The 53,922-nt window shown below is 59.1% G+C and carries 52 protein-coding genes, 1 tRNA gene and 1 pseudogene (1 of these 54 running past the window's edge); 30 read left to right on the forward strand and 24 right to left on the reverse strand.

Annotated features, from left to right (window positions below; translation table 11 throughout):
- The 3 genes in view from AACY49_RS05630 to AACY49_RS05640 are tightly spaced (each overlapping or abutting the next) and all read right to left on the reverse strand, a layout consistent with a single transcriptional unit that may run on beyond the window.
- Positions 1-558: the beginning of a DUF4129 domain-containing protein gene (locus AACY49_RS05630; RefSeq protein ID WP_339522233.1), read on the reverse strand. The gene continues 987 nt to the left of window position 1, outside the view; the window shows 558 of its 1,545 coding nt (coding positions 1-558); it begins with the start codon at positions 556-558; the stop codon falls past the left edge of the window.
- The gene (locus AACY49_RS05635) at positions 545-1,522 is read right to left on the reverse strand and encodes a stage II sporulation protein M (RefSeq protein ID WP_320393515.1); all 978 of its coding nucleotides are present in this window, start codon (positions 1,520-1,522) and stop codon (positions 545-547) included. Before AACY49_RS05635 ends, AACY49_RS05630 begins: the two co-directional genes overlap by 14 nt.
- Complete coding sequence (locus tag AACY49_RS05640; protein ID WP_258699385.1) at positions 1,519-2,244, reverse strand: RDD family protein; 726 nt, start codon at positions 2,242-2,244, stop codon at positions 1,519-1,521. The genes AACY49_RS05635 and AACY49_RS05640 overlap by 4 nt, the downstream gene beginning before the upstream one ends.
- Before the next feature lie 183 nt (positions 2,245-2,427).
- Here AACY49_RS05640 and sbcB point away from each other — a divergent pair, with 183 nt between their 5' ends.
- A complete protein-coding gene (sbcB, locus tag AACY49_RS05645) occupies positions 2,428-3,858 on the forward strand; it encodes an exodeoxyribonuclease I (RefSeq protein ID WP_258699386.1) in 1,431 nt (476 codons plus the stop codon).
- A 98-nt stretch (positions 3,859-3,956) separates the two neighbouring features.
- On the opposite strand, the gene mvaT is transcribed toward sbcB, so the two are convergent.
- Entirely contained in the window at positions 3,957-4,334 is a 378-nt protein-coding gene (mvaT, locus tag AACY49_RS05650; protein ID WP_007933316.1) for a histone-like nucleoid-structuring protein MvaT, read from the reverse strand.
- 328 nt (positions 4,335-4,662) lie between these two features.
- Between mvaT and purU the strand changes: the two genes are divergently transcribed.
- Both purU and AACY49_RS05660 read left to right on the forward strand, forming a co-directional pair.
- The gene (purU, locus tag AACY49_RS05655; protein WP_007903852.1) at positions 4,663-5,511 is read left to right on the forward strand and encodes a formyltetrahydrofolate deformylase; all 849 of its coding nucleotides are present in this window, start codon (positions 4,663-4,665) and stop codon (positions 5,509-5,511) included.
- Positions 5,512-5,592: 81 nt separating this feature from the next.
- Entirely contained in the window at positions 5,593-5,769 is a 177-nt protein-coding gene (locus AACY49_RS05660) for a hypothetical protein (protein WP_258699387.1), read from the forward strand.
- Positions 5,770-5,844: 75 nt separating this feature from the next.
- Here AACY49_RS05660 and AACY49_RS05665 read toward each other — a convergent pair whose 3' ends face one another.
- The 5 genes and pseudogenes from AACY49_RS05665 to AACY49_RS31760 all read right to left on the reverse strand — a co-directional run.
- On the reverse strand, positions 5,845-6,840 hold the full coding sequence (locus tag AACY49_RS05665; RefSeq protein ID WP_339522239.1) for a lysylphosphatidylglycerol synthase transmembrane domain-containing protein: 996 nt from the start codon (positions 6,838-6,840) through the stop codon (positions 5,845-5,847).
- Complete coding sequence (locus AACY49_RS05670) at positions 6,837-7,613, reverse strand: polysaccharide deacetylase family protein (protein WP_339522241.1); 777 nt, start codon at positions 7,611-7,613, stop codon at positions 6,837-6,839. The genes AACY49_RS05665 and AACY49_RS05670 overlap by 4 nt, the downstream gene beginning before the upstream one ends.
- Positions 7,606-8,727, reverse strand: coding sequence for a glycosyltransferase family 4 protein (locus AACY49_RS05675; RefSeq protein WP_258699390.1), 1,122 nt, complete (start codon positions 8,725-8,727; stop codon positions 7,606-7,608). Before AACY49_RS05675 ends, AACY49_RS05670 begins: the two co-directional genes overlap by 8 nt.
- A gap of 221 nt (positions 8,728-8,948) precedes the next feature.
- Entirely contained in the window at positions 8,949-9,713 is a 765-nt protein-coding gene (locus tag AACY49_RS31755; protein WP_425439644.1) for a methyl-accepting chemotaxis protein, read from the reverse strand.
- Positions 9,714-9,806: 93 nt separating this feature from the next.
- Positions 9,807-10,838, reverse strand: a pseudogene (locus tag AACY49_RS31760) (HAMP domain-containing protein); the annotation flags it as partial.
- Between the two features lie 184 nt (positions 10,839-11,022).
- Between AACY49_RS31760 and AACY49_RS05685 the strand changes: the two are divergent.
- The gene (locus AACY49_RS05685) at positions 11,023-12,510 is read left to right on the forward strand and encodes a helicase HerA-like domain-containing protein (protein ID WP_339522247.1); all 1,488 of its coding nucleotides are present in this window, start codon (positions 11,023-11,025) and stop codon (positions 12,508-12,510) included.
- A gap of 118 nt (positions 12,511-12,628) precedes the next feature.
- On the opposite strand, the gene AACY49_RS05690 is transcribed toward AACY49_RS05685, so the two are convergent.
- Positions 12,629-13,084 carry a DUF721 domain-containing protein gene (locus AACY49_RS05690; protein WP_237884853.1) on the reverse strand — a complete coding sequence of 152 codons (456 nt, stop codon included), beginning with the start codon at positions 13,082-13,084 and terminating at the stop codon, positions 12,629-12,631.
- A 307-nt stretch (positions 13,085-13,391) separates the two neighbouring features.
- Between AACY49_RS05690 and secA the strand changes: the two genes are divergently transcribed.
- The 4 genes from secA (at position 13,392) to AACY49_RS05710 (ending at position 19,203) form a co-directional block, all read left to right on the forward strand.
- Positions 13,392-16,127, forward strand: coding sequence for a preprotein translocase subunit SecA (gene secA, locus AACY49_RS05695; protein WP_258699393.1), 2,736 nt, complete (start codon positions 13,392-13,394; stop codon positions 16,125-16,127).
- Positions 16,128-16,249: 122 nt separating this feature from the next.
- Complete coding sequence (argJ, locus tag AACY49_RS05700) at positions 16,250-17,467, forward strand: bifunctional glutamate N-acetyltransferase/amino-acid acetyltransferase ArgJ (RefSeq protein WP_258699394.1); 1,218 nt, start codon at positions 16,250-16,252, stop codon at positions 17,465-17,467.
- Between the two features lie 162 nt (positions 17,468-17,629).
- Positions 17,630-18,262: a glutathione S-transferase family protein gene (locus AACY49_RS05705; protein ID WP_339522255.1), complete on the forward strand. Its 633-nt coding sequence runs from the start codon at positions 17,630-17,632 to the stop codon at positions 18,260-18,262.
- Positions 18,259-19,203, forward strand: a complete 945-nt coding sequence (locus AACY49_RS05710) for a Nudix family hydrolase (protein ID WP_339522257.1) — start codon at positions 18,259-18,261, stop codon at positions 19,201-19,203. The genes AACY49_RS05705 and AACY49_RS05710 overlap by 4 nt, the downstream gene beginning before the upstream one ends.
- 120 nt (positions 19,204-19,323) lie before the next feature.
- Here the strand turns inward: AACY49_RS05710 and AACY49_RS05715 are convergent, their stop codons facing one another.
- The 3 genes from AACY49_RS05715 to AACY49_RS05725 are packed head-to-tail and all read right to left on the reverse strand — an operon-like array spanning position 19,324 to position 22,907.
- Positions 19,324-19,905 (reverse strand): cob(I)yrinic acid a,c-diamide adenosyltransferase, encoded by a 582-nt coding sequence (locus tag AACY49_RS05715; protein WP_339522259.1) that lies wholly within the window; start codon positions 19,903-19,905, stop codon positions 19,324-19,326.
- 2 nt (positions 19,906-19,907) lie between these two features.
- On the reverse strand, positions 19,908-21,944 hold the full coding sequence (locus tag AACY49_RS05720) for a sensor histidine kinase (protein WP_258699398.1): 2,037 nt from the start codon (positions 21,942-21,944) through the stop codon (positions 19,908-19,910).
- A gap of 45 nt (positions 21,945-21,989) precedes the next feature.
- The gene (locus AACY49_RS05725; RefSeq protein WP_320393528.1) at positions 21,990-22,907 is read right to left on the reverse strand and encodes a putative 2-dehydropantoate 2-reductase; all 918 of its coding nucleotides are present in this window, start codon (positions 22,905-22,907) and stop codon (positions 21,990-21,992) included.
- Positions 22,908-23,047: 140 nt separating this feature from the next.
- On the opposite strand from AACY49_RS05725, the gene AACY49_RS05730 reads away from it, so the two are divergent.
- Both AACY49_RS05730 and AACY49_RS05735 read left to right on the forward strand, forming a co-directional pair.
- Positions 23,048-23,533 (forward strand): YajQ family cyclic di-GMP-binding protein, encoded by a 486-nt coding sequence (locus tag AACY49_RS05730; RefSeq protein ID WP_053155306.1) that lies wholly within the window; start codon positions 23,048-23,050, stop codon positions 23,531-23,533.
- Positions 23,534-23,719: 186 nt separating this feature from the next.
- The gene (locus AACY49_RS05735; protein WP_339522263.1) at positions 23,720-24,562 is read left to right on the forward strand and encodes a mechanosensitive ion channel family protein; all 843 of its coding nucleotides are present in this window, start codon (positions 23,720-23,722) and stop codon (positions 24,560-24,562) included.
- A gap of 166 nt (positions 24,563-24,728) precedes the next feature.
- Here the strand turns inward: AACY49_RS05735 and AACY49_RS05740 are convergent, their stop codons facing one another.
- Positions 24,729-26,051 carry an OprD family porin gene (locus AACY49_RS05740; RefSeq protein WP_339522265.1) on the reverse strand — a complete coding sequence of 441 codons (1,323 nt, stop codon included), beginning with the start codon at positions 26,049-26,051 and terminating at the stop codon, positions 24,729-24,731.
- 897 nt (positions 26,052-26,948) lie between these two features.
- Between AACY49_RS05740 and AACY49_RS05745 the strand changes: the two genes are divergently transcribed.
- Positions 26,949-27,374 (forward strand): HIT family protein, encoded by a 426-nt coding sequence (locus AACY49_RS05745; RefSeq protein ID WP_258700676.1) that lies wholly within the window; start codon positions 26,949-26,951, stop codon positions 27,372-27,374.
- A 3-nt stretch (positions 27,375-27,377) separates the two neighbouring features.
- Positions 27,378-27,584, forward strand: coding sequence for a SlyX family protein (locus AACY49_RS05750; RefSeq protein ID WP_007977339.1), 207 nt, complete (start codon positions 27,378-27,380; stop codon positions 27,582-27,584).
- Positions 27,585-27,673: 89 nt separating this feature from the next.
- On the opposite strand, the gene AACY49_RS05755 is transcribed toward AACY49_RS05750, so the two are convergent.
- Positions 27,674-28,276 (reverse strand): cold-shock protein, encoded by a 603-nt coding sequence (locus tag AACY49_RS05755; protein WP_309475867.1) that lies wholly within the window; start codon positions 28,274-28,276, stop codon positions 27,674-27,676.
- 464 nt (positions 28,277-28,740) lie between these two features.
- Between AACY49_RS05755 and AACY49_RS05760 the strand changes: the two genes are divergently transcribed.
- The 18 genes from AACY49_RS05760 (at position 28,741) to nadA (ending at position 43,178) form a co-directional block, all read left to right on the forward strand.
- Complete coding sequence (locus AACY49_RS05760) at positions 28,741-29,079, forward strand: ribbon-helix-helix domain-containing protein (protein ID WP_339522271.1); 339 nt, start codon at positions 28,741-28,743, stop codon at positions 29,077-29,079.
- A gap of 136 nt (positions 29,080-29,215) precedes the next feature.
- On the forward strand, positions 29,216-29,437 hold the full coding sequence (locus AACY49_RS05765) for an FmdB family zinc ribbon protein (RefSeq protein ID WP_010457489.1): 222 nt from the start codon (positions 29,216-29,218) through the stop codon (positions 29,435-29,437).
- A 121-nt stretch (positions 29,438-29,558) separates the two neighbouring features.
- On the forward strand, positions 29,559-31,334 hold the full coding sequence (gene aspS, locus AACY49_RS05770; RefSeq protein WP_258699403.1) for an aspartate--tRNA ligase: 1,776 nt from the start codon (positions 29,559-29,561) through the stop codon (positions 31,332-31,334).
- A 123-nt stretch (positions 31,335-31,457) separates the two neighbouring features.
- Positions 31,458-32,204, forward strand: coding sequence for a YebC/PmpR family DNA-binding transcriptional regulator (locus AACY49_RS05775; RefSeq protein ID WP_258699404.1), 747 nt, complete (start codon positions 31,458-31,460; stop codon positions 32,202-32,204).
- Between the two features lie 158 nt (positions 32,205-32,362).
- Positions 32,363-32,887: a crossover junction endodeoxyribonuclease RuvC gene (ruvC, locus tag AACY49_RS05780; RefSeq protein WP_258699405.1), complete on the forward strand. Its 525-nt coding sequence runs from the start codon at positions 32,363-32,365 to the stop codon at positions 32,885-32,887.
- 115 nt (positions 32,888-33,002) lie between these two features.
- Positions 33,003-33,617 (forward strand): Holliday junction branch migration protein RuvA, encoded by a 615-nt coding sequence (gene ruvA / locus AACY49_RS05785; RefSeq protein ID WP_038981959.1) that lies wholly within the window; start codon positions 33,003-33,005, stop codon positions 33,615-33,617.
- Positions 33,618-34,679: a Holliday junction branch migration DNA helicase RuvB gene (ruvB, locus tag AACY49_RS05790; protein WP_018926499.1), complete on the forward strand. Its 1,062-nt coding sequence runs from the start codon at positions 33,618-33,620 to the stop codon at positions 34,677-34,679.
- Between the two features lie 127 nt (positions 34,680-34,806).
- A complete protein-coding gene (ybgC, locus tag AACY49_RS05795) occupies positions 34,807-35,274 on the forward strand; it encodes a tol-pal system-associated acyl-CoA thioesterase (protein ID WP_007933231.1) in 468 nt (155 codons plus the stop codon).
- Positions 35,264-35,959 (forward strand): protein TolQ, encoded by a 696-nt coding sequence (gene tolQ / locus AACY49_RS05800; protein ID WP_007897030.1) that lies wholly within the window; start codon positions 35,264-35,266, stop codon positions 35,957-35,959. Before ybgC ends, tolQ begins: the two co-directional genes overlap by 11 nt.
- Positions 35,960-35,982: 23 nt before the next feature.
- Positions 35,983-36,435: a protein TolR gene (gene tolR / locus AACY49_RS05805; protein WP_258700677.1), complete on the forward strand. Its 453-nt coding sequence runs from the start codon at positions 35,983-35,985 to the stop codon at positions 36,433-36,435.
- Entirely contained in the window at positions 36,435-37,514 is a 1,080-nt protein-coding gene (gene tolA / locus AACY49_RS05810) for a cell envelope integrity protein TolA (protein WP_258699407.1), read from the forward strand. Before tolR ends, tolA begins: the two co-directional genes overlap by 1 nt.
- Entirely contained in the window at positions 37,511-38,812 is a 1,302-nt protein-coding gene (gene tolB / locus AACY49_RS05815) for a Tol-Pal system beta propeller repeat protein TolB (RefSeq protein ID WP_408980570.1), read from the forward strand. The genes tolA and tolB overlap by 4 nt, the downstream gene beginning before the upstream one ends.
- Positions 38,813-38,864: 52 nt before the next feature.
- A complete protein-coding gene (gene pal / locus AACY49_RS05820) occupies positions 38,865-39,362 on the forward strand; it encodes a peptidoglycan-associated lipoprotein Pal (RefSeq protein WP_003178634.1) in 498 nt (165 codons plus the stop codon).
- Positions 39,363-39,368: 6 nt separating this feature from the next.
- Entirely contained in the window at positions 39,369-40,214 is an 846-nt protein-coding gene (gene ybgF / locus AACY49_RS05825) for a tol-pal system protein YbgF (RefSeq protein WP_258699408.1), read from the forward strand.
- A gap of 165 nt (positions 40,215-40,379) precedes the next feature.
- Positions 40,380-41,027, forward strand: coding sequence for a 7-carboxy-7-deazaguanine synthase QueE (queE, locus tag AACY49_RS05830; protein ID WP_258699409.1), 648 nt, complete (start codon positions 40,380-40,382; stop codon positions 41,025-41,027).
- A gap of 1 nt (position 41,028) precedes the next feature.
- Positions 41,029-41,721 carry a 7-cyano-7-deazaguanine synthase QueC gene (gene queC / locus AACY49_RS05835; protein WP_258699410.1) on the forward strand — a complete coding sequence of 231 codons (693 nt, stop codon included), beginning with the start codon at positions 41,029-41,031 and terminating at the stop codon, positions 41,719-41,721.
- A 63-nt stretch (positions 41,722-41,784) separates the two neighbouring features.
- Positions 41,785-41,860, forward strand: a tRNA-Lys gene (locus tag AACY49_RS05840).
- A gap of 259 nt (positions 41,861-42,119) precedes the next feature.
- Entirely contained in the window at positions 42,120-43,178 is a 1,059-nt protein-coding gene (nadA, locus tag AACY49_RS05845) for a quinolinate synthase NadA (RefSeq protein WP_007934679.1), read from the forward strand.
- Between the two features lie 113 nt (positions 43,179-43,291).
- Here nadA and AACY49_RS05850 read toward each other — a convergent pair whose 3' ends face one another.
- The 9 genes from AACY49_RS05850 to arcC form a co-directional block, all read right to left on the reverse strand.
- On the reverse strand, positions 43,292-43,780 hold the full coding sequence (locus AACY49_RS05850) for an RDD family protein (RefSeq protein WP_258699411.1): 489 nt from the start codon (positions 43,778-43,780) through the stop codon (positions 43,292-43,294).
- A gap of 97 nt (positions 43,781-43,877) precedes the next feature.
- The gene (locus AACY49_RS05855; protein WP_003175786.1) at positions 43,878-44,090 is read right to left on the reverse strand and encodes a cold-shock protein; all 213 of its coding nucleotides are present in this window, start codon (positions 44,088-44,090) and stop codon (positions 43,878-43,880) included.
- 392 nt (positions 44,091-44,482) lie between these two features.
- Positions 44,483-45,607 carry a glycine cleavage system aminomethyltransferase GcvT gene (gcvT, locus tag AACY49_RS05860; RefSeq protein WP_339522287.1) on the reverse strand — a complete coding sequence of 375 codons (1,125 nt, stop codon included), beginning with the start codon at positions 45,605-45,607 and terminating at the stop codon, positions 44,483-44,485.
- Between the two features lie 38 nt (positions 45,608-45,645).
- Complete coding sequence (locus AACY49_RS05865) at positions 45,646-47,022, reverse strand: L-serine ammonia-lyase (RefSeq protein WP_339522289.1); 1,377 nt, start codon at positions 47,020-47,022, stop codon at positions 45,646-45,648.
- A gap of 201 nt (positions 47,023-47,223) precedes the next feature.
- Positions 47,224-50,076, reverse strand: coding sequence for an aminomethyl-transferring glycine dehydrogenase (gene gcvP, locus AACY49_RS05870; protein WP_339522291.1), 2,853 nt, complete (start codon positions 50,074-50,076; stop codon positions 47,224-47,226).
- Between the two features lie 12 nt (positions 50,077-50,088).
- On the reverse strand, positions 50,089-50,472 hold the full coding sequence (gcvH, locus tag AACY49_RS05875) for a glycine cleavage system protein GcvH (RefSeq protein ID WP_258699415.1): 384 nt from the start codon (positions 50,470-50,472) through the stop codon (positions 50,089-50,091).
- 365 nt (positions 50,473-50,837) lie between these two features.
- Positions 50,838-52,346 carry a sigma-54-dependent transcriptional regulator gene (locus AACY49_RS05880; protein ID WP_339522293.1) on the reverse strand — a complete coding sequence of 503 codons (1,509 nt, stop codon included), beginning with the start codon at positions 52,344-52,346 and terminating at the stop codon, positions 50,838-50,840.
- A gap of 237 nt (positions 52,347-52,583) precedes the next feature.
- A complete protein-coding gene (locus tag AACY49_RS05885) occupies positions 52,584-52,946 on the reverse strand; it encodes a DUF5064 family protein (protein ID WP_258699417.1) in 363 nt (120 codons plus the stop codon).
- Positions 52,947-52,958: 12 nt separating this feature from the next.
- Complete coding sequence (gene arcC, locus AACY49_RS05890) at positions 52,959-53,888, reverse strand: carbamate kinase (RefSeq protein ID WP_339522296.1); 930 nt, start codon at positions 53,886-53,888, stop codon at positions 52,959-52,961.
- Positions 53,889-53,922: the final 34 nt, after the last annotated feature.

A 53,922-nucleotide genomic window follows, 5' to 3' on the forward strand; every position in this document is an offset into this window, starting at 1 on the left:
CTGCCAGCCCCAGTCGAGTTCGATTTGCTGCGGCAAGAGCATGTAGAACAACACCATCAGGCCGATCCACAGCGCGCCTTCCAGGTGCACGCCGATGATGGTCAACCACTGCGCGGCACCGGCGTTGCGCTGCAATAGCACGCGCAAACGTTGTTGTCGTGCTTCGCCCCCCAGGCCTTCGAGTTGCACCACCGGCATCAGAAAACTGCGGCTCAGGCTCAGGCGGCGCCAGGTCAGGCTGGCCAGCAGTTGCGGTTTGAGCAGGCGCGGCCATTGGCGCAGGGCCTGTTTGAGCGTGGGCGTTTCGCCGAACATGGCTTTGGACAGGATGTACAGCGGCAGCCGGTCGAACGCCGGTTTGAGCCACCAGAACAGGAACAGGGCAAGGGAGGGCGAGTCCCACAGCATCAGGGTGAGCAGGGCGAAGATTGGCAAGGTCACGATGGCCCAGCTGGTCATCAGCAGGCGTCGATAGCGCTGACTCAGCAGCACGCCCAGGTCCATGGCTTCCCAGCTTGTGCGCGGGCGGATCACTACGCTGGCGTCACTCAGGCGCATGGCGGGTCCGTCCGGCAAACAGCAGGTAAGTCGCCATCGACACCCAGAGCGCTACGCCAACCAGGTATTTGGTCAGCGGCGCAGTTGCGGTCCGCGACGACCAGTAGGCTTCTATGAACGCCGCAATCAGTAGAAACAGCATGACCCCGCAAATCAGCGACACGCTTTTGCGCGCTGCCAGTTGCAGGGCTTCGGCCCGTGACAAACGACCCGGCGCGATCAAGGCCCAGCCCAGTTGCAGGCCGGCAGCACCGGCCAGGGCAATGGCGCTTAGCTCGAAGGCGCCATGGCCGATCACGAACGACCAGAAGGTTTGCCCGTAGCCGATGTGCGTCAGGTGCCCGGCCACGGCGCCGATCATCAAACCGTTGAAGAACAGGAAAAACGCGCTGCCCAGGCCAAACAGCAAACCGCTGGCGAAGGTCTGAAAAGCGATGCCGATGTTGTGCATGATGTAGTAACCGAACATCATCCAGTCTTCACTGGCCGCCCGTTCGGCCGAACGTCCCAAATGACCGGCGACGGGGTCGTACATGCTTTGCATTTCACTGACCTGTTCGGCCGGGATCAGGTTGTAGACCAGGTCCGGGAACAGATACACCAGCAAGGCGAAGCCGATCAGGCTGGCAAAAAACATCAGGCCGGCGGCAAGCACAAAGCGCCACTGTTCGCGCACCAGTCGCGGGAAATCGGCCAGGATGAAACTCAACACGTTGGCACCCAGTCGATTGCGATGCCGATAAAGCTGTTGATGCCCACGCAGCACTTGCTGCTGCAATGAATCGATCAAAAAACTGCTGTAACCGCGCTCCTGAGCCAGGGCCAGGTGTTGGCAGAGCCGTCGATAGTCCTTGGGGAAGCTGGCGATTCGTGAGGATTCCTTGCCTCGTTCCAGCTGTTCGAGCATGAGTGCAAACTGCTCCCATTCGGCCTTGTGGCGGCTTTCGAAAAGGTTTTGCTTCATGTGGGGCCCAACAGTCCACGGGCGATGCCGTTGAGTTCGGCCACGGTCTGTGGCTTCGATACCTGCAACGGTTGCGCGAGTATCGAGGCGAGTTCTTTGACCCGCGCCTCGGAGAGTTCACCCTGGCGTTCGGCAAACCCGAGGATGGCGCGTTGCTCGGTCAGTGTCAGCGTGAAGGCTGCGCGCCGCGGCGGGACGTCGGGTAGTTGCGGCCGGGTGAGGGGCTGTTCGCGGTAGATCACCAGCGTGCCGGCAGCCAGGTCGCCGAGGCGCTTGAAGGTGGGATGTTGCAGGCAACTGATCGCCCCGAGGAAGTAGCCGAACGGCAGCATGTCGACAAATCGCAGCAGGTTGCGCAGCAACGAAGCGGACCAGCCGATCGGCGTGCCATTGTCGTGTACCACGCGCAATCCCATCCATTGCTTGCCCGGCGAGCAGCCCTGATTGAGCACCTCGAACAGCACCATGTACCACCAGCTCACCACGAACAGCAGAATCGAGCCAAGCCCTGCACCGAGTGTTCCGAGAAACGCCAACACCATAAACAGCAGGCCCAGGATCAACCCGCGCAGGCCCAGGTCGATGGCGAATGCCAGCGCACGGACCATCAACCCGGCCGGGCGCAGCGGCAAATCGATGCCTTCGGGCGTTTCGACCTGATACCGCGTGTCCAGTGGCGGGGCCAGCGTCGCTTTCCCTGGCAGTGCTGTGGTCTCGAGCATGGGCAACCTTGGTGTGGCTGGTTTGCGAATCGATGTCCGTCCGATGCTAGCAGTCTCTCGGGGGCAAACGACATAACTATGTAATGCACAGTGAGTGACAAGAGGTGATTGAATGACAAGATTTCTGGTCGGGGCAGCCTGTGTGCGCCTAGACTTCGCCGGTCTTCAGTTCAGGAACAGCCCGTGACTTCGATCTTCTGGTACGACTATGAAACCACTGGCATCAACCCCCGTTGCGACCGCCCGCTGCAAGTGGCGGGGATTCGCACCGACTTCGATCTCAATGAAATAGACGAGCCGGTCAACCTTTATTGCCAGCCCAGTGACGACATCCTGCCTCATCCGGCGGCCTGCACGATCACCGGTATTACGCCCGCGCGTCTGGCCGAGCAAGGGTTGAGCGAAGCCGATTTCATGACCCGGGTTCATGCTCAGCTCGCGGCGCCCGGCACCTGTGGGGCGGGGTATAACACGTTGCGTTTCGACGACGAGATGACCCGTTACAGCCTGTATCGAAACTTTTTCGACCCCTACGCACGGGAGTGGCAGGGCGGCAACAGCCGCTGGGACTTGATCGATGTGGTGCGTGCGGCGTATGCCTTGCGTCCCGATGGCCTTGTCTGGCCTACGGATGACGAAGGACGGGTGACGCTCAAACTCGAACGCTTGACCGCCGCCAATGGCATCGATCACGGGAATGCCCACGAGGCGCTGTCGGATGTTCGCGCCACGATCGCTCTGGCGCGTCTGATCCGCGAAAAGCAGCCGAAGTTGTATGACTGGCTGTTTCAGTTGCGCAGTAAACAAAAGGTGATGGATCAGATCCGGTTGTTGCAGCCGATGGTGCATATTTCCGGGCGCTTTTCGGCGGCCCGCCACTATGTGGGGGTGGTATTGCCGTTGGCCTGGCATCCACGTAATCGCAACGCGCTGATTGTCTGTGACCTGCACCTGGACCCTCAGGGGTTGCTCGACCTGGATGCCGAAACCTTGCGTCAGCGGCTTTACACCCGCCGGGACGAACTGGCCGAAGGCGAACTGCCGGTGCCGCTCAAGCTCATACACATCAACAAGTGCCCGGTCGTGGCGCCATTATCGGTACTTCGTCCTGACGATCAGCAACGTTTGGGGCTGGATATGGCGCTTTATCAGGGACGGGCGCTGCGGCTAAGCGACGCACAACAAGTTTGGCGAGATAAAGTGTCGGACATTTACAGTCGTGACGATTTCTCTCCGAGTCCGGACCCCGAGCAACAGTTATACGACGGTTTTATCGGTGATCGGGACCGGCGCCTATGTGAGCAAGTCAGAACCGCCGACCCTGCGCAATTAGCACAAGAGCAGTGGCCTTTCGATGATGAACGTTTGCCTGAGTTATTGTTTCGTTATCGGGCGCGCAACTTTCCCGATACGTTGAGCCTCGAGGAGCAAGAACGCTGGCGAATTTTCTGTCAGCAACGTTTGACTGCACCCGAGTGGGGCGCGCCAAATACGCTGGAAAGTTTTCTGACGGCTGCCGCCCAATTGACGATTAGTCCTACATCGTTTCAGCAAGAGGTCCTGGATGAATGGCAGATTCATGTCCAGGCATTACGCAAACGTTTGAATCTTTGAAAACGAAAATGACTTGCACTTGAATTCCGGGCATAAAAAAACGCCAGCATTTGCTGGCGTTCTTCAGGTCGCGGATCAGTCTGCGACGCGCTTGCGGCTTAGCCCAGCAGGGTAGCCCAGCCTTCAACCACGTCACCGCCCCACTTGGCTTTCCACTCTTTCAGAGTCTTGTGGTTGCCACCTTTGGTTTCGATGACTTCGCCGTTGTGCGGGTTTTTGTATTGTTTAACTTTGCGAGCACGCTTGGTGCCGGTAGTTTTTACTGCGCCGCCACGTGGCGCCTTGGTTTTGGACTCTGGATCCAACAGCGCGATGATGTCACGCAGGGATTTGGAGTATTCGCCCATCAGGGTGCGCAGTTTGCCTTCGAATTCCAGCTCGGTTTGCAGTTTGTCGTCTTGGGACAGATTCTTCAAACGGGCTTGCAGCTCTTTGATAGCTTCTTCGGTGGCGCGATATTCGTTGATCAAGGACATGAGGATTACCTTATGTTGGGCGCTGGATGACAGGGTGACAGTGCGACAATAATAGTCAGGGTGTTTCATCAAGTAAACATTTAACCGAAGTTTTACTTAAATTAATTGCGGTGAATAGGACACACATTGGAGAGACAGTTAAATAGCGTCACGAATATTCACAGTTGACCTCTTGAAGACTGGCTACAAGAGCACCATGCACTGGCGTATGGCAGCGCCGGAATCTGTGCTGCTGATCGCGATGCAAGGCCACACGTCATCAATACTGCAGTTTTGCTGCGCAATCGTTAGAATGGCGGCCTTTGCGAAGTTCTGGAGTTTCCCCCTCATGCGCACTTTTCGGCTGGTGATTGCTTGCCCGGACCGCGTCGGCATCGTTGCTAAAGTCAGTAACTTTCTGGCGTCACATAACGGCTGGATCACTGAAGCGAGCCATCACTCGGACAATCTCAGTGGCTGGTTTTTCATGCGTCACGAAATTCGTGCCGATTCGCTGCCTTTCGGTATCGAAGCCTTTCGCGAAGCGTTTGCACCGATTGCCGAAGAGTTCTCGATGGACTGGCGCATCACCGACACCGAGCAGAAGAAACGCGTGGTGTTGATGGCCAGCCGTGAGTCCCACTGCCTGGCCGATTTGTTGCACCGCTGGCACAGCGACGAACTGGACTGCGAAATCGCCTGCGTGATTTCCAACCATGACGATTTGCGCAGCATGGTCGAGTGGCACGGTATTCCTTACTACCATGTGCCGGTCAACCCGCAGAACAAGGAGCCGGCCTTCGCCGAAGTTTCGCGCCTGGTCAAACAGCACGAGGCCGAAGTGGTGGTACTTGCCCGCTACATGCAGATTCTGCCGCCCGAGTTGTGCAGCGAATATGCCCATAAAGTCATCAACATTCACCACAGCTTCCTGCCGTCGTTTGTCGGGGCCAAGCCCTATCATCAGGCTTCGATGCGCGGTGTGAAGTTGATCGGCGCCACTTGCCACTACGTGACCGAAGAGCTGGATGCCGGTCCGATCATCGAGCAGGACGTGGTGCGCGTCAGTCACAGCGACAGCATCGAAGACATGGTGCGCTTCGGTCGCGATGTCGAGAAGATGGTGCTGGCCCGCGGTCTGCGTTATCACCTGGAAGACCGAGTGCTGGTGCACGGCAACAAAACCGTCGTGTTCTGATAGCCATACGGTTGAAATTCAAAGGGCCTGGGCGCTCAATCGCTTCAGGCCCTTCGCCGTTTCTGCACTGAGGACATGACCATGGCCGATCCACTGGACAAAGCCACGTCCAAGGCACCCGCCACATTGGGGGAGGGGTGTTTGAGTCGTTATGACCCCGAGGACCTGACCCCCGAAGACGGCACGGAGTTTCCCGGTGCCGCCGAGTTGTGGGAGCAGTTGCAGGACGATTCCGACGATGAATCCGGGGGCGCCTGAAAAGATCGCAGCCTTCGGCAGCTCCTACAAGGGCTTGGCGTACACCCTGTAGGAGCTGCCGAAGGCTGCGATCTTTCAAGCTTGCTTGAACTTCATCAACTTCTTGAGCAACGGCCGCCCGAGCATCAGTAAAAATACCGGGCCACCCACCACCAGATAGAAGTAATAGGTCACTGTCCGCCAGATCAGAATGGCCGCCGCCGCGGTGGATTTGCCCACCATGGGCGCCAACAGCGCCGCCGATGTCAGTTCCGCCGCCCCGGCACCGCCCGGCAACAGACTGAATTGCCCCGCACTCAGCGACAGCATCTGGATCAGAAAGCACCAGGCCCACTGCAAATCCACGCCCAGCCCGCGCAGCGCCAGATACAGCACGCTATACCGCAAGACCCAATGCAGGCAGGTCAGGGCAAACACGGTAATCAGCGTCTGAAAGGGCAACTTCAGTGTGTCAGTGAACGCTGCCAGGAAGTGCAGAAGCTTGCGCGCCCAGCGGTGTCGAGTCGCGGTCTTGACATTGAGGCGGGCGAGCAACCGACCGCTCAGACGAATCAATGAGCGGTGGTAACGAGCCACTACCACGCAACTGACCAGCCCGCCGAACATCGAGATGGCGCTGACGGTCAGCAGCCACTCCATGCGCTGACTGAGGTGCTGGAACAGTGCATAAATCAGAATCCCGCTCAGCGCGCAGAGAAAAAACAGCAGATCGCTCAACTGGTCCATGGCGAACACGGCGCTGCCCCTGGCCGGCCGCACGCCGTGGCGCGCCAGCAGGGCCATGATGGTCAGCGGTCCGCCACTGCCGCCGGGCGTGGCGCAGTAGGCGAACTCGGCGGACATCACCACCCCGAGGCTTTTGAGGCGGCTCACCTTGGCGCGCTGATCGCCCAGCAACAGGCGCAAGCGCAGGGTATTGAGCCCCCAGCACAGCAGGATCATGCCGAACATGATCAGCAGCCATTCCAGTGGAAAGCGTTGCAGCCGCGACCATGTATCGCCGCCGCCCAGCAACGAGGGGATAAGCACCGCAGCGAGCAGGGCGACGACCAGCACAATCCCGCGGCTCATGCGGCGCGACCGACGGTGTCGTCTTGCAGTGCCAGCCAGTTGGCCTTGGTCATCGGCACACGGCCCTCGTCGAGCAAACGCTTGAGGAGTTGCAGCCAATAATGACGCGAGAACTCATGGCGCATGTCCACCGGGTGCAGGCCGAGACGAATCACCGGTGCCTGGCGCCAACGTTGTTCGCGCTGATCGCTGACCAGCTTCGACAGGCCTCGGCGCCAGGCACTGCGAGCGCTCCAGACCAGGCTCGGGGCATCGATCGCGGTGAAATCCGGCAGACGATACAGATGCTGCAAATCGCTGGTGTAGCGCAGCGGCAACTGGCGCAGCGCCTGGCGGGTGCCTTCGCTCATCAGCCAGGCCGGGGCGACGAAACCTTCCAGTGGCCAGTGATAACGATGGAACATTTCGATTCCGGCGCGCAGGCGAGCGAGGGCGGCGTCCAGGGGCAGGTTGTAGAACTCGCCTTCATGGGTGTAGATCCGGCGCATGAACCAGTCTCGGGGAGTGCCGGGGATCGGTCCTTCATCGCAATGGAAGTAACCGTGCAATGCCAGTTCGTCGCCGCGCGCGACACGGCTGCTCAGCACCTGTCGAAACCCCGGATGCGTATCCAGATCGTTGTGTTTATGGAAGTCCGGCACCACCAGCCAGGTCATCGGCACCTCGCCCAACGCGTCGACGGCTTCGACGAAAGCCTGGTAATCGGGCCAGGTGTGCGGCGCTGTGTCGTGCAACACCAGTAACAGGCTGCGTGCGTTCATAGGCTCAACCATTGGCGGTCAGCGGCCATTGAGTGCCGAGTACGGCGTGATAGTGGCCCAACAGGCTGTCGACCACGGTGTCCCAGGCGTAATGCCGCTCGACATGGCTGCGGGCTTGTTTGCCCCGTGCGGCGCTGCCCTGGCTGAATAGCTCGCGTACGGCGTTGGCCATCGCCACTGGATTGTCCGGCGCGCAGAGCAGGCCGCATTGATCGGTGACAATTTCCTGAAAGGCCCCGGCCGCCACGGCCACCACCGGAATGCCACTGGCCATGGCTTCAAGGACCACCAGGCCAAAGGTTTCCTGATCACCGGCATGCACCAGCGCATCGGCGCTGGCCATCAAGCGTGCGATTTGCGCCGCCGGGCAGAACTCATCGAGGACAGTGACGTTGCGCGGCACCAGGGTTGGCATCGACGAGCCCACCAGCAGCAGGTGATAGCGACGACCCAGGCGTTTCATGCAATTGAGTAGCACTGGCAGGTTTTTTTCCTTGGAACCACGGCCGGCGAAGATCAGCAGGTGAGTGTTTTCATCGATGCCCAATTCAGCCCGTAAACCTGTATCCCGTTTACTGGGGTTGAACGTTTGCAGGTCGACGCCCAGCGGTTGTACGAAAACGTTCTTCACCCCCAGCCCGATCAGTTTGTCGGCCATGACCTGGCTCGGCGCCAGAACCCGGTCGAAGTTGCCATAGAGTTTGCTGACATAAGCTTCGACATTGGGGGTAACCCAGTTGCCCATGCGATTGCTGACCAGCATCGGCAGGTCGGAGTGATAAAAGCCGATCACCGGCACATCGAGTTGCCGCTTGGCGTCCAAAGCAGCCCAGGCAGTCAGGTAAGGGTCGCCGGCTTCGATCAGGTCAGGCTGCAAATCCTGCAGAACATTGCGCCACGGCGCGAGACGGAGGGGGAAACGATAACCCTTGCCAAAAGGAAGGGCGGGGGCTGGAACGGTGTAGACACCATCCTGTTCACTCAAATGGGCCCCGGGGATCAGCAAGCTATGGCGAATACCGGGTTTGATGCCCAGGCGACGGTGTTTGGCATCCAGATAAGTGCGCACGCCACCGCTGGCAGGGGCGTAGAACATGGTGATGTCAGCGATATGCACGATGAACATTCCTCCGGGGCCGTTGATCTCCTTTGGTTGACCTATATGAAGGATAGATGTTCGATTGGGGTTTTGCGGAGGGGGTGTCAGCGGGGTTTTGCGGGGCTTTACAGATCGCTATCGCGAGCCGGCTCGCTCCCACACTGGATCTGTTGTGAACACATTATTTGTGAACAACGAAGATCAAATGTGGGAGCGAGCCTGCTCGCGATTGGGGCCTGTCAAACGTTCTAGATGCGGAAACTGCCCACCAACTGCTTCAATCGCGAAGCCTGTTGCTCAAGGTCCGAGCACGCCCGCAAGGTCGATTGCAGGTTTTCCACGCCTTCCTGGTTCAGCGTGTTGATCTCGGTGATATCCACGTTGATCGACTCGACCACTGCGGTTTGTTCCTCGGTCGCCGTCGCCACCGACTGGTTCATCCCGTCGATTTCGCCGATGCGCAACGTCACGCTGTTCAGGCGCTCGCCGGCCAGGTTGGCGATTTCCACGCTGTCCTGGCTGTGACGCTGGCTGTCGCTCATGGTGCTGACGGATTCGCGGGCGCCGACTTGCAGCTCCTCGATCATGGTCTGCACCTGTTGCGCCGACTCCTGCGTGCGGTGCGCCAGGTTGCGCACCTCGTCGGCCACCACGGCAAAACCGCGCCCGGCTTCACCGGCCCGCGCAGCTTCGATGGCGGCGTTGAGCGCCAGCAGGTTGGTTTGCTGGGAGATGCTGGTGATCACTTCGAGAATCTGCCCGATGTTCACGGTTTTGCTGTTCAGCGATTCGATGTTGGTGCTCGAGGCGCTGAGCATGCTCGACAGCTGATTCATCGCGGCAATGCTGCGATCCACCACTTGCTGGCCGTCTTCGGCCAGGCTGCGGGCATCGCTGGCCTGATTCGATGCTTGGGCTGCGTTACGGGCGATTTCCTGGGCGGCGGCGCCGAGCTGGTTGATCGCTGCGGCCACGCTGCTGGTACGCGAAGCTTGCTGGTCGGAATTGAACATCGACGAGTTCGAGGCCGCCACCACCCGCAAGGCCACTTCGTTGACCTGGCCGGTGGCCGAGGACACTTCGCGGATCGATGTATGAACCCGTTCCACGAAACGGTTGAACGCCGTGCCAAGGAGGCCGAATTCGTCCTGATTCTGGATGGTCAGGCGTTTGGTCAGGTCGCCTTCACCGTCGGCGATGTCTTCCATGGCGCGGGTCATCACGTGCAGCGGCTGGATCAGCAGGCGGATCAGCATGCCCAGCAAGCCAATGATGATGGCCACGGCAATCAGGGTCGCGATGATCGCCGAGGTGCGGAATTCGCTGAGCATGGAGAAGGCTTTGTCCTTGTCCACCGACAGGCCGATGTACCAATTGACCGACGGCAAGCCTTTGATCGGGGTGAAAGAGACGATGCGGGTTTTGCCGTCGACGTCCACTTCAGTGAAGCTGCTGCTAATGCGTGGGGTATTTTTCGGGTACGCCTCGCTCAGGGACTTCATCACCATGGCTTTGTCCGGATGAACCAGGATCTTGCCGTCGGCGCTGACCAGAAAGGCATAGCCCATGCCGCCGAAATCACGCGCGATCAGGGTGTCGATCAGGGTTTGCAGGCTCAAGTCACCGCCTACCACCCCCACGCTTTTCCCCGATTTTTTCGAAGCGGTGGCAATGGAGATGATGGTTTGACCGGTCGCCGCATCTACGTAAGGTTCGGTCAGCGTCGAGCCGTTGCTGTTTTCCGCGCCTTTGTACCAAGGGCGAACTCTGGGATCGTAGCCGTCCGGCATCTTGGAGTCAGGGCGGTTGATGAAGTTGCCGCTGGCATCACCCAGGTACCTGGCCATGAAGGTCGATGCCAAAGCATTTTGTTCAAGCAGACTGACGACGTTGGATTGTTCGGGGTTGATGGCAATGTTTTGAGCGAGGTTCTCTACCAGCAGGATACGACCGGCCAGCCAACTCTGGATGTTGTTGGCGGTGACGTCTCCCATCTCGGTGAGATAGTTATCCAGATCTTCACGAATCGCATTGCGCTGCAAATAGTCGTTGTACAGCGTGAACGAGGCGAATGCGGCGATAACGATCAGGGCGGCGGCAAGCAGTATCTTATGGCTGAAGCGCAGGTTTTTGTTCATGGCTTGGGGGTCCGCTAAAGTCTTAATGTCCAGGGCGTGCTTTTATAAAGGCGCGCAAAATGGGCAGTGTTGAAAGTAAGCTGATATTTCCGTCTCTCCTTAGGGAATTACCGACGCTCTTTTCAGTCTGGTCTCTCGGTTGTTATCGGCCATGAAGGATCAAAGATTAACCATGGGTGACAAAATGCCTGACTCATCGCAACTCGTTATCGGCGCTGACCTCGCGGGCCAGCCAATCGCCCAGGCCATGCGCCTGGCGAACCGTCACGGCCTGGTGGCGGGCGCTACCGGCACCGGTAAAACCGTCACGTTGCAGCGTCTGGCCGAAGCCTTCAGCGATGCTGGCGTGGCGGTGTTCGCGGCGGACATCAAAGGCGACTTGTGCGGGCTGGGCGCCGTCGGCAACCCTCAAGGCAAGGTCGCGGAGCGGATCGCCGGCATGCCCTGGCTGAACCATAAGCCTCAGGCGTATCCGGTGACTTTGTGGGACATTCAAGGTCAGTCCGGGCATCCATTGCGCACCACCTTGAGCGAAATGGGGCCATTGCTGCTCGGCAGCCTGCTGGAGCTGACCGACAGTCAGCAGTCGGCACTCTATGCCGCCTTCAAAGTGGCCGACCGCGAAGGGCTGTTGCTGCTGGATTTGAAGGATTTGAAGGCACTGCTCAATCATTTGCGTGATAACCCCGAATTGCTGGGGGATGACGCGGCGCTGATGACCACCGGTTCCAGCCAGGCCCTGTTGCGCCGTTTGGCGACGCTGGAACAGCAGGGCGCTGAAGCGTTATTCGGCGAACCGGCGCTGCAGCTGGAAGACATGTTGCAACCGGCCGTGGATGGTCGCGGGCGCATTCACTTGCTCGATGCCAGCCGTCTTGTGCACGAAGCGCCGAAGGTCTACGCGACGTTCCTGCTGTGGTTGCTGGCCGAACTGTTCGAGCAGCTGCCAGAGCGCGGCGATGCCGAGAAACCGCTGCTGGCGCTGTTTTTCGACGAAGCGCACTTGTTGTTCGCCGGTACGCCCAAGGCGTTGCAGGATCGTCTGGAACAAGTGGTGCGGCTGATCCGTTCGAAAGGCGTGGGGGTGTATTTCGTCACCCAATCGCCGGGGGATTTGCCGGATGATGTACTGGCTCAGTTGGGCTTGCGTATTCAGCATGGTTTGCGCGCGTTCACCGCCAAAGAGCAGAAGTCCCTGCGCGCGGTGGCCGAGGGCTTCCGGCCGAACCCTGCGTTTGACGCCTTGTCGGTGTTGACCGAACTGGGGATCGGCGAGGCGCTGGTCGGCACCTTGCAGGACAAGGGCACGCCGGCGATGGTCCAGCGGGTATTGGTTGCACCGCCGCAGTCGCGGATCGGGCCGCTGACCGAGACTGAGCGCACGGTGCTGATCGCCGGTTCGCCCTTCAAGGGGCGTTACGACAAACCGATCGATCGCGAATCGGCTTATGAAGTGCTGATGGGGCGTAAAGGGCTGGCGCCGGATCCCGAAGCCGCGCCGGGCAAACCTGCACCTGAGGAGCCGAGTCTTGCCGACAAGGCCGGGGAGTTCCTCGGCACGGCGGCGGGGCAGGCGCTGAAATCGGCGATGCGACAGGCGGCGAATCAATTGGGCCGACAATTGGTGCGGGGGTTGATGGGCTCATTGCTCGGCGGCAGCAAGCGTCGCTGACAAGTGGGCAATCAAAATGTGGGAGCGAGCCTGCTCGCGATTGCGGCCTGACATTCAACACATGTGTTGACTGATACACCGCTATCGCGAGCAGGCTCGCTCCCACATTCGTTTTATGTCAGGTTTTGGGTTTAGCGTGCGCCGCCAGACGTTCGAGGGCCGCCCGCAGATTTGGGTCGGTAATCCCGTCGGCCGTCGCCTGAATGGTCGCCGCTGCGTCCGTCGACAAATCCATGGTATGTCCCACCGCCCCTTGCTGAACCGTGGGCGGCTGCACCTTGAACAGAATCCGCGTCAGGCTGGCGAATTCGTCGAACAGCTGTAACTGCCGTTGCAGACGCTTTTGCTGATAACGCAGGCGAGTGGCCCAGTGCCCATCGGTGACAATCAGCAATAAACTGCCTTCACGCCACGATGCCACATGGCAATGCTCGCGGGCAGCCGGCTGCAGCTGGCTTTCCACCAGGCGTTGTAAATGACCCAGGCGTTGAGCGTGGCCGAAGATGGCTTTCAGCGGTTTGGCTTCGCGAAGCAGAACGGCGGGTGCTCTGGCCGTGAGAGGGCGAAATGCCATGATCGAACACCTGAAGTAACAGAGCGGCCATGGTAACAGAAAGCACCCCTTGCCCCCGACCCATTGCTTTGGGAGCGCTTTACCCATTAAATCAACGAGTAACTTGTACCCTCGATGGGTTGAAGTTCAGCCAAAAGCCCTTATTTTAAGTGAGCCCCGTCATAGCGCAGTGCATGCATCGTGGAATAACGCCACTTTCCTCACCATCGTTTCCGGGTAGAATGCTCGTTCGCATGCGGCCATGAGGGCTGCTCGGGCGACTCACGGGGCCGCCCTCCATCCCTTTAGTGTGGAAGATCCTGCCGATATGTTTGCGCCTTTGTTAAAGAAACTTTTTGGAAGCAAGAACGAGCGTGAAGTCAAACGCATGCTCAAGACGGTGCAACTCGTCAATGCCTTCGAAGAGCAAATGGTGGCCCTTTCGGACGATCAATTGCGTGCCAAGACAGACGAGTTCAAGGCCCGCATCGCCAAAGGGGAAACCCTCGACAAGCTGCTGCCAGAAGCCTTTGCGGTCGCCCGCGAAGCCGGTAAGCGCGTCATGGGTATGCGCCACTTCGATGTCCAGCTGATCGGCGGCATGACCTTGCATGAAGGCATGATCGCGGAAATGCGTACCGGTGAAGGCAAGACCCTGGTGGCAACACTGGGCGTTTACCTCAATGCGCTGTCCGGCAAGGGCGTGCATGTTGTGACGGTGAACGACTACCTGGCCCGCCGTGACGCCAACTGGATGCGTCCGCTCTACGAATTCCTCGGCATGACGGTCGGCGTGGTCACGCCGTTCCAGCCGCCGGAAGAGAAACGCGCCGCTTACGCCGCCGACATCACCTACGGCACCAACAACGAATTCGGTTTCGACTACCTGCGCGACAACATGGCGTTCAGCATGGAAGAAAAATTCCAGCGCGAACTCAATTTTGCCGTGATCGACGAAGTCGACTCCATCCTCATCGACGAAGCCCGTACCCCGCTGATCATCTCCGGTCAGGCCGAGGACAGCTCCAAGCTGTACATCGAGATCAACAAACTGATCCCGCAGCTGCAATTGCACGTCGAAGAAGTCGAAGGCGAAGTCACCAAGGCCGGCCACTACACCGTCGACGAGAAGACCCGTCAGGTCGAGCTCAACGAAGCCGGTCACCAGTTCATCGAAGACATGCTCACCCGCGTAGGCCTGCTGGCTGAAGGCGAGAGCCTGTACTCGGCGCATAACCTGGGCTTGCTGACTCACGTCTATGCCGGCTTGCGTGCGCACAAACTGTTCAATCGCAACGTCGAATACATCGTGCAGGACGGCCAGGTGGTGCTGGTCGACGAACACACCGGCCGTACCATGCCGGGTCGCCGTTTGTCCGAAGGCCTGCACCAGGCCATCGAAGCCAAGGAAAACCTGAACATCCAGGCCGAGAGCCAGACCCTGGCGTCGACCACGTTCCAGAACTACTTCCGTCTGTACAACAAGCTGTCCGGCATGACCGGTACCGCGGACACCGAAGCGTTCGAATTCCATCAGATCTATGGCCTGCAGGTCATGGTGATCCCGCCGAACAAGCCGTTGGCGCGTAAAGACTACAACGACCTGGTGTTCCTGACCGCCGATGAGAAATACGCGGCGATCATCAACGACATCAAGGAATGCATGACCCAGGGCCGTCCGGTGCTGGTGGGTACCGCCACCATCGAAACGTCCGAGCACATGTCCGGCCTGCTCCAGAAGGAAGGCATCGAACACAAGGTTCTGAACGCCAAGTTCCACGAAAAAGAAGCCGAAATCATCGCTCAGGCCGGTCGCCCGGGCGCACTGACCATCGCCACCAACATGGCTGGTCGTGGTACCGACATCCTGTTGGGCGGTAACTGGGAAGTGGAAGTCGCGACCCTGGAAAACCCGACCCCTGAGCAGATTGCCCAGATCAAGGCCGACTGGCAGAAACGTCACCAGCAAGTGCTGGAGTCGGGCGGTTTGCAGGTGATCGCTTCCGAGCGTCACGAATCGCGCCGTATCGACAACCAGTTGCGTGGTCGTGCCGGTCGTCAGGGCGACGCCGGCTCCAGCCGTTTCTACCTGTCGCTGGAAGACAGCCTGATGCGCATCTTCGCCTCTGACCGGGTGAAGAACTTCATGAAGGCGCTGGGCATGCAGTCCGGTGAAGCGATCGAGCATCGCATGGTGACCAACGCCATCGAGAAGGCTCAGCGCAAGGTTGAAGGCCGCAACTTCGACATCCGTAAACAACTGCTCGAGTTCGACGACGTCAACAACGAACAACGTAAAGTGATCTATCACATGCGTAACAGTTTGTTGGCCGCCGACAACATCGGTGAAACCATCGCCGATTTCCGTCAGGACGTGCTCAACGCAACCGTCAGTGCACACATTCCACCGCAATCGCTGCCTGAGCAGTGGGACGTGGCCGGTCTGGAAGCGGCGTTGCAGAGCGACTTCGGTGTGGCGCTGCCGATCCAGCAATGGCTCGACGAAGACGACCACCTGTACGAAGAGACCCTGCGCGAGAAGCTGCTCAACGAACTGATCGCGGCGTACAACGAGAAAGAAGACCAGGCCGGTGCCGAAGCACTGCGCTCCTTCGAGAAGCAAATCGTGCTGCGCGTGCTCGACGACCTGTGGAAAGACCACCTGTCGACCATGGATCACCTGCGCCACGGCATCCACTTGCGTGGTTATGCGCAGAAGAACCCGAAGCAGGAATACAAGCGCGAGTCCTTCACCTTGTTCTCCGAGCTGCTGGATTCGATCAAGCGCGACTCGATCCGTGTGCTGTCGCACGTTCAGGTTCGCCGCGAAGATCCGATCGAAGAAGAGGCACGTCTGCGTCAGGAAGCCGAGGCGCTGGCTGCGCGCATGCAGTTCCAGCACGACGAAGCGCCTGGCCTTGAGCAGCCGGAAGTGTTGGGTGAAGAGGTCGATGTCGCCCTCGCCACCGCACCGGTACGCAACGAGCAGAAACTGGGCCGCAACGAGCTGTGCTACTGCGGTTCGGGCAAGAAGTTCAAGCATTGCCACGGGCAGATCCAGTAAAACCCGTTTCAAACGCTGAAATACCCGCGCCGCGACCGGCTTATGCCGTCGCGGCGTTTTGCCATTTAAACCACCGTCTATCGCAATGACGATGCAGACAACATTTTTTAAGGAGCGCATTCATGGCTGTTGGTCTTGGTCCTTTGCCAACGTTGCACCCGGTTGCCGGTTTTGAACTCGGTATCGCCTCGGCCGGTATCAAGCGCCCGGGGCGCAAGGATGTCGTGGTCATGCGCTGTGCCGAAGGTTCCACGGTGGCGGGCGTGTTCACCCTGAACGCTTTTTGCGCAGCTCCGGTGATCCTGGCCAAGCAACGCGTGCAAGGCCCGGTGCGTTACCTGCTGACCAACACCGGCAATGCCAACGCCGGCACCGGCGAACCAGGCCTGGCGGCCGCCGAGCGCACCTGCGCCAAACTGGCTGAATTGACCGGCGTCGATGCCAGCCTGGTGCTGCCGTACTCCACCGGTGTGATCGGCGAGCCGCTGCCGGTCGAGAAAATCGAAGGTGCGTTGCAGGCCGCTCTCGATGACCTGTCGGAGAACAACTGGGAAGCGGCCGCTACCGGCATCATGACCACCGACACCCTGCCCAAGGGCGCCAGCCGTCAGTTCCAGCATGACGGCGTGACCATCACCGTCACCGGCATCAGCAAAGGCGCGGGGATGATCCGCCCGAACATGGCAACCATGCTCGGCTATATCGCCACCGACGCCAAAGTCTCCCGCGAGGTGCTGCAAAACCTGCTGCTGGATGGCGCCAACAAGTCGTTCAACCGCATCACCATCGACGGCGACACCTCGACCAACGACTGCTGCATGCTGATCGCCACCGGTCAGGCTGCACTGCCGGAAATCACTTCCGCGAGTGGTGAACTGTTCGCCAAACTGAAGCAGGCCGTGTTCGAAGTGTGCATGGACGTGGCCCAGGCCATCGTGCGCGACGGCGAAGGCGCGACCAAGTTCGTTACCGTGGAAGTCAACGGTGGCGGCAATCACCAGGAATGCCTGGACGTTGGTTACACCGTGGCCCACTCGCCGCTGATCAAGACCGCGTTGTTCGCCTCCGACCCGAACTGGGGTCGCATCCTGGCTGCCGTGGGCCGTGCGGGCGTGCCGAACCTGGACGTGAGCAAGATCGACGTGTTCCTTGGCGAGGTGTGCATCGCCAGCCGTGGCGCTCGCTCTGCCACCTACACCGAAGCCCAGGGCGCGGCGGTCATGCAGCAGGAAGAGATCACCATCCGTATCGAACTGGGTCGCGGGGATTGCAGCGAAACCATCTGGACCACCGACCTGTCCCACGAATACGTGAAGATCAACGCTGAGTACCGTACGTAAGACTGCGTCGACCCTATCGCGGGCAAGCCCGCTCCCACAGGGTTCAGTGTCAGCCGTCAATCGTGCGGCTGACTCGGTCAATGTGGGAGCGGGCTTGCCCGCGATGACGGACCACCAGACGCTAAAGATTCTGGCTTGTACTCTTATCAAAAGGTCCCGAACATGAGCCTCCACCTGATCATCGGCGACAAACTGCATTCGTCCTGGTCCCTGCGCGCTGCTCTGGCCCTCGACCTGACCGGCGCGTCCTACACCGAAGAACTGATCAAGCTGAATCAGCCAGACACTCGCGAGCGCGTGCTCAAGCATTCGCCGACCGGTAAAGTCCCGCTGCTGAAATCCGAACACGGCACCATCGCCGATTCGCTGGCGATTGCCGAGTACCTGGCCGAGCAGTTCCCCGACGCCGGCCTCTGGCCCGAAGACGCCGCCGCCCGTGCCCAAGCGCGTTCGGCGTGCGCGCAGATGCACAGCGGTTTCTTTGCCATGCGCGGCAACATGCCGTTCGACCTGAGCCACAATGCGCCGCTGTCGCCGACCCCGCCTGAGGTTCAGACCGACATCGAACGCATGCTGGCGTTGTGGGCTGAATGTCGGGCTGCCTCGACTGAAAGCGGCCCATTCCTGTTTGGCGGCGCGACCCTGGCCGATGCGTTTTTCGCACCGGTCGCCGTGCGCCTGCGTACCTATCAGGTGAAGCTGCCCGAGGTCGACGCAGCCTATGTCGAAACCCTCTACCAATGGCCAGCTTTCAAGGCCTGGCAGAAGGCGGGTCTGGAGGAGATACAGCGGTGAAACGAGTACATGTAGCAGCCGCGGTTATCCGCGATAGCAGAGGCAAGATCCTCATCGCCCGCCGTGCCGACACTCAGCATCAGGGCGGCTTGTGGGAGTTCCCCGGTGGAAAGGTCGAGGATCACGAATCCGTCGAAAGCGCCCTGGCCCGCGAGCTTCACGAAGAGTTGGGCATTGTGGTCCGTACGGCGCGCCCACTGATCAAAGTCCGCCACGATTACCCGGACAAGCAGGTGTTGCTGGATGTCTGGGAAGTTTCGGCGTTTACCGGTGAACCCCATGGCGCCGAAGGTCAGCCTTTGGCCTGGGTGACCGAGCGGGAGCTGGTGGATTACGAGTTCCCGGCCGCCAATCAGCCGATCGTCGCCGCTGCACGCTTGCCCGGCGAATACCTGATCACCCCGGATGGCCTGGAAACCCCGGCCTTGTTGCGCGGTATCCAGAAAGCCATCGCTGGTGGCATCAAGCTGATTCAGTTGCGTGCGCCCAACGGCTACGACCCGCAATACCGCGATCTGGCGGTGGACGCGGCGGGGCTGTGTGCCGGCAAGGCACAGTTGATGATCAAGGGGCCGTTTGAATGGCTGGGGGACTTCCCGTCCGCCGGTTGGCACATTACTGCGGCGCAGCTGCGCAAATACGCGGCGGCCGGGCGACCGCTACCGGCGTCGCGCTGGTTGGCGGCGTCTTGTCACAACGCTGAAGAACTGGCACTGGCCGAGCAGATGGGCGTGGACTTTGTGACCCTGTCGCCGGTGCAACCGACCCAGACTCACCCGGATGCGCTGCCATTGGGTTGGGAGCAGGCTTCGACTTTGATCGAGGGCTTCAGCAAACCGGTGTTTTTGCTTGGCGGGGTTGGCCCGGCGGAGCGGCAGCAAGCCTGGGAAGCGGGGGCGCAGGGTGTGGCGGGGATTCGGGCGTTTTGGCCTGAGGCTTGATTTTGCGCCCATCGCGGGCAAGCCCGCTCCCACAGTGGTTCGTAGTGGACACAGATTTGTGTACGACGCTGATCCCTGTGGGAGCGGGCTTGCCCGCGATGGCGTCTTCGGACGCGCCGACTAAACTTGGGGTTTCGCCGCCGCCTGCCAAAGAATCTCGGCAATCCCCTGACGCTTGGCAATCAACCGCGCCGCCACAAACAACAAATCCGACAACCGATTGATATACGCCAGGCCAACCCCGGCCAGCGGCTCGATCGCATTCAACTGCTGACAGCGCCGCTCGGCACTGCGCGCCAGACTGCGGCATACGTGGGCCTGGGCAATCAGTGCCGAACCGCCGGGCAGGATGAAATTCTCCAGGGGGCCCAACTCTTCATTCCACACATCGATCGCCGTTTCCAGTCGTTCGATTTCTGCCGTATTCAGTGCCTGATACACCGGCATCGCCAGTTCGCCACCGAGGTCGAACAACCGATGCTGGCAGGGCGCCAAAACCTCAATCACCTCGTTCAATCCAGGATACGTGCCGCTTTCCGCTGCCAACCCGGCCAACAGCACACCCACCTGGCTGTTCAGCGTATCGACTTCGCCAATGGCCTCGATTCGCGGATGGTCCTTGGGCACCCGGCGGCCATCGCCGAGCCCTGTTTCGCCTTTGTCGCCAGTGCGGGTGTAAATCTTCGACAAGCGAAAGCCCATGGTTACCTCGACAGCTGATTGAGTTCTTGAGAGACCACCGGAGCGCCCGACAACGGCAGGCGCAAGGTGAAGCAAGTGCCTTGGCCCAGTGTCGATTGCACTTCCATCTGGCCCTTGTGGTTGTTGGTGATGATGAAATACGAAACCGAGAGCCCAAGGCCGGTGCCCTGACCGATTTCCTTGGTGGTGAAGAACGGCTCGAACGTGCGTTTGCGCACGTTCTCGCTCATGCCGATGCCGTTGTCCTCGACCTGAATTTCCGCCCACGGCGGATTCAGCTTTGTACGCAGAATGATCCGCCCCGGTTCGCGGTCGTCTGCACGCTGGTGAATGGCTTGCGCGGCGTTTTTCAGCAGGTTGAGCAGCACCTGTTCCAGTTCGTTGGCGGTGCCGGGCACCGGGCCCAGCGCCGGATCGAACTGCCGAATGATCGCCTGGCCCTTGAAGTCGAAGCCGATGGCCAGGTCGAAGTCGTTACCGGCGATTTCCACCGCTTGATCGATCAGCGCCGGTAAATCGCACGGGGCCATTTGCCGGTTACTGCGGCGGCTGAAGCTGAGCATGTGCGTCACGATCTTCGCTGCCCGGGCGCCCGCCTGCTGAATGCCGTCAAGCAGCTGCGGCACTTCACGTGCTTGCAGGTACTTATTGACCGTTTCCAGTTCGATGCCGAGGTGCTCGGCCTGTTCGAGGTTTTTCGGCAGATCGGCTGACAGGCGCCGGCGAATGTTCTGCACGTTATGCAGGATTGCGCCCAGCGGATTGTTGATCTCGTGGGCCATGCCGGCGGCGAGGCCACCGACCGAGAGCATTTTTTCCGACTGCACCATCATTTCTTCCAGGGACAGACGCTGGGTGATGTCGTCGATCCGGATCACCACGCCGCGCCCGGCACCCCCCATCAATGGATAGAACGTCAGGGCGTAATGCTTGGGTTCATCATCCTTGAGCCAGGTGACGCGTTCGATCTTGGCCACTGTGTGCTGCTCGACGGTTTGCTTGAGCTGCGGCAGGAACGGTTTGAGCGGTTCGAAGGCGAGGAAGATCGGCTGGTTCAAGGCTTCGTCCAGGCGCGTGCCGGACAGGGCGCTGGCCTCCTGATTCCATTGGGTCACGTAGAGCTGCTCGTCCAGGGCGATCAGTGCCGAGGGCATGGAGTCGATGATGCTGTTGAGGTAGTTCTGGAAACCGGTGAGTTTTTTCTCGATCTTGCTGCGTACCTGAACTTCCAGTTCCAGCTTGCGGTTGGTGTGGCGGGTTTCTTCGGCCAAACCCTGGGCCTGGTCGTAGGCCGCCTGGGAATCGTCACGGGCGCGCTTGAGCTGCTGTTCCCGGGCCTCGATGCGCGAGAGCATGGTATTGAACGCTTCGGCGAGGCTGCCGATTTCGTCGTGGTTGCCGCGAGAGGCGCGCAGGGCGTAGTTCTCTTCCCGGGTCACTTGCCGGGACAACTCTTCGAGCTGATGGATGGGGCGGGTAATCAGGCGTTTGATCTGCCGGGCGATCACCAGCCACAACAGCACGCTGAAGATCAGAATCCCCAGGCTGGCGGTCAGGGTCCCGGTGTAGAACGCCATCGGCAATTCGCTGCTGGCCACCAGCAGCAGGTGGCCGGGCTCGGTGCCGGGGCGGGGCAGGGTGATTACTTGATTGCTGCGAAACTCCGTGGCTTGCCAGGCGTCGAGGTGCCGGAAGTGCTCCGGCAGGCTCAGCTTGTCTCCCTGCTGCAACTGCGCCAGACGCACACCTTTGCCGTCATAGAGTGCTGCCGCACGCAACGGTGTATAGCTGTTGAGTTCGTTGAGCAGGCGTTCGGCGTTTTGCGGCGACTTCAGGGCGTCAGACACCAGGCTCGGGTTGGACACCAGTCGGCCGATGGTCTGCAAGGCCTGGGGCGCCATGCTTTCCTGGGAGATGTAATAGGCGGCGCTGATAAAGGTCAGGTTGGCGACCAGCAAAACGGTGGTCAACAGCACCAGCAGGGCGGCCAGCAGCTTCTGGCCGACTGGAAGGTTTTCAAGGCGCTGGCGCAATGGCATCAGGTTCATCGCTAAAAAGGAACAAGTGGCCAGCGTAGCCGCTGCTCAGTCGCTGGGCAATCCAAGGCTGTGCAGATGGGCGATCAAGCGCTGTTGCAATTGCTTGAGGTGTGGCAGGTTCAACCGATGCCGCGACGCGACTTTGCAGGCATGGCCCAACAGGTAGCTGATTTCGGTGCGGCGCTGATTCGCGACGTCCTGGTACATCGAGGAAAAATTGGCCGCGGTGGCCTTGATCACCCGTTCGACTTCCTCCTGAAGGTTCTCCGCCGCTGCCGGCTGACCGCAGCGCTCCAGCAGTTCGGTGAGCTCGGCGCACAGGGTGGCGACTTCGCAATGATGTTGCTGCAAACCGCCGTTGCGGCACTCGTGTAGCACGGTCAGGGGGTTGATCGCACAATTGAGCGCCAGTTTTCGCCACAGCCTGGTGAGGATGTCGGTGCTCCACTCATGGGGAATGCCGGCGTCGCTCAAGTCCTCCAGCCAGAAGGGTGCCACCGGATGGCCAGCGTCTCCCAGCCAAGTGTAACCATGACCGGCAAACACCACGCGCCAGTCGCCATCGCGAAACGCGCCTTCGGTACTGGAGGCGAAGATGCAGCGGGCATGCGGGACTTGCGTGGCGACGGCATCCTGACTGCCGAGGCCGTTTTGCAACAGGATCAGTTCGGCGTCGGGTGTCAGACGGTGGGCGAGCCGGGCCACGGCTGTGACGGCGTCGTAGGCTTTGCAGGCCACCAGCAGACGGCTGATCGGCCCGTCGCTGTCGGCTGTTTCGCCGGGCACCGGGTACAGTTGCGCTTCGCCGTGTTCCACCAGCGTCAGCCCACCCGCCGCCTGATAGGCCTGCAAGCGTGCCGCGTCCCGCACGATCAGCCTGACTGGCACTGAGGCCCGTGCCAGACGGGTGGCCCACAACGTGCCGAGACTGCCGGCGCCCAGAATATGCCAGGGGGTGGACATCAGCTTTTTGCTCGGTTTGATGCTGGCATGTGAGGCTCGCAGTATCGGTTGGAAAAGACCCGTTATAATGAGCCCGATTTTAACCGCAAGCCAAGCGCGCTCCATCGTTATCGAGCGCGCCTTTTTATTGGAGAGATTACATGCCGTCGTTCGACGTGGTATCCGAACTGGACAAACACGAAGTCACCAACGCGGTCGAGAACGCCGTCAAGGAACTCGATCGTCGTTATGACCTGAAAGGCAAGGGCAGCTTCGAGTTCAAGGAAAAGGACCTGACCGTCAACCTGACCGCGGAAGCCGATTTCCAGCTCGAAGCGATGATCGAGATCCTCAAGCTGGCCCTGGTCAAGCGCAAGATCGACGTGCAGTGCCTTGAAGTCAAGGATGCCTTTGCGTCGGGCAAGCTGATGAAGCAGGAAGCGGTCCTCAAGGAAGGCATCGACAAAGAGCTGGCGAAGAAAATCGTCGCTCACGTCAAAGACGCCAAGCTCAAGGTCCAGGCCGCCATCCAGGGCGAGCAGGTTCGCATCACCGGCAAGAAGCGTGACGATTTGCAGGAAGCCATAGCCGCCCTGCGCGCCAAGGAATTCGGCATGCCGCTGCAGTTCAATAACTTCCGCGACTGACCTTTCAAGCGGGAACCTTGTGGGAGCGGGCTTGCTCGCGAAAGCGGTGTGTCATTCAACAGTGATGTCGACTGATACGTCCTTTTCGCGAGCAAGCTCGCTCCCACCTGATGGTGCTCACCCCGGCGGGCCTGTTCTGCCGCTTATTTTTCGCGTGCCGGATGGCCGTAAATCAGGAGAAAGTAGATGGATTTGAATACTGAAGTGGACAACCTGGTCAAGGCGTCTCAAGCCTGGGTTCCGATGATCATGGAATACGGCAGCCGCGTGTTGCTGGCCGTGATCACCCTGGCCATCGGCTGGTGGCTGATCAACAAGGTAACGCAAAAACTTGGCGGCCTGCTGGCATTGCGTAACGCCGACCTGGCGCTGCAAGGTTTCATCAGCAGCCTGGCGAATATCATCCTCAAGATTCTGCTGATCGTTAGCGTGGCGTCGATGATCGGTGTGGAAACCACGTCCTTCGTCGCGGCTATCGGTGCGGCCGGCCTGGCCATTGGTCTGGCCTTGCAGGGCAGCCTGGCGAACTTCGCCGGCGGCGTGCTGATTCTGTTGTTCCGTCCGTTCCGCATCGGTGACTGGATCGAAGCCCAAGGTGTTGCCGGTACTGTCGACAGCATTCAGATCTTCCACACCGTGCTGCGCACCGGCGATAACAAAACCATCATCGTGCCTAACGGTAATCTGTCGAACGGCATCATCACCAACACCAACCGTCAGCCGACCCGCAAAGTAGTATTTGATGTAGGTGTGGATTACGAGGCGGACTTGCAGAAGGCCCGTCAAGTGTTGCTGGACCTGGCCAAGGATCCGCGAGTATTGACTGAGCCGGCACCGGAAGCGGTGATTTCGACATTGGGCGACAGTTCGATCACTGTTTCCCTGCGCGTGTGGGTGAAAACCGCTGACTATTGGAATGTGATGTTCATGTTTAACGAACAATCGCGCGATCGCTTGAAGACGGCCGGCATTGATATTCCGTTTCCGCAGCGGGTTATTCGTATGGTTCAGGAGGCTGTGCCGCAATAACGTCTCGGATATAACCTGACGTTGAGGTCAGGTTAAAACTAGTTAGCTTGCTATTTAAGAAATTGTGTTAGTGCTGGTATGTAGTGGATACAAAAAAACCGCTCACCTGGAATCAGGTAAGCGGTTTTTTGTTTGTTGCTGGTGTAGCTATCGTACTACCGCTGAATTACAAGATGCTCAGTGGGTACTCGATGATTACACGGGTGTCGTAGTTGTCAGATGCATAGCCGCTGTAAGCGCCGTTCGAGCGATAGTTGGCGAAACGTACGCGGAACGACAGGTCTTTGGCTGGACCTTCCTGCATAACGTACTTGGACTCAACGTTCCACTCGTTTTCCTTGCCTTCGCCCAGACCGTTGGTGGTGATGTGGTCACCCATTACGTAACGGGTCATGAAGCTCAGGCCTGGTACACCGTAAGTCTTCATGTTCAGGTCGTAGCGAGCCTGCCAGGAGCGCTCGTCGCGACCTACGAAGTCGGAGATCTGAATGGAGTTGGCTACAAAAATAGTGCTGTTGCCGTCAACGCCATAGTAGTAAGCGTTGTCGCCGCTGGAGCGTTGGTGAGCAACGGTGAACTTGTGGGCGCCGATGCTATAGGCAGCGGCCAGGGACCACAGATTGTTGTCTACGCCGAGGGTGCCGTCGCCAATGGCGTCAACCAGATCACCGCGGTCATCGCCTTTGGTTTTATAACCGTTGAAGTCGAAGTTCAGGGACTGATCGTCGTTGATTGGCAGTGTGTAGTTCAGGTTGACGTAGTATTTTTTGAAGTAATCTTCAGCATCCGACGCAGCCACAGCACCGGTGAAGTTATCAGTGAAAGAGTAGCTGGCACCGAAGATGTTGATGCCGTTGCTCAGGCCTTTGCCGTGATTACCATCTTCATCTGGCAGGCCGCCGATGCTGTCGCGAGCCATGCCGGTTTGTTTGCTCAGGGCGGTGAAGCGACCGGCGGTCAGTTCCAGGCCTTTGATCTCTTTGGAAGTGATCAGGGTACCGGTAGCAACTTCTGGCAGCATACGGCTGTCGTCAGTAGCGAATACTGGGCTGGCAACAAACTGCTGGCCGTATTTCAGCACGGTGTCGGAAAGACGCAGTTTTACTGCACCGCCAATCTTGCCCTGGGATTTTTCAGGGTTGTTATCGCTATCGACTGCGAACAGACCGGTACCACGGTGGCCCGAACCGCCGTCAAGTTTGACCGCACCCATTGCCATGGCATCGAGACCGAAGCCTACGGTGCCTTGAGTGAAGCCCGACTCGTAAGTGAGCAACTGGCTGATACCGGACTCCTGACGATAGCCGGAGTCTGCGTTGTTACGTGCACCGTTCTTGAAATCACGGTTCATGTACTCAAAACGGGTTTTGAGTTTCAAGCTCTGGTCGCCGAAGAAACCCTTGGAGTCATCTTGAGAAGACGCCACTGCGAACTGAGAGGTACCAGCTGCAACAGCCAGTGCGATCATGCTCCACTTCATCACGCGCATCGTGATTTGCTCCTTTGGTTTTTAGAAGAGTACTGCCGTCCCGCCTGTTTTATTATCCGGGCGGCTCTTTCTTTTTGTGTCGGCGCAAACTTATATCACGCCGACCCTATTGGCGATACTTGCGCATCTAACCTTTCAGCTTCTTTACGACCCTGTCGCAAATGGCTTGGTCAATGTCGCAAATTCACAATCCCGATACAATCGGACTGACAACTTCAGCGCTGTTTTTCAGGGCTTGAGCATCGGTAAAAAAGAGTCCCTTGTCCTGCACTTGAATCTCCATTGGGCAATCCTGCCACTGTTTTTATTGGTCTTAAGGCTTCCACTTCCAGCGGACGTCTTATAGACGATATGGGGGTGAATGCAACAAGCGTGCACAAACCGGAATTCTGTTGCTGTTTTTTTCAGAAGGCCTGCCTGTTGCTGTAAAAACCTCATAAAACCGGGGGTTTCAAGCTCGTTTTCTGTGGGCTTGACGCCATGCTTTGCAACGTGTTTACCACATCGAACCCGTGACGCGACAATCAAAAACGTTACCGGTTCACCCCGTCAGTGAGTAGTTAGCGGATGCTGACGCACTGAGCGTAGACGCGTTGTGCGGTTTTGGTGCAAAAAAATCAATTGCTGTACCGAATTCACACAATGTCGCGTTGCGGTGGATCTGAACGGCGCGTTGTTTATCGGTCATTTCAGGGTTTTTTGTGTGTCTGTCGGTGCTGTGGTGGTGCGTACTGGATCAAAATGTCTCATGTCGGGGCGTCGCCCAGGAGGGGGATGGCCGCGGTTCGTCGTGAAGCGCGTGACATTCGCAGGTATGCTGCCGTCCTGTCGCTTGGTGCGCAGCCTGTCCGGATGAGCGCTAAGCTGAAAAATGATGACCAGGCGGGAGTACACACAGTGTTCGTTTTAGATTCACGACTTCAACAAGACACGTTACCGATCGGCGATTTCCCACTCTGCCGGTTGCTGTTGTCCAATGATTCGAACTATCCCTGGTTCATCCTCGTGCCACGCCGCGAGGATATCAGTGAGATATTTCAGCTGGATGTCGCAGATCAACAGCAGCTGTGGCAGGAAACGACCGCGCTGGCGGAAATGCTCAAGGACTCGTTCGACGCGGACAAGTTGAACGTTGCGGCCCTGGGTAACGTCGTCAGTCAGTTGCACATGCATGTGATTGTGCGCAAGCGAGAGGACGCCGCCTGGCCAGCTCCGGTCTGGGGTAAAAATCCGGCCAGGCCCTACAGTCCAGAGCAGATCGCGACGATTCGCGAACGGCTGCGTCTGGTATTGACCGATGATTTCACGTTTCTGGAGGGTTGAGTCATGAGCCTGGAAGAGCGCGTTACCGATCTGGAAAGCCGGCTGGCGTTTCAGGATGACACCATCCAGGCATTGAATGATGTGCTGGTGGCGCAGCAGCGGGTGGTCGAGCGCCTGCAACTGCAGATGGCTGCGCTGCTCAAGCGGCAGGAGGAAATGGTCGGCCAGTTCGAGTCCTTCGAAGAAGAGGCGCCACCGCCGCATTATTGAGCCACATGAGTGAGCTTCGTTAGAGAAAAGCAGGTCATAAAAAAAACCGCGAACAGCCTGGGCTGTTCGCGGTTTTTTTTAGCCTTGAGTCAGCGACGCGGCAGTGCGGCGATCACATCTTCGGCTTGCAGGCCTTTGTCACGATTCATGACAGAGAACTCCACGCGCTGGCCTTCGACCAGAACGCGGTGGCCTTCACCGCGAATCGCCCGGAAGTGCACGAAAATATCATCGCCGGAGTCACGGGAAATAAAGCCGAAGCCTTTGGAGGTGTTAAACCATTTGACGGTGCCAGTATCGCGGTTGCTCATGTCATAGCTTGGCGAGGCGACGGCCGGTGAAGATTTGTAGAAGCTGATGGCCAGGTGCAGAAGAACGGCGATCAGGGCAGCGACCAGGCTGAACAGAACGGCGGGTTGACCGGCGATGACAGGCATCGGTGCGATCAGCGTCAGGGTTTGCAGCACCACAGCCAGAACCAGCAAGGCGCTGACCAGGTTTTGCAGTTGATGACGCGGGCCTTTGTTCCAGTAAGGGATAACAGGCGCGAGGGTGAGGTTGAGCAGGCCGAAAAAGGCCAGGTACAGCGCATCGGGTTGTTGCAGGTAAGGTACCGCTTCGGATCGCAGGCTAGGGATGAAGGACAGCAGCAGGGCTGCTGCGCCCATTAGCAGGTGGACGATTTTCAACATTTTGATTAACTCACGTTAAGACGGATCACAAGGAAGAGCTGATTGAGCACGGTTCGCTTCAGAACAATAAGAGGCGTTGGACACGTGCCTGCTATCAGCCTATGCGCAGCCCCCGAAAAATAGGCGGTAGCGACACACTGCCTATTTAACAGCAAAGCCTGCGGCTACTCAAATCAGGCAGTCCAGTGGTGCTTTCACATGGCCGATGTGCGGATGGCGCCTGCTGAGTGTTGTTCGCGCGCTGTGCTTTTCGGATCTTTGCCTTTTCGTTGAGTGATGTTGCGCCAGTTTTCGTGGGAAATTGTCCGGCCTAGGACGTGCTCAATGATCGCTCCACTGTTGTTGGCTTATCCTACGTTGATGGTCATAAAGTCATCTGGATATGCCTGAGCGCCTGCGCTTTTATAAGGAAACGGAATAGGGCCCTTATCAAGCAGCAAGGATGGCAAAGGAGTGTCAACGGTATGGTTCATGAAGACAGGCGAAACGAGGGGAGGATCGGTCAACTCAAGGAGGTAAGGATTGATTCATTTGTCAGCGAGTTCGATATGGGGCTGGCCCAGCCATTATCCCGATCAGTGCGTTTGAATGGCTTTGCGACCTGTTTGCGGCTTGAACAGGTCTATTGGGATATTTTGGGCGACATGGCCAAGGTCAATTGCTGCTCGGTCAGTGCACTGCTATCCCATGTGGATCGCGAAGTGCATTTGCGCCATGGCGGGGTGAAGAACTTCACCGGGCTGGTGCGGGTTGTCTGTGTCGTGCACAGCCTGAAGGAGGGCGGTTGCCTCGTCATGGCTTAGCGATGGCGATGAAAGGTGTCGAGTGTCGGTCTGTGCAGTCTAACGGCTGCACAGGCTGCATTTAATGGATATAATCCCGCTCTTTGCCGCAAAGCCCTGCATGCGCGGTAGCAATCTGATCGCCGAGACAACCCCCATGCCGATGTACGACTATCAATGTGCTTCCTGTGGTCATCAGTTGGAAGCCATTCAAAAGATCAGCGCAGCACCGCTGGTCGACTGCCCTGCCTGCCAGGCGCCAGAGCTTAAAAAGATGCTGTCCATGCCGGGCTTCCGCCTCAGCGGCACCGGCTGGTACGAAACCGACTTCAAGACCGGTTCCAAGAAAAATCTGGCCGGTGGCGACAAAGCTGACTAGGGTCTAGCGCCCGGGCTGAACGACACGCGCGAGCTCTTGCACATCTGGCACCTTATTCAAGTGTGGGGGTGCGGCAAGACCTCCAACCGAATTTCGAATTACGAGAAGTGAAACCACTACCATGATGCGCAGCCATTATTGCGGCCAACTGAACGAAAGCCTGGAAGGCCAGGAAATTACCCTTTGCGGATGGGTTCACCGTCGCCGTGACCACGGTGGGGTGATTTTCCTCGATATCCGTGATCGTGACGGTCTGGCCCAGGTGGTGTTCGACCCGGACCGCGCTGAGTCCTTCGCCGCCGCCGACCGCGTGCGCAGCGAATACGTGGTCAAGATCACCGGCAAGGTTCGCCTGCGTCCGGCCGGTGCCACCAACGCCAACATGGCGTCGGGCATGATCGAAGTGCTGGGCTACGAGCTGGAAGTATTGAACGAAGCGGAAACCCCGCCGTTCCCGCTCAACGAGTTCTCCGACGTCGGCGAAGAAACCCGCCTGCGTTATCGCTTCCTCGACCTGCGTCGCCCGGAAATGCTCGAGAAGCTGCGTTTGCGTTCGCGCATGACCACCAGCATCCGTCGCTTCCTGGACGAGAACGGTTTCCTCGATGTCGAGACGCCGATTCTGACCCGCGCCACGCCAGAAGGCGCTCGCGACTACCTGGTGCCGAGCCGTACTCACGCAGGTAGCTTCTTCGCCTTGCCGCAATCGCCACAGCTGTTCAAGCAGCTGCTGATGGTCGCCGGCTTCGACCGTTACTACCAGATCGCCAAGTGCTTCCGCGACGAAGATCTGCGCGCCGACCGTCAGCCGGAATTCACCCAGATCGACATCGAGACCAGCTTCCTCGATGAAAAAGAGATCATGGGCATCACCGAACAAATGATCCGCAACCTGTTCAAGGAAGTACTGGACCTGGAGTTCGGCGACTTCCCGCACATGACCTTCGAAGAGGCCATGCGTCGTTACGGTTCCGACAAGCCGGACCTGCGTAACCCGCTGGAACTGGTTGACGTTGCCGATCAACTGAAAGAAGTCGACTTCAAGGTGTTCAGCGGCCCTGCCAACGACCCGAAATGCCGCGTTGCCGCTCTGCGCGTTCCAGGCGCGGCGAGCATGCCGCGCAAGCAGATCGACGACTACACCAAGTTCGTCGGCATCTACGGTGCCAAGGGCCTGGCGTACATCAAGGTCAACGAGCGCGCCAAAGGCGTCGAAGGTCTGCAGTCGCCAATCGTCAAGAACATCCCTGAAGCCAACCTCAATGTGATCCTCGATCGCGTCGGTGCAGTTGATGGCGACATCGTGTTCTTCGGTGCCGACAAGGCCAAGATCGTCAGCGAAGCCCTGGGCGCGCTGCGGATCAAGGTCGGTCACGATCTGAACCTGCTGACCTGCGAGTGGGCACCGATGTGGGTCGTCGACTTCCCGATGTTCGAAGAGAACGACGACGGCAGCTTCACCGCGTTGCACCACCCGTTCACCGCGCCGAAGTGCACCCCGCAAGAACTGGAAGCCAGCCCGGCGACCGCGCTGTCCCGTGCCTACGACATGGTATTGAACGGTACCGAGCTGGGTGGCGGTTCGATCCGTATCCACCGCAAGGAAATGCAACAGTCGGTGTTCCGTCTGCTGGGTATCAGCGAAGCGGAACAGGAAGAGAAATTCGGCTTCCTGCTCGACGCCCTGAAATACGGCGCGCCGCCGCACGGTGGTCTGGCCTTCGGTCTGGACCGTCTGGTGATGCTGATGACCGGCGCCCAGTCGATCCGTGAAGTGATCGCCTTCCCGAAAACCCAGAGCGCTGCCTGCGTCATGACTCAGGCACCGGGGCTGGTGGATGCCAAGGCATTGCGCGAACTGCACATTCGTCTGCGCGAAACGCCTAAAGCTGAGTAAGGCTGACCTTGCGGGCGCATCTTCGGATGCGCCCTTTCTTTATAGACAGGTCGAGATTTTTATTTGCCGGCTGGCGCATCATGGCGTGGCGGGCAATGTGTCAAAGATAATTCGGAGCGAGTTATGGCGGGTCATTCCAAGTGGGCGAACATCAAGCACCGCAAAGAACGTCAGGATGCCAAGAAGGGCAAGATTTTCACCAAGTGGATTCGTGAACTGACGGTTGCTGCCCGTCAGGGCGGCGGCGATCCAGGCTCCAATCCGCGTTTGCGTCTGGCGCTGGATAAAGCGCTGGGCGCGAACATGAGTCGCGACATCATCGACCGCGCGGTGGCCCGTGGTGCCGGCGCTGCCGATACCGATGACATGGTCGAGCTGACCTACGAAGGCTATGGCCCGGGCGGCGTGGCGGTGATGGTCGAATGCATGACCGACAACCGTAACCGCACCGCCGCCGCTGTTCGTCACGCGTTCAGTAAATGCGGCGGCAACCTTGGCACCGACGGTTCGGTGGCTTATCTGTTCGAACGCAAAGGGCAGATTTCCTTCGCGCCTGGGGTTGATGAGGACGCGCTGATGGAAGCGGCCATGGAAGCCGACGCCGATGACGTGGTGACCAACGAAGACGGCTCAATCGACGTGTTCACCTCGTTCGCCGGCTTCTATTCCGTGCGCAACGCCTTGGAGGCCGCAGGCTTCAAGGGCAGCGATGCGGAAATCGTCATGCTGCCGACCACCAGTGCCGAACTGGACCTGGAAGGCGCCGAGAAGGTCCTGAAGCTGATCGACATGCTTGAAGACCTGGATGACGTGCAAAACGTGTATTCCAACGCCGACATTCCAGAGTCGGTGGCCGCACAGCTCGGATAAGGGCGACTAAGATTCAGTGTGGGAGCTGGCTTGCCTGCGATGGCGGCGTGTCAGGCTACATCATTGTTTGATGTGCCTACGCCATCGCAGGCAAGCCAGCTCCCACATTTGTTATTCGCTGTATTGAATATCGTGCTCTTACCTAACCCGCAGGCGTTATGACTTTAATTCTTGGAATCGACCCCGGTTCGCGTATCACCGGTTATGGCGTGGTTCGTGATACCGGGCGTGGCTGCGTGTACGTGGCGTCGGGCTGTATTCGCACCGGCTCCGGCGAGTTGCACGAGCGCCTGCAAATCGTCTATCGCGGCGTGCGTGAAGTCATTCAGACCTACGGCCCGGTAACCATGGGCATCGAAAAAGTCTTCATGGCCCGCAACGCCGACTCGGCCCTCAAGCTGGGTCAGGCCCGTGGCGCAGCCATCGTGGCCGGTGCCGAGGAAAGCCTGGAAATTGCCGAATACACCGCCACCCAAGTCAAGCAAGCCGTGACCGGTACTGGCTCGGCAAACAAAGAACAGGTGCAGATGATGGTCATGCACATGCTGAAACTGACGAGCAAGCCGCAAATCGATGCCTCGGATGCCCTCGCCATCGCGATTTGCCACGCTCACACCCGCTCCAGTCTGTTGCCTCATGGTCTGGGCACGGCACGCAGTCGTGGCGGGCGCCTGCGTCTCTGATAGCATCAGCAATCATTTTTTCTGGAATGAGGGTTTTGCGCCTGTGTTGTCGGCGCAAAACCCTTGTTCTGTCAGTCGCCAGCACTGATCTGGCCAACGCTCAAGGATCTGAAACGTGATTGGACGCTTGCGCGGCACTTTGGCTGAGAAACAGCCGCCGCACCTGATTCTGGATGTAAACGGTCTGGGATATGAGCTGGAAGTGCCCATGACCACCCTTTATCGCTTGCCGTCGGTCGGTGAGCCGCTGACCTTGCACACCCATTTGGTCGTACGCGAAGACGCGCAGTTACTCTATGGCTTCTTCGGCAAGCGTGAGCGAGACTTTTTTCGCGAACTGATCCGTCTCAATGGTGTGGGGCCGAAACTGGCACTGGCCTTGATGTCGAGCCTGGAAGTCGACGAGCTGGTTCGTTGCGTGCAGTCCCAGGACACTTCAGCGTTGACCAAAGTACCTGGAGTGGGCAAGAAGACCGCCGAGCGTTTGCTGGTGGAACTCAAAGACCGCTTCAAGGCGTGGGAAACCGTGCCGGCGATGTTCGCATTGGTGCCAAACCAGCCGGGTGGGCCAGATGCGCCTCCAGTTGCCACCGCCGAAAATGACGCAGTCAGCGCGCTGATTTCGCTGGGCTACAAGCCGCAGGAGGCCAGCAAGGCGATTTCCGCGATCAAGGAGAAAGGTTTGAGCAGTGAAGACATGATTCGTCGTGCCCTTAAGGGAATGATCTAAGTGATTGAAGCTGATCGTCTGATCGCCGCTACGGGTGGCCCCCGTGAGCGCGAAGAAGTCCAGGACCGGGCGATTCGTCCCGTCAGCCTGGCCGAATACATTGGCCAGCCGACCGTTCGCGAGCAAATGGAGTTGTTCATCCAGGCCGCGCGTGGGCGCAATGAATCGCTGGATCACACCCTGATTTTCGGGCCGCCGGGTCTGGGTAAAACCACCCTGGCCAACATCATTGCCCAGGAAATGGGCGTGTCGATCAAAAGCACCTCGGGGCCGGTCCTCGAGCGTCCTGGTGATCTGGCTGCGTTGCTGACCAATCTTGAGCCCCATGACGTGCTGTTCATCGACGAAATCCATCGGTTGTCGCCGATCGTCGAAGAGGTGCTGTACCCGGCCATGGAAGATTTCCAGCTCGACATCATGATCGGCGAAGGGCCGGCCGCGCGCTCGATCAAGCTCGATCTGCCGCCATTTACGCTGGTCGGCGCTACCACCCGTGCCGGTATGCTGACCAACCCGTTGCGCGACCGTTTCGGGATTGTTCAGCGCCTGGAGTTCTACAGTACCGCCGACCTGGCGACGATTGTCAGCCGTTCGGCGAACATTCTCGGTTTGCCGCTGGACCCGGAAGGCGCCTTCGAAATCGCCCGCCGTGCCCGTGGCACGCCGCGGATTGCCAACCGCTTGCTGCGCCGGGTCCGGGATTTCGCCGAGGTCCGTGCCAAAGGCCACATCACCAAACCGATCGCCGACCTGGCCTTGAATTTGCTGGATGTCGACGAGCGTGGCTTCGATCATCAGGACCGACGCCTGCTGTTGACCATGATCGAGAAGTTCGACGGTGGGCCGGTGGGGGTGGACAGTCTGGCCGCTGCGATCAGCGAAGAACGCCATACCATTGAAGACGTGCTGGAGCCGTACCTGATCCAGCAGGGCTACATCATGCGCACACCGCGGGGGCGGGTGGTGACCCGGCATGCGTATCTGCATTTCGGTTTAAACATCCCGTCACGATTAGGCGAGATGCCCGTAGTAGACGAGTTCCTCGATGCCGTGGACGATTAATCACCTTTGCGTGCAGATTTTTTCAGGCAATGTGCGGTCACAGGACCATTCTTTCGCCAGAAAGCCGCGATTCAATGAAAAACAGTTGCCTGGCCGGATTGGCAACCTGAGGAGTAAGCACTAGAGTATGCGCGCGCAAAACGGGCTTGAGCCGTTCGCACATCGTTGTCGCGTTTATTACGAGGACACCGATGCCGGCGGCATCGTGTATTACGTCAATTACCTCAAGTTTATGGAACGGGCTCGAACCGAGCGGCTCCGGGAGCTGGGCTTTGCCCAGTCGGCGCTGGCAGGGGAGGACCTGTTGTTCGTCGTGCATTCCAGCGAAGCGCGTTACCACGCGCCGGCGCGACTGGACGACGAACTGCTGGTAAGCGCTGAGGTAATTGAGTTGAACCGGGTCAGCCTGCGCTTTAAACAGCAGGTCAGGCGGGCTACGGATAATGTGCTGCTCTGCGAAGGGCAGTTTCTGGTGGCCTGTGTGCGCACTAACAGTTTGAAACCCCGGGCCATTCCCGAAGCTCTACGTGCGGCCTTTGCCGACGTGAGCGGCGCGGGTACACACTCAAAGCAGGAGATAAAGCGTGGAAGCTAACGTCGTCGACCATTCCTCCATGTGGAGCCTGGTCAGCAATGCCAGTATCGTGGTGCAACTGGTAATGCTGATCCTGGTAGCCGCATCGGTGACCTCATGGATCATGATCTTTCAGCGCAGCAACTTGCTGCGCGCCGGTCGACGTGCCCTGGAGAGCTTTGAAGAGCGCTTCTGGTCGGGTATCGACCTGTCCAAACTCTACCGTCAGGCCGGCAGCAATCCTGATCCGGATTCCGGCGTCGAGCAGATCTTCCGTGCCGGCTTCAAGGAATTCTCCCGTCTGCGTCAGCAGTCAGGCGTTGACCCGGAAGCGGTCATGGAAGGCGTGGCGCGTGCCATGCGCGTGGCGATCTCCCGCGAGGAAGAAAAGCTCGAGCAGAGCCTGCCGTTCCTCGCCACCGTCGGTTCCGTCAGCCCGTACATCGGTCTGTTCGGTACGGTCTGGGGCATCATGAACTCTTTCCGCGGTCTGGCGACCGCCCAGCAAGCGACCCTGGCCACTGTGGCCCCTGGTATTGCCGAAGCACTGATTGCTACCGCGATCGGTCTGTTCGCCGCGATCCCGGCCGTTATCGCGTACAACCGTTTTGCTGCCCGCAGCGAAACCCTGCTGGGCCGTTACTACACCTTCGCCGATGAATTCCAGGCGATCCTGCACCGCAAAGTGCACACCAGCGAAGAATAAGCAGGTAATTTCCAATGGCTTTAATCGCTCGAGCTCGCAAAAAGCGCAAGCCGGTTGCCGAGATGAACGTGGTGCCTTACATCGACGTGATGTTGGTACTGCTGGTCATTTTCATGGTGACCGCGCCGATGCTCAATCAGGGCGTGAAAGTTGATCTGCCCAAGGTTTCCAGCGAAGCCTTGCCGCAGGACAACAACACTCAGGTCCTGACCATTTCGATCAAGGCTGACAAGACCTACTACTGGAACCTTGGCAGCGAAGTCGACACCGATAAGCAGCAGGACAAGGCCATGACCTTGCCGCAAATGACCGAAGCCGTGAAAAAGATCATCGACGCCGGCAATGGTAACGGTAAGCGCACGCAGGTGTTCATTCGCGGTGACAAGACCGTCGATTACGGCTCCGTCATGGGCGCCATGGGCGGGTTGCAGAAAGCCGGGGTCGGTAATGTTGGCTTGATTACCGAGGCACCCTGATGCAGCAAATGCGAGAGCCGTCCGCCTCGGAAAGCTACTTCTGGCCTAGTGTCTGGGCGATTGTCTTGCACGTGCTGGTTTTCGGCATGCTGTTCGTCAGTTTCGCCTTCACACCGGAATTGCCGCCGGCCAAGCCGATTGTCCAGGCAACCCTGTACCAGCTGAAATCGAAAAGTCGGGCGACCACCCAGACCAATCAGAAGATTGCGGGTGAGGCGCAGAAATCTGCTGCGCGCCAGACCGAAGTCGAACAGATGGAACAGAAGAAGGTCGAGCAGGAAGCGGTGAAGGCTGCGGAACAAAAGAAAGAAGAAGCGGCTCAAAAGGCCGAGGAAGCCAAGAAGGCCGACGAGTCGAAGAAAGCGGAAGAGGCGAAAAAGGCTGATGAAGCCAAGAAAGCCGACGAAGCGAAGAAGACCGCCGAAGCCAAAAAGGCCGAAGAGAAACAATTGGCTGATATAGCCAAGAAGAAAGCCGAAGAAGAAGCCAAGAAAGCCGCTGAAGAAGAGGCCAAGAAAGCGGCCGCTGAAGAAGCGAAGAAAAAGATCGTCGAAGACGCGAAGAAGAAAGCCGCGGAAGACGCCAAGAAGAAAGCTGAAGCTGAAGAGGCGAAGAAGAAAATCGCCGACGAAGCGAAGAAGAAAGCTGCTGCCGATGCCGCGAAGAAAAAATCGCAGGAAGCGGCACGTAAATCCGCCGAAGACAAAAAGGCCCAGGCCCTGGCAGATTTGCTTTCCGACACGCCGCAGCGCCAGCAGGCCTTGGCCGATGAGCAGGGTGACGAAGTCGCCGGCAGTTTCGATGATCTGATTCGTGTTCGTGCGGCGGAAGGCTGGGCTCGTCCACCTTCGGCACGCAAAGGCATGACGGTCGTGTTGCAAATCGGCATGTTGCCGGACGGTACGGTGACTTCGGTCAGCGTGGCCAAGTCCAGTGGCGATGGTCCGTTTGACGCTTCCGCTGTAGCGGCGGTCAAGAACATTGGACGTTTGACAGAAATGCAGGGAATGAAGCCGAGTGATTTCGCTCCGTATCGTTCATTCAAGATGACATTCACACCTGAGGATCTAGCCTTGTGAAAAACCTTCTTCGAGGAATGCTTGTCGTTATCTGCTGCCTGGCAGGGATAGCGGCAGCCGATGAAAAAAACATTCTGGTCACCAGCGGCAGTGATCGGGCCACTCCGATCGCAGTAGTGCCGTTCGGCTTCCAGGGCGGCAGCGTGCTGCCGGACGACATGGCTGAAATTATCGGTAACGACCTGCGCAACTCGGGTTACTACTCGCCGATTCCGAAACAGAACATGATCAGCCAGCCAAGCCAGGCCAGCGAAATCATCTTCCGTGACTTCAAGGCGGTGGGTGCCCAGTACGTCATGGTCGGCAGCATTGTTCCGGCGGGCGGTCGCCTGCAGGTGCAATACTCGCTGTTCAACGTCGCGACCGAACAGAAAGTAGCGGACGGCAGTGTCTCGGGCAGCGTCGAGCAACTGCGCGACATGGCGCACTACATCTCCGACCAGTCGTTCGAAAAGCTCACCGGTATCAAAGGTGCGTTCTCGACACGTCTGCTGTACGTGACGGCCGAGCGTTTCTCCGAGAAGAACACTCGCTACACACTGCAACGTTCGGACTATGACGGTGCCCGTGCCGTGACGCTGCTGCAATCGCGTGAGCCGATTCTGTCGCCGCGTTTTGCACCGGATGGCAAACGCATTGCCTACGTGTCGTTCGAGCAGAAGCGTCCGCGCATTTTCATGCAGAACATCGACACCGGTCGCCGCGAGCAGATCACCAACTTCGAAGGCCTGAACGGTGCGCCAGCCTGGTCGCCGGATGGCAATCGTCTGGCATTCGTGTTGTCGAAAGACGGTAACCCGGACATCTACGTGATGAACCTGGGTTCGCGTCAGATCACTCGCGTCACCAATGGTCCTGGCATCAACACCGAACCGTTCTGGGGCAAGGATGGTTCAACCATCTACTTCACCTCCGACCGAGGCGGTAAACCACAGATCTACAAAACCAGCGCAGGCGGTGGTGGTGCGGAGCGTGTGACCTTCATCGGTAACTACAACGCCAACCCTAAACTGTCGGCCGATGAAAAGACCCTGGTGATGATTCACCGCCAGGATGGTTTCACCAATTTCAAGGTGGCGGCCCAGGATTTGCAGCGAGGTAGTGTAAAGATCCTCACTGATAGCACTCTGGACGAGTCACCTACTGTTGCGCCCAACGGCACCATGGTAATCTACGCCACCCGCCAGCAGGGCCGGGGAGTCTTGATGCTCGTGTCCATTAATGGACGCGTGAGGCTCCCGCTTCCTACCGCACAAGGCGAAGTCAGAGAACCGTCCTGGTCCCCTTACCTGAACTGACGCGGCGCTACACGTTGTACTTAACACACTGGGGTTCATTAGGAGTTTCACGATGGAAATGCTGAAGTTTGGTAAATTTGCTGCGCTGGCTCTGGCCATGGCTGTAGCTGTAGGTTGCTCGTCCAAAGGCGGCGACAACGCCGGTGAAGGCGCTGTTGATCCAAACGCTGGTTACGGCGCTAACACTGGTGCTGTTGACGGCTCCCTGAGCGAAGAAGCTGCTCTGCGCGCAATCACCACCTTCTACTTCGAATACGACAGCTCGGACCTGAAGCCAGAAGCCATGCGCGCTCTGGACGTTCACGCCAAAGACCTGAAAGCAAACGGCGCTCGCGTTGTTCTGGAAGGCAACACCGACGAACGTGGTACTCGTGAGTACAACATGGCACTGGGCGAGCGTCGTGCGAAAGCCGTTCAGCGCTACCTGGTACTGCAAGGTGTATCCCCAGCTCAGCTGGAACTGGTTTCCTACGGCGAAGAGCGTCCAGTTGCTACCGGCAACGACGAGCAGTCCTGGGCTCAAAACCGTCGCGTCGAACTGCGTAAGTAATTCGTCATGCGAACGTGCCGTCGTGCTGTAACTGTTCTGGCTCTCAGCCTCGCACCGCTTGCGGTGTGGGCTGCGGTTCCTGTGGTCGAGGACAACTCCGGTTATAACAATAGCGGGAGCAGTTATCCGCCTGCAGGTTACGGTACGAACGGCGCCTATGCCGGGGGAGGGGTTTCGGCCCCTGTCTCGGCACAGGGCGAGCTGTTCAACCAACTGCAATCGATGCAGGAGCAGATCTCGCGCCAACAAGGCATCATCGAAGTTCTGCAAAATGATGTAGCGCGCATGAAGCAAGAGAACCTGGAGCGATATCAGGATCTTGATCGGCGCATAGGAACCGGCGTTGCACCAGCCGCGACTCCTGATAATTCTTCCGCCGGTGGCAATTTGAATGCCCCCGGTGCGGCAGCCGGCGCAGGTGCGGGAGCGGTAGCCGCTCAAGCCCCAGCTCCGGCCGCAGGTGGTGAGCCGGCTGACCCTGCGAAGGAAAAACTGTATTACGATGCAGCCTTCGACCTGATCAAAGCCAAGGATTTCGACAAGGCCAGCCAGGCTTTCTCCGCATTCCTGCGCAAATACCCCAACAGCCAATACGCGGGCAATGCCCAGTACTGGTTGGGTGAAGTGAACCTGGCCAAAGGCGATCTGCAAGGTGCGGGTCAGGCATTCGCCAAGGTTTCGCAGCTGTACCCCAAGCACCCCAAAGTGCCTGATTCGCTGTACAAGCTCGCTGATGTAGAGCGCCGTCTCGGTCATACCGACCGGGTCAAAGGTATTCTGCAACAGGTCGTGTCCCAATATCCGGGCACTTCCGCCGCTCAGCTGGCGCAACGCGACTTGCAGCGTATGTAAGCCTGTTTGACCGTTTTGAAGAAACCCGCGCTTGTCGCGGGTTTTTTCGTTAGAATTCATGCCCTTTTTATGAAACACGCTTTTTGGGATCTGCGCGTTGGCGGGGTTCCTTGAAGTGCCTGACGGAGGCGGACAGCCTGTTTAGCTGTTACGCCCGTGGCGACTATGCAAGACACATTGAGAATCACCGAAGTTTTCTACTCGTTGCAGGGTGAAACGCGGACTGCCGGGCTGCCCACTGTTTTTGTGCGCCTGACCGGTTGCCCATTGCGTTGCCAATACTGCGACAGCGCCTACGCGTTCACTGGCGGCACTATCCGCACTCTCGACGATATCCTCGAGCAAGTGGCTGGTTTTCGCCCACGTTACGTCTGTGTCACGGGTGGCGAACCTCTGGCGCAACCGAATGCCATCCCCTTGCTCAAGCAGTTGTGTGACGCCGGCTACGAAGTGTCGCTGGAAACCAGTGGCGCCCTGGATATCTCGGCGGTCGATCCACGGGTCAGTCGCGTCGTCGACCTGAAAACCCCTGGCTCGAAAGAAGCACACCGTAACCGTTACGAGAACATTGAACTGCTCACGCCCAACGATCAGGTGAAGTTTGTCATCTGCTCGCGGGAAGACTACGACTGGGCTGTGTCCAAGCTGATCCAGTACGGTCTTGACCGGCGTGCCGGCGAAGTCCTGTTCTCGCCAAGTCACCACGATCTGAATGCGCGTGATCTGGCGGAGTGGGTGGTGGCGGACAATCTGCCAGTGCGTCTGCAATTGCAGCTGCATAAATATCTTTGGAATGACGAGCCGGGGCGCTGAAATGATGGAGCAACTGAACACTGTGGAAAAACGTGCGGTCATCCTGCTGTCCGGTGGTCTCGACTCGGCGACGGTCGTGGCCATGGCCCGTGCCGACGGTTATAGCTGCTACACCATGAGCTTTGATTACGGTCAGCGCCATCGTGCCGAACTGCATGCCGCCGAGCGTATTGCTCGTGACCTGGGTGTGGTCGAGCACAAGGTGATCGGCCTGAACCTGAACGGCATCGGCGGCTCGGCCCTGACCGACAGTTCCATCGACGTACCGGAAACGCCGAGCGAAGGCATTCCGGTGACTTACGTGCCGGCGCGCAATACTGTGTTTCTGTCCCTGGCGCTGGGCTGGGCCGAAGTGCTGGGCGCGCGTGACATCTTTATCGGTGTAAACGCGGTGGATTACTCCGGGTACCCGGATTGCCGTCCCGAGTTCATCGAAGCCTTCGAACGCATGGCCAATTTGGCGACCAAGGCCGGAGTCGAAGGGCAGGGCTTCCGTATTCAGGCGCCACTGCAGAACCTGAGCAAGGCGCAGATCGTTCAGGCGGGCGTGAAACTTGGCGTCGATTACGGGCTGACCGTTTCCTGTTATCAGGCGGACGATAACGGCCGTGCCTGCGGTAAATGCGACAGCTGCCGTCTGCGTGCAGAAGGCTTCGCTGCGGCCGGCGTTACGGACCCAACCCCTTATTTCTGATTTATTTCAAATTAGGTGTTGAATAACCTTTAAAAATCAGTATTATACGCGCCACCACACAGCGGGTCGTTAGCTCAGTTGGTAGAGCAGTTGGCTTTTAACCAATTGGTCGTAGGTTCGAATCCCACACGACCCACCATTTTTTGCTGTTTTAAAAGTCTGGAAGGCCCACGCAAGTGAGGATTTCCGGATTTTTTTTGCCCGCGATTTGGGGTCGTCTCAGTCCGGGTGACGCAGGTCAGAATCATCTTTTGCATCAACGGGATATTCTGTAGCCTTGCGCAGCTTCAACGCTGTCCACGCCTGATGAATACTCACTTTCCCGGCGGTACCCCGAAGGGTCCGGAGCCGGGTGTATACTCGACTTTCGCGCGAAAGCGCCTGCAGGTCTTGCGAACATGACGCAGATTTCCGAACGCCTTCTGGTTCAAGCCCATCTCGATGCCAAGCAGCCCAAGCCGCTGACGGCCGAGGAGGAGGCTTATTACCGCACTGCCATTGCCGCCGAGCTCAAGGCTCAGGACGCGGTGCTGGTTGCCCACTTCTATTGCGATCCGGTCATTCAGGCCCTGGCCGAAGAAACCGGTGGCTGTGTCTCCGACTCGCTGGAGATGGCTCGCTTCGGCAATGCCCACCCGGCCAAGACCGTGGTGGTCGCCGGTGTGAAATTCATGGGCGAGACCGCGAAAATCCTCAACCCTGAAAAACGCGTGCTGATGCCGACCCTGGAAGCGACCTGCTCGCTGGACCTCGGTTGCCCGGTGGACGAGTTTTCGGCGTTCTGCGATCAGCACCCGGAACGCACGGTGGTGGTGTATGCCAACACCTCGGCGGCGGTCAAAGCCCGGGCGGATTGGGTGGTGACTTCCAGCTGCGCGCTGGAAATTGTCGAAAGCCTGATGGATAACGGCGAAACCATCATCTGGGGGCCGGACAAGCACCTGGGCACTTACATTCAGCGCAAGACCGGCGCCGACATGCTGCTGTGGGACGGTGCCTGCATCGTCCACGAAGAGTTCAAGGCCAAGCAACTCGAAGACATGAAGGCGCTGTACCCGGATGCGGCCATTCTGGTGCATCCGGAGTCGCCGACCGCAGTGATCGAATTGGCCGATGCGGTGGGTTCCACCAGTCAGCTGATCGCTGCTGCGCAAAGCCTGCCGAACAAGACCCTGATCGTCGCGACCGACCGTGGCATCTTCTACAAGATGCAGCAGCTGTGCCCGGACAAGGTCTTCATCGAGGCGCCAACGGCCGGTAACGGCGCAGCGTGCCGCAGTTGCGCACATTGCCCGTGGATGGCGATGAATACCCTTGAGCGCACGCTGAAGAGCTTGCGTGAAGGGACCAACGAGATCTTCGTTGACCCGGCGTTGATTCCGCAGGCGATTCGGCCGTTGAAGCGGATGCTTGATTTCACTCAGGCGGCGCGGATGAAGTTGGCCGGCAACGCCTAACACTTACTGTGGCGAGAGCTGTTGTGGCGAGGGAGCTTGCTCCCGTTCGGTTGCGCAGCAGCCGCATTTGGGGGCGCTTCGCACCCCAGCGGGAGCAAGCTCCCTCGCCACAGTTACTTGGTTTTCTTTGGAATGCGTACGAGCTGGGTGTTGGAATAGATGTCATGCCAGCTGCGCTTCTGCTTGTCGAACAGCGACCAGAAGAACCCCAGCCCGAGGCATAGCCAGGACGCGATCGACACCACAAAGCGCAACAGTGCCTGCCACAGACTGATGGATGAACCGTCGGCGTTTTGCACACGAATGCACCACACCTGCATGCCCAGGGTCTGGCCCGACCAGGTCCAGAACTTGGCGAAGAAGCCGAACAGCACGAACAGCAGCACCGTCGACAGCAGTGGATCACCGTCCAGCGCGCCGGCTTCGGTCAGGGTGCGCATCTGGTCTTCGCCGATAATCGCCATCTGGATCATCTTGTAGATGCCGCTGGTGACGATCAGCAGGGCGGTGCACAACAGGAAGTCGTAGAACATCGCTGCCAGGCGACGGCCCAGGCCGACGGCGGGAAAGTCGCCCTGTGGGTTGAGCAGGTGTTTCGACATGGCGGCCTCTGAGCGGAAAAAGAAGCCATTTTACGGATTTACGCGCACAAAAAAGCCCCTGATGTCAGCCATCAGGGGCTTTTTCGTTACAGAAGGATCAGGCTTCTGCTTGTACTTCGTCAGCCTGCATGCCTTTCTGGCCTTGCACAGCAACGAAAGTCACTTTCTGGCCTTCTTTCAGACTCTTGAAGCCGTTGCCCTGAATAGCGCGGAAATGTACGAACAGATCCGGACCGCTTTCTGGAGTGATAAAACCAAAACCTTTCTCGTCGTTAAACCACTTGACGGTACCGCTCTGACGTTGGGACATTTCTTATTTCCTTTGACGCAAAAATGAATGACAGTCTCCTTCTCGTGAAAGAGTACTGGGGCTGGTTGCAGGAAAGTAAGAAGACGTCGAACGGGATGTAGCTAACTTGTAGGCTACTGCCCAGGTCACGATTCCAAGCGACCCATGCAAACACAGTGAACAAACTCTACGCCAACTACGGGAGAAAAAACAAGCCCTGCGAAGGCCCGGATTTCCTCAGGTTGATTGCAGTTAGAGGGCGCACTAGTGCAGGCTTATTCGATAGCGTTGTCCAATTGTTTTCGATCGTTATAAGTAGTGTTCATAAACGAAGCGCACGCACTATTTTATGGCGGTTGCGTTACAGATTAGTGCACTGTTAACGCAACCGCGTTACTTATAGAAACAGTCAATCAACCGCGATAGTAGCGTTGTGGAACGAATGGCATTTTGCTTACAAGCAAAGGCACCTTTTTCCCACGCACAATGGCCCAAACCGGCGTATCCAAAACGATATAAGCACTGTCGAGATAACCCATGGCCAACGGACCGCCTAGGGTGGGGCCGAAGCCGCCGCTGCACACGCTGCCGATGATGTCGCCGGCGTCGTTGACGATCTCGGCGCCTTCGCGCACGGGCGTGCGTTCTTGCGGTAGCAGGCCCACGCGCTTGCGGCTGACACCGGCCTGCTGTTGCGCAAACACGGTTTCAGCGCCTGGGAAGCCGCCGGCCCGCGCGCCATCGGCACGTCGAGGCTTGGAGATGGCCCACAGCAGGCTTGCTTCGATCGGCGTGGTGTCGGTGTTCATGTCATGGCCGTAGAGGCACAGGCCGGCTTCAAGGCGCAGGGAGTCGCGAGCGCCGAGGCCGATGGCCGCCACTTCCGGTTCGGCCAGCAGGGCGCGAGCCAGCGCTTCGGCATTGGCCGCCGGCACGGAAATTTCGAAGCCGTCTTCACCGGTGTAGCCCGAACGGCTGACAAAGCAGTCCACGCCCAATAGTTTCACGCGGGTGAACTGCATGAAGGTCATCTTCGCAACGTCCGGCGCCAGGCGGGCGAGCACGGTGACGGCGGCCGGGCCTTGCAGAGCGAGCAGGGCACGCTCTTCGAACAGCGGTTCGATGCTGCACTGGCCGCCGATGTGCTGGCGCAAGTGAGCCAGGTCCTGATCCTTGCAGGCCGCATTGACCACCAGGAACAGCTCGTCGTTACCCAGGTTGGCGACCATCAAGTCGTCGAGGATGCCACCGGCCTCGTTGGTGAACATAGCGTAGCGCTGCATGCCCACCGGCAGGTCGATGATGTCCACCGGCACCAGGGTTTCCAGGGCTTTGGCGGCGTTGGCGCCGGTCAGGCGGATCTGGCCCATGTGCGACACATCGAACAGCCCGGCCTGGTCACGGGTGTGCTGGTGTTCTTTCATCACGCCCAACGGGTATTGCACTGGCATGTCATAGCCGGCGAACGGCACCATGCGAGCGCCGAGTTCGAGGTGCAGTGCGTGCAGCGGGGTTTTCAACAGTTGTTCGGTGGACATATACAGCTCCTGAAAAAGTGTGCAGATGCGCGTGAGCATCAGCACTCGATAATGTTGACCGCCAAACCGCCACGGGCGGTTTCCTTGTATTTGCTTTTCATGTCGGCGCCGGTCTGGCGCATGGTGCGGATGACCTTGTCGAGGGAGACGAAGTGCTGACCGTCGCCACGCAGGGCCATGCGCACCGCATTGATGGCCTTGACCGAACCCATGGCGTTGCGCTCGATGCAAGGCACTTGCACCAGCCCGCCAATCGGGTCGCAGGTCAGGCCGAGGTTGTGTTCCATGCCGATTTCGGCCGCGTTTTCCACTTGCTGCACCGTGCCACCCAGCACTTCGCACAAGGCGCCGGCGGCCATGGAGCAGGCAACGCCGACCTCGCCCTGACAGCCGACTTCGGCACCGGAAATCGAGGCGTTTTCCTTGTACAGAATGCCGATCGCGGCGGCCGTCAGCAGAAAACGCACCACGCCGTCTTCGTTGGCGCCGGGGATGAAGCGCATGTAGTAATGCAGCACCGCCGGGATGATTCCGGCTGCACCGTTGGTAGGTGCGGTGACCACGCGTCCGCCGTTGGCGTTTTCCTCGTTGACCGCCAGGGCGTACAGGTTGACCCAGTCCAGCACCGACAGCGGATCGCGCAGCGACGATTCCGGGTTGTTGCACAGTTGCCGATGCAGCGCCGCAGCCCGACGTTTGACCTTCAGTCCACCGGGAAGGATGCCTTCGTTGCGGCAACCGGCGGTGACGCAGTCTTGCATCACTTGCCAGATCTTCAGCAAACCGGCACGAGTCTCCGCTTCCGGGCGCCAGGCACTTTCGTTGGTCAGCATCACCTGACTGATCGACAGGCCGTAGGTGCTGCAGTGACCGAGCAGGTCCTTGGCGCTTTTGAACGGGAAGGTCAGCGGTGTGGCGTCTTCTACGATGCGGTCGGCGCCGGCGGCATCTTCATCGACCACGAACCCGCCACCGACCGAGTAATACTCACGGCTGCGCACCTGCAGACCCGCCGCGTCGAACGCGCGAAAGATCATGCCATTGGGGTGATAGGCCAACGGTTTGCGGATCATCGCCAGGTGTTCTTTCTCGTTGAACGCAATGCTGTGTTCGCCGAGCAGGTTCAGGCGACCGTTGCCGCGAATCTCTTGCAGGCGGGCGGCGATGGTTTCGGTGTCTACGGTGTCCGGGTGTTCACCTTCCAGGCCCAGCAATACGGCCTTGTCGCTGCCGTGGCCTTTGCCGGTGGCGCCGAGCGAGCCGTAAAGCTCGACTTTGACGCAGGTGGTTGCCGCCAGCAGCCCTTCACGGCGCAGACCTTCGGCGAAACGTGCAGCCGCACGCATCGGGCCGACGGTGTGGGAGCTGGAGGGGCCGATGCCAATCTTGAACAGGTCGAACACGCTTAACGACATGGTTGTTCTCCGGTTTCTTGTTATAGGAATTGGCGGAAATCTTTTGACTAAATACGATCCTGTGGGAGCTGGCTTGCCTGCGATGACGGTAGGACAGTCAGCATCTCAGTCGCCTGATACACCGCCATCGCAGGCAAGCCAGCTCCCACAAGTGTTGTGGTGTTCTTGAAAAGGGGGGCGAGCGAACCCGCCCCCTATAGATCAAGCGTAGCTTTCGATCGACGGGCAGGCGCAGACCAGGTTGCGATCGCCAAACACGTTGTCGACGCGACCGACCGGTGGCCAGTACTTGCCTTCGATCAGCGACGCTACCGGGTAAACCGCTTGCTCACGGCTGTACGGATGCGTCCACTCGCCGACGATTTCCGCGGCAGTGTGCGGAGCGTTTTTCAGCGGGTTGTCGTCCTTGTCGAGCGTGCCGTTTTCCACCGCGCGGATTTCTTCGCGGATGCGGATCATGGCGTCGCAGAAGCGGTCCAGTTCTTCCTTGGATTCGCTTTCGGTCGGTTCGATCATCAACGTGCCGGCCACCGGGAACGACATGGTCGGGGCATGGAAGCCGAAGTCGATCAGGCGCTTGGCCACGTCATCGACGCTGATGCCGCTGCTGTCTTTCAACGGACGCAGGTCGAGGATGCATTCGTGCGCCACCAGACCGTTGCTGCCGGTGTACAGCACCGGGTAGTGCTCTTCGAGGCGACGGGAAATGTAGTTGGCATTGAGGATCGCCAGTTGCGAAGCACGCTTGAGACCCGCGCCACCCATCATTCGAATGTACATCCAGGTGATCGGCAGAATGCTCGCGCTGCCGAACGGTGCGGCGCAGACCGCGCCTTCCTTGCGTTCCATCTGGGCGTGGCCCGGCAGGAACGGCGTCAGGTGCGACTTGACGCCAATCGGGCCGACGCCCGGGCCGCCACCGCCGTGGGGGATGCAGAAGGTTTTGTGCAGGTTCAGGTGGGACACGTCGCCGCCGAACTTGCCGGGTGCGCAGAGGCCGACCATGGCGTTCATGTTCGCGCCGTCGATGTACACCTGGCCGCCGTTGTCGTGAATGATGCCGCAGATTTCGCGGATGCCTTCTTCGAACACGCCGTGGGTCGACGGGTAGGTGATCATCAGCGCGGCGAGGTGTTCGCGGTGCTCGATGGCCTTGGCGCGCAGGTCTTCGATGTCGACGTTGCCGCGGGCATCGCAGGCGGTCACGACCACACGCATGCCAGCCATGTTGGCGGTGGCCGGGTTGGTGCCGTGGGCGGACGAGGGGATCAGGCAGATGTCGCGACGGTCTTCGCCACGGCTCTGGTGGTAGGCACGGATCGCCAACAGACCGGCGTACTCGCCTTGCGAGCCGGCGTTCGGTTGCAGGGATATCGAGTCGTAACCGGTGGCGGCGCAGAGCATTGCTTCCAGCTCATCGGTCAGCTGCTGATAGCCGGCGCTTTGCTCGGCCGGGGCGAATGGGTGCAGGGCGCCGAATTCAGCCCAGGTCACCGGGATCATTTCGCTGGCGGCGTTGAGTTTCATGGTGCAGGAACCCAGCGGGATCATGGTGCGATCCAGGGCCAGGTCCTTGTCGGCGAGTTTGCGCAGGTAGCGCATCAGCTCGGTTTCCGAGTGATAACGGTTGAACACCGGGTGGCTGAGGATCGGCGATTGGCGAACCAGCGCTGCCGGGATGCGGCTTTCGACCGAGGCGGCGAGAGCTGCGAAGTCCGGCAGTGCCTTGCCGTTGGCCAGCACGCTCCACAGGGTTTCGACGTCGGCCTGGCTGGTGGTTTCGTCCAGGGACAGACCCAGACGTTCGCCATCGACCACGCGCAGGTTGATCTTCTGAGCACGAGCCTTGTCGTGCAGAGCTGCAGTTTGCGCGCCGGTCTTAATCGTCAACGTGTCGAAGAAGTTTGCTTGCTCGACGCCGAGGCCCAATGCGCTCAAGCCTTTGGCGAGGATCGCGGTCAGGTGATGAATGCGCTTGGCAATCTGCGTCAGGCCTTTCGGACCGTGGTACACGGCGTACATGCTGGCGATGTTGGCCAACAGTACCTGTGCGGTGCAAATGTTGCTGGTGGCTTTCTCGCGGCGGATATGTTGTTCGCGGGTCTGCATGGCCAGGCGCAGGGCCGGCTTGCCGAAACGGTCCACGGAAACGCCGACCAGACGGCCCGGCATGTCGCGCTTGAACGCATCCTTGGTGGAGAAGTAAGCCGCGTGCGGACCACCGAAGCCCAGCGGCACGCCGAAACGTTGGGCGCTGCCGATGGCCACGTCGGCGCCGAATTCGCCCGGCGGGGTCAGCACGGTCAGGGCCAGCAGGTCAGCGGCAACCGCGACCAGCGCATTAGCTGCGTGGAGGCGCTCGGTCAGTTCGCGGTAGTCGAACACGTCCCCGTTGCTGGCCGGGTATTGCAGCAGGGCGCCGAAGAATGCGCTGACGTCGGTCAGTTCGCGCTCATCGCCCACCACCACGTCGATGCCCAACGGCTCGGCACGGGTGCGCAGGACGTCGAGGGTCTGTGGGTGGCAGTGAACCGAGGCGAAGAACGCGTGGCTGCCTTTGTTCTTGCTCAGGCGTTTGCAGAAAGTCATGGCTTCGGCAGCGGCGGTGGCTTCGTCGAGCAGGGAGGCATTGGCGATCGGCAGGCCGGTCAGGTCGCTGATCAGGGTCTGGAAGTTCAGCAGCGCTTCGAGACGCCCTTGGGAAATTTCTGGTTGGTACGGGGTGTAAGCGGTGTACCAGGCCGGGTTTTCCAGCAGGTTGCGCAGGATCGGCGACGGCGTGTGAGTGCCGTAGTAGCCCTGGCCGATGTAGGTCTTGAACAGCTGGTTTTTGCCGGCGATGGATTTGATCAGCGCCAGGGCATCGGCTTCACTCAGGCCGTCTTCCAGGCCGAGGACGCTGGTGCCTTTGATGCTGTCGGGAATGACGCTGGCGCTCAGAGCTTCCAGGGAGTCAAAGCCCAGGCTGTTGAGCATGGCTTGCTCGTCGCCTGCACGCGGGCCGATGTGGCGCGCGATGAATTCGTTGGCAGTGCTTAGGTTTACTTGAGTCATGTAGGGCGCTCCTCAGGCTTCGGCGTTGGCTTTGATCAGACGGTCGTAAGCGTCTTGATCCAGCAGTTGGCCGACAGCCGAGGCGTCGGTTGGCTGGAAGCGGAAGAACCAGCCTTCGCCCAGCGGATCTTCGTTGACCAGTTCAGGGCTGCTGTCCAGCGCCGGGTTCACTTCCAGCACTTCACCGTTCAATGGCATGTACACACCGCTGGCGGCTTTTACCGATTCCACGGTGGCGGCTTCAGCGCCTTTGTCGTAGGACTGCAGCTCAGGCAGTTGTACGAAAACCACGTCGCCCAGTGCGTTCTGCGCGAAAGCGGTGATGCCGACCGTGACGCTGCCGTCAGCTTCGGTGCGCAGCCATTCGTGATCTTCAGTAAAACGCAACTCGCTCATGGAAACTCCTAAGGGGGCCAGACTCGTCTGGTGGACGCGATTGAATGCTTGGGCAATGCCCTGATTTATGAGGGGTTACTTAGCAAAATCGCGGCCAATGTTATTTATTCTTTATAAATCAATGAGTTATTTTGTTTTGCGAAAAGCTGAAATGGACTGGCTGTAGCGAAATCGATACAGCCAAGACTGAAGAAAAAAGCTGAGGTGGATCAAAGCCTTGCACAGCGGTGATCAGGAGAGGGTGTAGCGATATCGTTCCGCTGTAGCGCTTTCAGTACAGATAGAGGTCGCTTTTGAGTTGAGCAAATGATCGTTCCCACGCTCCGCGTGGGAACGATCAATACAGCTAGTCCGGTACCGAAGCCTTACGGCTTATTGGGAATACCGTACTTGCGCAACCGATGGGCAATCGCGGTGTGGGAGGTTTGCAGGCGGCTGGCCAGTTGGCGGGTCGAGGGGTAGCTGACGTAGAGTTTTTCCAGCAAGGTTTTCTCGAACTCTTCCATGGCCTGTTCAAGGCTATCGACCTCGCTGTCGCTCTGGCGCGCCACGGAAGTGCCAGCGATGTCGAGGTCGCCGATGTCCACCAGGCTGCTTTCGCAAATCGCCGCGGCACGGAAGATCACGTTCTGCAATTGCCGCACATTGCCCGGCCAACGGTTGCCGAGCAGCGCCGGATAAGTGCCGGGAGCCAGGCGACAGACCGGGCGCTGGATCTGCGCGCAAGCCTGCTGCATGAAGTAACGCGCCAGCAGCAGAATGTCCTGACCGCGCTCGCGCAACGGCGGAACTTCGACATTCAGCACGTTGAGGCGATAGAACAAGTCTTCGCGGAAGGTGCCTTCGCTGACCATTTTTTCCAGATCGCGGTGAGTCGCGCTGAGGATCCGCACGTTGACCTTCACTTCGCGATCGCCACCGACCCGGCGGAAGCTGCCGTCGTTGAGAAAGCGCAGCAATTTGGCCTGCAAGTACGGCGACATTTCACCAATCTCGTCGAGAAATACCGTGCCTTGGTTGGCCAGTTCCATCAGCCCCGGTTTGCCGCCCCGTTGTGCGCCGGTGAAGGCGCCGGGGGCGTAGCCGAACAGTTCGCTTTCGGCGAGGTTTTCCGGCAGTGCCGCGCAGTTCAAGGCCAGGAACGGCGAACTGTGGCGGGCACTGATGGCGTGGCAGGCGCGAGCCACCAGTTCTTTGCCGGTGCCGGTTTCGCCCTGAATCAGTAACGGTGCATCAAGGGCCGCGACTCGCTGGGCGCGTGCCTTGAGCGTACGAATCGCCGGGGATTCGCCGAGCAGGGCATCGAAACCTTCGGCGTGATCGTGGTGCAGCGCCGAAAGACGTTCACCGATGCGGTTCGGTTGATACAGGGTCAGCAGGGCACCGGCGTCGGTGATCGGCGTGGCGTCCAGCAGCAGGGTCTGGCCGTTGACGGTTATCTCCCGCAGCGGCAGGCGAAAGCCGTTTTCCAACAACGCGTCGAGCAGCGCCGGATCGGAAAACAGCTCGCTGATGCTTTCACCTGCCGGTTCTCGGCCGTACAGGGCAATCAGCGCCGGGTTGGCTAGCAGCACCTTGCCAGCGCTGTCGAGGGCCAACACCGGGTCGGTCATGGCGGCGAGCAACGCATCGAGCTGCAAGTGACGGCGCTGGCCGGGAAGAATGTCGACCACCGTCACCGCTTGCACGCCGCGCACGCTGAACAGCGCGTCGCGCAGCTCTTCGAGCACTGCCGGGCTCAAGGTCGGGGCGTCGATGTAGACGTTGGGCGGGACCATTTCCACCGCATCCAGATTGAGATTGCGCCCACCGAGCAGGGCCAGGACTTCCTGGGTGATTCCGACGCGGTCGATGAAACTGACGTGGATGCGCATGGGGCGGTTGGGTTCTGGAGTGCGGAGGGTGGCAAGTATGCCTTGGGGCGGGTCTTAGGTGAAATGGCGTTCTAATTGTAGGAGCGAGGCTTGCCCGCGAAGAGGTCATCGAGACCGCTAAAAGCTTCGCGGGCAAGCCTCGCTCCTACAGGTCGTGTGTCGCGGTCTTTCAGTCGACATCCATGGCGAATGAAAATCCGTCATCGCGAGCAGGCTCGCTCCCACAAGGTCAGTGGGTTATTCGAAGTTCTCGAGGTTTACCGGGTCGCCGGATTTCATATCCAACTGCTTGCGGATGTCTTCAAACATTAAATCGTAATGCTTGTGAACCGAGCCGATCTGGCTGTGTGTCTTCGGGATTCCGTACTTCTCGGCGATTTTCGTCACGTTGTTGGCGAAGTTGTAAGCCTCCTCCTTGGGCAGAAAGAAGGTCTCCGTCATGTCCTTTCCCTGCATGCTGCCGTGCATGGTGAACAGTATCCCTTTGCCTTTCCTGGGATCCTGCGCGACCTCATAGTCGAGGTGCACGTTGTAGTTGACATCATCCGGGGTCAGCGCGTGGCGCTCGATGTGCAGATGACCGGGCTCGAACATTGCCATTGGCGTCTCTCCTTACAAGTAAGTTATGCCAGCTGTCGCCGTAGTGATACGCGTGCCGGCCTTGCCCTGGACGATCGCTTCGATGTCCGAGAGTGAACCGATCACCGCGGTTTTTCCAGTATGGCGGGCGAACTCGCAGGCCGCCTGGACCTTTGGTCCCATGGAACCGGCCGCGAAGCCGAGTTTTTCCATGTCGTCCGGGTGGGCCTGGGCGATGGCTTTCTGGGTGGGTTTGCCGAAGTTGATGAACGCCGCGCTGACGTCGGTGGCAATTACCAAGAGTTCGCTTTCAAGTTGTTCGGCCAGCAACGCCGAGCACAGGTCTTTGTCGATCACCGCTTCCACACCCTGCAATTTACCGTCGGCGCCGTACATGGTCGGGATGCCGCCACCGCCAGCGCAAATCACGATGCTACCTTTGTCCAGCAGCCACTTGATCGGGCGGATTTCGAAGATGCGTTTGGGTTTCGGGCTGGCCACCACGCGCCGGAATTTGTCGCCATCCGGGGCGATCGCCCAGCCTTTTTCGGCGGCGAGTTTCTCTGCGTCGGCCTTGGTATAGACCGGGCCGATCGGTTTGCTGGGGCTCTGGAACGCCGGGTCGTTGGGGTCGACTTCGACCTGGGTCAGCAGGGTGGCGAGCGGGACTTCGAAGTCCAGCAGGTTGCCCAGTTCCTGTTCGATGATGTAGCCGATCATGCCTTCGGTTTCGGCACCGAGCACGTCCAGCGGGTAAGGGGAAACCTGGGTGTAGGCCGCCGCTTGCAGTGACAACAGGCCGACCTGCGGACCATTACCGTGAGCGATCACCAGTTGGTTGCCGGGATAAATCTTGGCGATCTGTTCGGTGGCGACGCGGATGTTGGCGCGCTGGTTGTCCGCGGTCATGGGTTCACCCCGGCGGAGCAGGGCGTTACCGCCCAGAGCAACGACGATACGCATAATGCAGTCCTTTCAAGAGTTCAGTGATCCCCGT

Source organism: Pseudomonas sp. EL_65y_Pfl2_R96 (genome assembly GCF_963970905.1).
In the GTDB taxonomy this organism is placed as follows: Bacteria; Pseudomonadota; Gammaproteobacteria; order Pseudomonadales; family Pseudomonadaceae; genus Aquipseudomonas.

What these genes read in the sequence shown, in the direction of transcription:
- AACY49_RS05715 (WP_339522259.1), bottom strand. Translation starts at nt 19,905, where the DNA reads ATGGGCTTTCGCTTGTCGAAGATTTACACCCGCACTGGCGACAAAGGC.
- ruvC (WP_258699405.1), top strand. Translation starts at nt 32,363, where the DNA reads ATGACTTTAATTCTTGGAATCGACCCCGGTTCGCGTATCACCGGTTAT.
- AACY49_RS05765 (WP_010457489.1), top strand. Translation starts at nt 29,216, where the DNA reads ATGCCGATGTACGACTATCAATGTGCTTCCTGTGGTCATCAGTTGGAA.
- gcvH (WP_258699415.1), bottom strand. Translation starts at nt 50,472, where the DNA reads ATGAGCGAGTTGCGTTTTACTGAAGATCACGAATGGCTGCGCACCGAA.
- AACY49_RS05865 (WP_339522289.1), bottom strand. Translation starts at nt 47,022, where the DNA reads ATGTCGTTAAGCGTGTTCGACCTGTTCAAGATTGGCATCGGCCCCTCC.
- aspS (WP_258699403.1), top strand. Translation starts at nt 29,559, where the DNA reads ATGATGCGCAGCCATTATTGCGGCCAACTGAACGAAAGCCTGGAAGGC.
- AACY49_RS05640 (WP_258699385.1), bottom strand. Translation starts at nt 2,244, where the DNA reads ATGCTCGAGACCACAGCACTGCCAGGGAAAGCGACGCTGGCCCCGCCA.
- mvaT (WP_007933316.1), bottom strand. Translation starts at nt 4,334, where the DNA reads ATGTCCTTGATCAACGAATATCGCGCCACCGAAGAAGCTATCAAAGAG.
- AACY49_RS05735 (WP_339522263.1), top strand. Translation starts at nt 23,720, where the DNA reads ATGGATTTGAATACTGAAGTGGACAACCTGGTCAAGGCGTCTCAAGCC.
- argJ (WP_258699394.1), top strand. Translation starts at nt 16,250, where the DNA reads ATGGCTGTTGGTCTTGGTCCTTTGCCAACGTTGCACCCGGTTGCCGGT.
- AACY49_RS05885 (WP_258699417.1), bottom strand. Translation starts at nt 52,946, where the DNA reads ATGGCAATGTTCGAGCCCGGTCATCTGCACATCGAGCGCCACGCGCTG.
- AACY49_RS05720 (WP_258699398.1), bottom strand. Translation starts at nt 21,944, where the DNA reads ATGCCATTGCGCCAGCGCCTTGAAAACCTTCCAGTCGGCCAGAAGCTG.
- pal (WP_003178634.1), top strand. Translation starts at nt 38,865, where the DNA reads ATGGAAATGCTGAAGTTTGGTAAATTTGCTGCGCTGGCTCTGGCCATG.
- AACY49_RS05730 (WP_053155306.1), top strand. Translation starts at nt 23,048, where the DNA reads ATGCCGTCGTTCGACGTGGTATCCGAACTGGACAAACACGAAGTCACC.
- AACY49_RS05705 (WP_339522255.1), top strand. Translation starts at nt 17,630, where the DNA reads ATGAGCCTCCACCTGATCATCGGCGACAAACTGCATTCGTCCTGGTCC.
- ybgF (WP_258699408.1), top strand. Translation starts at nt 39,369, where the DNA reads ATGCGAACGTGCCGTCGTGCTGTAACTGTTCTGGCTCTCAGCCTCGCA.
- AACY49_RS05740 (WP_339522265.1), bottom strand. Translation starts at nt 26,051, where the DNA reads ATGCGCGTGATGAAGTGGAGCATGATCGCACTGGCTGTTGCAGCTGGT.
- nadA (WP_007934679.1), top strand. Translation starts at nt 42,120, where the DNA reads ATGACGCAGATTTCCGAACGCCTTCTGGTTCAAGCCCATCTCGATGCC.
- tolA (WP_258699407.1), top strand. Translation starts at nt 36,435, where the DNA reads ATGCAGCAAATGCGAGAGCCGTCCGCCTCGGAAAGCTACTTCTGGCCT.
- AACY49_RS31755 (WP_425439644.1), bottom strand. Translation starts at nt 9,713, where the DNA reads ATGTTCAATTCCGACCAGCAAGCTTCGCGTACCAGCAGCGTGGCCGCA.
- purU (WP_007903852.1), top strand. Translation starts at nt 4,663, where the DNA reads ATGCGCACTTTTCGGCTGGTGATTGCTTGCCCGGACCGCGTCGGCATC.
- AACY49_RS05855 (WP_003175786.1), bottom strand. Translation starts at nt 44,090, where the DNA reads ATGTCCCAACGTCAGAGCGGTACCGTCAAGTGGTTTAACGACGAGAAA.
- AACY49_RS05750 (WP_007977339.1), top strand. Translation starts at nt 27,378, where the DNA reads ATGAGCCTGGAAGAGCGCGTTACCGATCTGGAAAGCCGGCTGGCGTTT.
- AACY49_RS05685 (WP_339522247.1), top strand. Translation starts at nt 11,023, where the DNA reads ATGCCTGACTCATCGCAACTCGTTATCGGCGCTGACCTCGCGGGCCAG.
- gcvP (WP_339522291.1), bottom strand. Translation starts at nt 50,076, where the DNA reads ATGACTCAAGTAAACCTAAGCACTGCCAACGAATTCATCGCGCGCCAC.
- AACY49_RS05880 (WP_339522293.1), bottom strand. Translation starts at nt 52,346, where the DNA reads ATGCGCATCCACGTCAGTTTCATCGACCGCGTCGGAATCACCCAGGAA.
- AACY49_RS05725 (WP_320393528.1), bottom strand. Translation starts at nt 22,907, where the DNA reads ATGTCCACCCCCTGGCATATTCTGGGCGCCGGCAGTCTCGGCACGTTG.
- AACY49_RS05660 (WP_258699387.1), top strand. Translation starts at nt 5,593, where the DNA reads ATGGCCGATCCACTGGACAAAGCCACGTCCAAGGCACCCGCCACATTG.
- AACY49_RS05755 (WP_309475867.1), bottom strand. Translation starts at nt 28,276, where the DNA reads ATGTTGAAAATCGTCCACCTGCTAATGGGCGCAGCAGCCCTGCTGCTG.
- AACY49_RS05675 (WP_258699390.1), bottom strand. Translation starts at nt 8,727, where the DNA reads ATGTTCATCGTGCATATCGCTGACATCACCATGTTCTACGCCCCTGCC.
- queE (WP_258699409.1), top strand. Translation starts at nt 40,380, where the DNA reads ATGCAAGACACATTGAGAATCACCGAAGTTTTCTACTCGTTGCAGGGT.
- secA (WP_258699393.1), top strand. Translation starts at nt 13,392, where the DNA reads ATGTTTGCGCCTTTGTTAAAGAAACTTTTTGGAAGCAAGAACGAGCGT.
- AACY49_RS05670 (WP_339522241.1), bottom strand. Translation starts at nt 7,613, where the DNA reads ATGGTTGAGCCTATGAACGCACGCAGCCTGTTACTGGTGTTGCACGAC.
- arcC (WP_339522296.1), bottom strand. Translation starts at nt 53,888, where the DNA reads ATGCGTATCGTCGTTGCTCTGGGCGGTAACGCCCTGCTCCGCCGGGGT.
- queC (WP_258699410.1), top strand. Translation starts at nt 41,029, where the DNA reads ATGATGGAGCAACTGAACACTGTGGAAAAACGTGCGGTCATCCTGCTG.
- AACY49_RS05665 (WP_339522239.1), bottom strand. Translation starts at nt 6,840, where the DNA reads ATGAGCCGCGGGATTGTGCTGGTCGTCGCCCTGCTCGCTGCGGTGCTT.
- AACY49_RS05690 (WP_237884853.1), bottom strand. Translation starts at nt 13,084, where the DNA reads ATGGCATTTCGCCCTCTCACGGCCAGAGCACCCGCCGTTCTGCTTCGC.
- ybgC (WP_007933231.1), top strand. Translation starts at nt 34,807, where the DNA reads ATGCGCGCGCAAAACGGGCTTGAGCCGTTCGCACATCGTTGTCGCGTT.
- AACY49_RS05635 (WP_320393515.1), bottom strand. Translation starts at nt 1,522, where the DNA reads ATGAAGCAAAACCTTTTCGAAAGCCGCCACAAGGCCGAATGGGAGCAG.
- AACY49_RS05775 (WP_258699404.1), top strand. Translation starts at nt 31,458, where the DNA reads ATGGCGGGTCATTCCAAGTGGGCGAACATCAAGCACCGCAAAGAACGT.
- AACY49_RS05850 (WP_258699411.1), bottom strand. Translation starts at nt 43,780, where the DNA reads ATGTCGAAACACCTGCTCAACCCACAGGGCGACTTTCCCGCCGTCGGC.
- AACY49_RS05760 (WP_339522271.1), top strand. Translation starts at nt 28,741, where the DNA reads ATGGTTCATGAAGACAGGCGAAACGAGGGGAGGATCGGTCAACTCAAG.
- gcvT (WP_339522287.1), bottom strand. Translation starts at nt 45,607, where the DNA reads ATGTCCACCGAACAACTGTTGAAAACCCCGCTGCACGCACTGCACCTC.